The organism is Nocardia sp. NPDC055029 (assembly GCF_053608525.1).
In genome coordinates, this window is the sequence record NZ_JBSGVQ010000010.1 from 115,343 (window position 1) to 170,796 (window position 55,454).

The following is a 55,454-nucleotide window of genomic DNA, read 5'->3' on the forward strand; positions in this document are numbered from 1 at the left end:
CCCCGCCGCCATCCCCGACGCGGTGTGGGTGCACGCCGACGCCTGCGAGCTGTCGCTGCTCGAGAACGCACAGCTCGAGACCTATGAGGTGGTGATCGCGGCCACCGGCGACGACAAGACGAACCTGGTGCACAGCCTGCTCGCCAAGACCGAGTTCGGGGTGCGCCGGGTGGTCGCGCGGGTCAACGATCCGCGCAACGAATGGCTCTTCGACGAGTCGTGGGGTGTCGACGTGGCGGTATCGACGCCGCGGCTGCTCGCCTCGCTCGTCGAGGAAGCGGTGTCGGTGGGCGATCTGGTCCGGCTGATGACGTTGCGGCAGGGGCAGGCCAACCTGGTCGAGATCACCCTGCCCGCCGACACCCAGCTGGCGGGCAAGCCGGTCCGGACCCTGGTCATGCCACGTGACACCGCCCTGGTGACGATCCTGCGCGGCGGCCGGGTGATCGTGCCGCAGGCCGACGACCCGTTCGAAGGCGAGGACGAACTGCTGTTCGTCACCTCGGTGGAAGCCGAGGAAGACCTGCGCCTGACGCTGGCCACCCACGGCATCAAACCGTAACCGCGCTCAGGCGACCTGCAGCTCCGCGCGCAGCTTGTTCAGCGCGCGGTGCTGCATCACCCGCACCACACCCGGACTCGTGCCGATGGCCTCGGCGGTCTGCGCCGCGCTCCAGCCGAGCACGATCCGCATGACCAGCACCTCGCGGTGGTTCGGCGCCAGCACCTGCATCAGTTCGCGGGTGGCCGCGCCGCGTTCGTGGGCCAGCGCCCACTCCTCCGGGCCCGCCGCGATACTGGCGGCGTCGGGCAGCTCGGCCATCGGGTAGGCGGTGTGCTTGGCGCGGCGGAACGCGTCCGACACCTTGTTGGCGGCGATGCCGTAGACGAACGCCAGAAACGATTTGCCCTGGTCACGGTAGCGCGGGATGGCGGTGACGGTCGCCATCAGCACTTCCTGGGTGACATCGTCGCTGGTGACGGTGAGATGACCGGTGGCACCCATCCTGGCCGAGCAGTAGCGCCGGACCAGCGGATGCACCAGGCGCACGATCTCGGCGACGGCGTCGCGGTCACCGGCCGCTGCGGGTGCGATCAGTGCGTCCAGCTCGGCTCCGATGCGCTTGCTCTCCGACAGCACGGAGGCGGAGTTCTTCGATGCGCCGGAGAGACGGTGCTCGGGAGCCATCATGGTCGCCGGTCCTTTCACGATCACTGCGTTTTCAGTTACGCATTGATCGTGCGACGAACTCGACGGCCGGACCAGGCACCCCAGGGTGGGTAGATCCCCACCTCCCGCGGCGCTTCGGCCACGGCTCAGGCGGGCGCGGAATCCGTTCCGGCGCGGGCGGAATCGGATTTCCCGACCGGCAGATGACCCGCGCGGCGCACCGCCCACACGGTGACCACCAGGGCCACCGCCGTCAGCGGCCAGCCCATGCCGATTCTGGCCACCGCCAGCCAGGTGGTGTGGTCGGTGTCGTAGAGCTGCGACTGGACCAGGTAGCGGGCGCCGAACACGACCACCCACACGACCGTGGCGAGGTCGTAGAGCCTGCGGATGCGGCGATCGCCGCGCCAGTCGGTGCCGTGCCCGTTGAGGGCGCCCCAGATGACGCCGACCAGCGGCCACCGGAACAGGATCGACACCGCGAACACGCCCGCGTACACCAGGCTGGTATAGATCCCGAACAGGAAGTAGCCCTTGGCTTCCCCCGTCCGGGACGCGATGAACGCGCACACGCCGACACCGAGGAAACCGGAGATCGCCGGCTGCACCGGGCTGCGGCGGAACAACCGCCACCCGAGCACGCCCGCGGCCACACCGAGGGCGGCCCAGATGGCCGCGGTGAGGCCGGCGACGGTGTTCACCGGGACGAACACGAGCACGGGCAGGGTGGAGTAGATCAGGCCGCTGATCCCGCCCAGCTGCTCGAGCAGGGTCTGCTTCTGCTCGAGCTCGGCGTCGATCTCGGGGTCGACCGGGTTATCGGTCGCCACCGGCAGCGCCACGGTGGGTTCGGGGTCCGCGGCAATGCGGTACTCGTCGCTGGAGGGCATACGTCAGCTGTTCCCGCGCAATTCGTAGTAGGGGTTGAAGATCACCTTGCGGCCGTCGCGGTCGCCAACGCGACCACGGACCAGGATGCGCCTGCCCGGTTCGATACCGGGAATGCGCCTGCGGCCGATCCAGACGAGGGTGATCGCATCGGTGCCGTCGAAGAACTCGGCCTGCACGGTCGCGCCCGCGGCCTTGGGACACGCCTCGACACTGCGCAGCCTGCCCAGAATCGTGGCTTCCTCACCGCGACAACAGTCCGCCGCGCGCCGGGCACCGGAGGCGTCGGCCGTCTCCGCCAGCTCCTCGGCGTCGAGCTGATCGATATCGGCGGTCAAGCGGCGCCCGAGTCGACGAAAATATCCCGAGTCCGGACCCGATCCCGACTTGTGTCCGCCCGTGGATGACGACATGGCACGCTTCTCCCGCTAGTTGGCCGTACACCGCCACTGTAGATGGGCAAACGGGCGGCCGCTACGCTCGGTCCGTGTTGCGCACCCCACCCCAGGTCACCGTGGTCGCCCTGCCCGGAACCGGTTCCGACGCCGATTTCGCCGCCCGTGCGTTCGGACCGGCCGCAGCCGCGCACGGACTGGCGTTCCAGGCCGTCGAACCGGACCCGAAGGCCGTGATCGCGAGCTGTACCGCGGCTTTGGACGCCGCCGCAGCGCGCGGCCCCGTCCTGGCCGCAGGCATATCCCTCGGCGCCGCGATCGCGCTCGACTGGGCAGCCGGGCACCGCACCGCGGTGGTCGGTGTCATCACAGCATTACCCGCCTGGACGGGCGCCGAAACCGCCTCCTGCCCCGCCGCCTTGAGCGCCTCGGTTACCGCCGGGCAACTGCGCGCCGACGGACTGGATGCGGTGATCGAGCGGATGCGGGCGTCGAGTCCCACCTGGCTGGCCGACGCGCTCACCCAGTCCTGGCGCGGACAGTGGCCGCACCTGCCGCAGGCGCTCGACGAGGCCGCCGCCTACGCCTGGCCGACGGTCGAGCAGCTGGCCGACAGCGCGGTACCGGTGGCCGTGGTCGGCGCGAGCGACGACCCGGTGCACCCGATCGCCGTCGCCGAACAGTGGGCCGCGACGCTGCCACAGGCGCGACTGCATCGGGTGACCCTGGCCGAGCTGGGTGCCGATCCAGCGGTACTCGGGCATGCCGGGTTCGCCGAATTGGACGCACTGCTCCCCCGCCTCTCCGCGACTTTCGCCGGTCGCGACTAGGCGGCCCGCCGACCGACTGGGCGGACGATCTGGGATAGGTGGCGCGCTGGGCGTGCCCGGCGAGTTACCCACGTGCTCGCGAAATCAGTTGTCCCGCAGGATTGCCCGCTGCTTGTCTCACAGCGGGCACCCGCCTAGTTCAAGCCGAGCTGCTGCATCGCCGACCCATCCGCACCACGACGCGGCTCGTCGGGCAGCTTCGGGGGCAGCGCCGAGGTCGGCGGGGCCTGCGCGGCGGCGGCCTGCGCGGCCAGTGCCTGCTGCTGGGCCAGCACCTGCTGCTGGTGGGCGGCGGCCAGCTGTTCGGCCAGTTCCTGCGGCAGTACCACCGGCAGCGGATCACGCACGGGCAGCGGCTCGTCACCGCGACGCACCACAGCATCGGCCAGAACCGCGCGCGCGGCCGTGATCAGCGGGCTGCGCTCGTCCACCGCGCCCGACGGGCCTGCGGCGACCAGGCGGATCATCCAGCGCGGTCCGTCGACACCGATGAAGCGCAGGTCGGCGCCCTCGGTGATCGCCTTGACCTCGCGACCCCACGGGCCCTTCTCCACGGCCACGCTCGCGCCGTCACCACGCAGCGATTCGGCCAGATCCGCGGCGACCGTGCGCCACTGGCCTGCCGACTTCGGCGCGGCGTAGGCGGCGACGGTGAGTCTGCCGTGCTCGGTGGCCAGATGCACCGCCTGCGGGGTGCCGTCCGGGCTCATCTCCACCTGCAGCTGCCCGCCGGCGGGCACGGGGATGACCACCGACCCCAGATCGAGGCGGCGCTCGATCATCTCGTCGGAGACCTCGCTGATGTCGTACGGGCCGGCGGCGGCGTCCGGCTCGTGGTCGAAATTGCCGTAGATGCGCTCGTCGGTCGGCGCGTCGTCGAAGTCCAGGTGCGCGAAGTCGGGACGCTGGAACTCGTCGGTGTCGTACTCGTCGGAATCGGCGTACTCACCGGATTCGTCGTAGTCGATCTCGTCGTCGTAGGCCGCGTACTCGTCCTCGCGTGGTGCGCGCTTCTTCTTGCCGAACAGCCCCATTACGCCTCCTCGCCGGCCAGGCTGGCATGCCCGCCGCTCGACCCGTATCCGCCGGTGCCACGGGCGGTGTCGTCGAGATCGTCGACCTCGGCGAAATCGACCAGCTCGACCCGCTGCACCAGCAATTGCGCGATGCGGTCACCACGGCGCAGCTCGATCGCCGTGCGCGGGTCGTGGTTGATCAGGCACACCTTGATCTCGCCGCGATAGCCCGCGTCGACCGTGCCGGGGGTGTTGACCACCGACAGGCCCGCCTTCGCGGCCAAGCCGGACCGGGGATGGATCAACCCGACCGTGCCGAGGGGCAGCGCGATCGCGATCCCGGTCCCGACCAGCACCCGCTCGCCCGGTTCGATGATCACGTCCTCGGTGGTACAGAGGTCGACGCCCGCATCACCCGGATGGGCACGCGTCGGCACAGGGATGCCGGGATCGAGCCGCCGCAGCGGAATCGGTGCAAGTGCGTTCACATCGGTCGAGCCTACGCGGTCGGCGCCGGACCTTCTCGTCGCCGCCCCAGCGTGGTGACCTAGTGTTGAGGGGTGCCCGACCAGCCCCATTCGCCGACCGCCGACACCGCGGACACCGACCGCCCCGCGCCCTCGGCGCACGGTGCCTCGCCCTACCGGGAACGCCTGTGGGTGCCGCTGTGGTGGTGGCCGATCGGCTTCGCCATCGCGGGGCTGCTGGCCGCCGAGATCCACATGGGAGCGCCCGGCCCGCGCGCGTGGCTGCCCTACGTGCTCCTCGCGCCGGTGCCGGTCTGGATTCTGTTGTGGATGAGCAGGCATCGCCTGGAAGTGACCGTCGCGCCCGACGGCGCCGCGGAACTGCGCGTCGACCGCGCCCACCTGCCGGTGAGTTTCGTCGCGCGCGCCGCGGCCGTCGCGCCGACGGCCAAGAGTGCGGCGCTGGGCCGACAGCTCGACCCCGCCGCGTATGTGCAGCACCGGGCCTGGATCGGCCCCATGGCGCTGCTGGTTCTCGACGACCCGGACGACCCGACGCCATACTGGTTGATCAGTACGCGCAGGCCGGACCGGGTCTTGGCCGCGCTCGGACTCCCGAGCGCGGGCTGACCCGTCGCGTCGCCTTTAGGCGGCGCAGTCCATGCAGATCAGCTGGCCGCCCTTCTCGCTGGCCAGTCGGCTGCGGTGGTGCACGAGGAAGCAGCTCGAACAGGTGAACTCGTCGGCCTGCTTCGGGACCACCCGAACGCTGAGTACTTCGTCGGACAGGTCCGCGCCGGGAAGCTCGAACGATTCCGCTGTATCGGATTCGTCGATGTCCACGACGGCGGACTGCGCCTCGTTGCGGCGGGCCTTCAGCTCCTCGAGCGAATCCTCCGACACTTCGTCGGATTCGGTGCGCCGCGGTGCGTCATAGTCGGTTGCCATGTCGTCTTCCCCTCAGTCCTTACTCCGTATATCCCGGATCGGTTCGATTGCCGTACCCCGCAGGGGTCCGGCGTTCGTACCGCCCCGCCGGTGGTGCACCTCACACGTACACCGGTCGCCTATCAGGGTCGATCGGCGATCGATCACTCCGACAGCGTTCGGTTAACGCAGGACATGCCCTTGTTGTTCCCGCGACCGACCACCGTTTCACCGGTGATTATTCGATCTGGGCGGGCAGACAATAGCGGACCTACGGACAAATGTCGCAATCAAAACCCGGCCGAGTCGAAACCGACGACGAATCTTCACCTGGCGGGAAACTCGCCGAGACATCCCGCACTCACACCCGGCCGCCGGACTCGTAGAGTGAGCGCGTGGTTTCACTGATCACCGAAGGCAGCGCGACCGATCGCGACGGCACACCCTTCCCGCGACGGCGGCCCGAGCTCTGGCTCGCGCTGGTCCTCGTGCTGGCTCTGGTGAGCCTGCTCGTCTGGATCACGGCGTTTCGCACCCATGACGACAGCAACGAGCCGATGGCCTGCAACGCACCGAGCACGCCGACGGCCACCAACGCACCCCAGCCCGCGCCGCTCGGCACGCGGGTCGGCCCTTCCCGCCTCGACGAGGTCGATCCCGCCGCGCTGGCGGAGTCGAAGGTCAGGGTCTTCAACGCCAACGGCAAGAGCGGTCAGGCGGGCAACATCGCCTCCGCGCTGGGCGACCTCGGATTCGCCGGCGCGCCGGGGACACAGGTCGGTAACGATCCGGTCTATGTCGGCGGCGACCTCAACTGCACCGGGCAGATCCGCTTCGGCGTCAACGGCAGACCCGCGGCCGCGTCGGTCCAGCTGGTCGCGCCGTGCGCCGAACTGATCGAGGACCCGCGCACCGACGACTCGGTCGACCTGGTCCTCGGCCTGGCCTTCGGCGAATCGCTGCGGCCCGGCGCCGACGCCGAGGCTGTCCTGCGGGCACTGAAGAACCTGGCGCCCGGCGCCAGCTCGTCGTCGATCGATCCCGCGCTGATCGAGGCCGCCCGCGACGTCAAGTGCTGAGCCTGCGGTCCCGGCCCTGACGCCGGGACCGCCCTCGCGGTTCAGTCCGGCAGCGACTCGGTGGCGCCGACGCGCTCGAGCAACGCGGTCAGCTCCCCGGCCACTCCGGGAGCGGCCACGATCGTGATCTCCCCCGCGGCGCCGCCGACGGTGACCTCGGGGACACGCACGACGGCCCCGGCCTCGGCGGCGATCAGCGCGCCCGCCGCCCAGTCCCACGCGTTGAGGCCGTGCTCGTAGTAGGCGTCGAGTTCGCCCGCCGCGACATGGCACAGGTCCATGGCGGCGGCGCCGAGCCTGCGGATGTCGCGGATCTCCGGGAGGATCTCGGTCAGCAGTCGCGCCTGCCGTGCCCGGCGCTGCCTCCCGTAGGCGAAGCCGGTGGCCACCAGGGCCACCGCCAGCGAGTCCTCGCGGGCACAGGTCAGGATCGTCGTCGTGCCGTCGGCGCGCACCGCCGTGGCGCCACCGCCACGCGCGGCGCTGTAGGTGGTCGCTGTCGCCACGTCGACCACCGCGCCCGCGACCGGACTGCCGTCGCGCACCGCGGCCACCGAGACGGCGTAGCCGGGCAGCCCGTACAGAAAGTTCACGGTGCCGTCGATCGGGTCGACGACCCAGGTGACGGTGCCCGGCGCACTCGCCCCGACATCGCCGCCGCCCTCCTCGCCGAGGATCGCGTCGGCGGGCCTGCGCTCGGCGAGCAGCCCGCGGATCAGCTGCTCGGACTCCGTGTCGACGACGGTGACGGGATCGGTGACGTGCCCCTTGGTGGCCACGGCGCCCTCGGCGGGACCGCCGTCGGTGAACACCTCGGGTCTGCGGGCACGCACGTGCGCGGCGGCCGCTTCGGCGAGTTCCACGGCGAGCGAACGCAACTCGTCGTCATCGGCGGCGACAGTGGGGGTGGTGGTCTCGAAGGCTGTGGGTTCGGGCACCACTCCATGGCATCACATGCCGAGTCGACTCGCCCGGGACGTGACTACCGCTACTCTTTGTCAGGCACATCGACCGCACGAGCGAGGGGTTGAACCATGTCTGCTCGAGGGCACGCCTTCGGCATCGATATCGGCGGCAGCGGCGTCAAGGGCGCGGTGGTCGATCTGGCCACCGGCTTGCTGGCCCACGACCGGATCAAGATCGCCACGCCACAGCCGTCCACCCCGGACGCGGTCGCCGGTGCGGTGGCCGAGCTCGTCGCGCAGGCGGAGTGGGACGGACCGGTCGGCCTGACCCTGCCGTGCGTGGTGCTCGACGGGCACGCCAGGACCGCCGCCAATGTCGACCACGGGTGGATCGGCACCGACGCGCGCTCGCTGTTCAGCAAGGCGCTGGGCGGGCGTGAGGTGACAGTCCTCAACGACGCCGACGCCGCGGGCCTGGCCGAGGACAGCTACGGCGCCGCCGGTGCCCTCACCGGGCTGACGCTGCTGCTCACCTTCGGCACCGGCATCGGCTCGGCGCTGATGTACAACGGCACCCTCGTGCCCAACTCCGAACTCGGCCACCTGGTGATCACCGGCGCCGAGGCCGAGCACCTGGCGGCCGCCTCGGTGAAGGACCGCGAGAACCTGACCTACCCGCAGTGGGCCGAGCGGGTCAGCACCGTGCTGCGCCACATCGAGGACCTGTTCTGGCCGAACGTGATCGTGGCAGGCGGCGGCATCAGCCGCGATTACGACCAGTGGATCCCCTTGCTCACCAACCGAACTCCGGTGATTCCGGCCGTTCTGAAGAACACCGCGGGTATCGTCGGCGCCGCCATGGCCATCGAGATGGGCATCGCGCCGTAGTGCGGCGCGCAGGGCGGCGCAACGCCTCGATGGCATCGTGCCATGAGTACCCTGGTTGGATCGTTACAATGGAACACGTCCGGCGGTGAGCCGGTGAAACCTTCCGGCCGCGGCCGGTCGCGAGAAGGCCGGTGAACATACCGGCGTCACCCGACCGACGCACCGCCGGTGCAACCCGACCGACCGCTCCGCCGGAAAACCACTCTGGCGTGACGCCGCACGAGACCGTCACGAAAGGGCGTACGTGGTAGCCACGAATACCCGTCAGACCGCCGACTCGGCCGACGCCGACGCCGACGCCACCACCACGGCCAAGAAGGCTCCGGCCAAGAAGGCCGCTGCCAAGAAGGCTCCGGCGAAGAAGGCCGCTGCCAAGAAGGCTCCGGCGAAGAAGGCTGCCGCCAAGAAGGCACCGGCCAAGAAGACCGCCGCGAAGAAGGCGACCTCGGCCGAGGGTGGCGAGGAACAGCTCGAGGACGAGTCGATCGAACTCGACGATCTCGGTGATCTCGAGGTCTCCGAGGACGAGCTCACCGACGGCGACGCCCTGGTCGAAGAAGTGGCCGAGGACACCACCGAGGAAGCCGAGACCGAGGAGCCCTCCGAGAAGGACAAGGCCTCCGGCGATTTCGTCTGGGACGAGGAGGAGTCCGAGGCGCTGCGCCAGGCACGCAAGGACGCCGAGCTCACCGCCTCCGCCGACTCGGTGCGCGCCTACCTCAAGCAGATCGGCAAGGTCGCGCTGCTCAACGCGGAGGAGGAGGTCGAACTCGCCAAGCGGATCGAGGCCGGCCTGTTCGCCGCGGAGAAGATGCGCGAGTTCGCCGAGGCCGGCGAGAAGCTCTCGGTGACCACCCGCCGCGATTTCAACTGGATCGTGCGCGACGGCAACCGCGCCAAGAACCACCTGCTCGAGGCCAACCTGCGCCTGGTCGTCTCGCTGGCCAAGCGCTACACCGGCCGCGGCATGGCGTTCCTGGATCTGATCCAGGAGGGCAACCTCGGCCTGATCCGCGCGGTCGAGAAATTCGACTACACCAAGGGTTACAAGTTCTCGACCTACGCGACGTGGTGGATCCGTCAGGCCATCACCCGCGCCATGGCCGACCAGGCCCGCACCATCCGTATCCCGGTGCACATGGTGGAGGTCATCAACAAGCTCGGCCGCATCCAGCGCGAGCTGCTCCAGGACCTGGGCCGTGAGCCCACCCCGGAGGAGCTGGCCAAGGAAATGGACATCACGCCGGAGAAGGTCCTCGAGATCCAGCAGTACGCGCGTGAGCCGATCTCGCTGGACCAGACCATCGGCGACGAGGGCGACAGCCAGCTCGGTGACTTCATCGAGGACTCCGAGGCCGTCGTCGCGGTCGACGCGGTGAGCTTCACCCTGCTGCAGGATCAGCTGCAGTCGGTGCTGGAGACGCTGTCCGAGCGCGAGGCGGGCGTGGTCCGGCTGCGCTTCGGCCTGACCGACGGTCAGCCGCGCACCCTCGACGAGATCGGCCAGGTCTACGGCGTGACGCGCGAGCGCATCCGCCAGATCGAGTCGAAGACCATGAGCAAGCTGCGCCACCCGAGCCGGTCGCAGGTGCTGCGCGACTACCTCGACTGACCGAGCTTTACCGCGAGGCCCGTATCCATTCGTCCCGGATGGATACGGGCCTCGTTTCATTTCCGAATAAAAATGCCGATCGGTCCGTATTGCCAATAAACCGGACTCGGTAACCTTTTCGTGATCAAACCCACAGTGCTGGATTGCGCTGTGAACGCCGCGAATTCGCGATCTTCACCGTATTGTCACAGACAGTTTTTCGTTCTACCGCCGCCGCTCTGCGGTACGGCATTGAGGGTTTTTCGCGGCGTGCTCGACATCTATCACTTCAGCTACGGCTGGTTCACCCCCGTTCTCGCCTATTTCATGTCCGTCACCGGCTGTCTGCTCGGCCTGCAGTGCGCGGCCCGCGGCCGCAACGCGGTGGAGGGACGGGTCGGCTGGCTGATCGGCGCGGCGATCGCCATCGGCGGAACCGGCATCTGGGTCATGCATTTCATCGCCATGCTCGGTTTCACCATCCGCGGCGCGGAGATCCGCTACGACATCCCGCTGACACTGTTCAGCGCGATCACCGCGATGGTGGTGGTCGGAATCGGGCTGTTCATGGTCAACAAGCCCCAGCCGACGCTGCGATCGCTGCTGGCGGGCGGCACGATCACCGGCCTCGGCGTCGGCACCATGCACTACACCGGTATGTACGCGATGAGGTCGACGGCGACGGTGACCTACGACCCGAAGATCGTCACGCTGTCGATGGTGATCGCGGTGGTGGCCTCGATCGTGGCGCTCTGGTTCACGTTGCGCGTCAAGGGTTTTCTCGCGACGGTGGGCGCGGCGATCATCATGGGCGTTGCCGTCACCGGGATGCACTACACCGGCATGGCCGCCATGCACGCGCACTCCAACCATCACGCCGCGCCGCCGACGGGTTCGGGCGCGATGGATCTGCTGGCGCCGCTGATAGGGGTGAGCAGCATCGTCACCATGCTGGTGCTGATCAGCGTGAGCCTCACCGAGATCGAGAACGAGGAGGCGCTGCCACGGATGTGGCTGACCTCCCGGCATCAACCGAAATCCCGTCGGCAGCAACCGATTCCGCCCGCTCCCCTGCCCCCGGCCCCCGGCGCGCCGACCCGCGAGCACATCGATTACCGCACCGAGGAACTGGTCTACGACGGCGCGGGCAGCTGGCCGCGCCGGGTCGTCGACTGATCAGCTCGCCGCCACCTCGGTGCGGCGCCGCGTGAATTCGACGACCGGCTCGACGACCCTGGCCGCGATCGGTCCGAGAATCGCCATCAGCAGCACATAGGCCGAGGCGAGGGCGGCCAGCCGCGCGTCGGCCTTGCCGTAGGCGACGGCCAGACCCGCGATGACGATGGAGAACTCGCCGCGCGCCACCAGCGCGGCGCCCGCCCTGGCGCGGCCCATCCGGCGGATCCCCTGCCTGCTCGCCGCCCACCAGCCCACGGCCACCTTGGTGCCGGTGGTGACCACAGCCAGCGCGACCGCCCAGCCGAACACCGGCGGCACCGCGGCCGGGTCGATCGAGAGCCCGAAGGCGACGAAGAAGATCGCGGCGAACAGATCACGCAGGGGCTCCAGCAGTTTCGCCGCCTCGTGCGCGGTGGAACCGGAGATCGCGATGCCGAGCAGGAACGCACCGACCGCGGCCGAGACGTTCAGCGCCGAGGCGGCACCGGCCACCAGCAGCGCGGCGCCGAGCAGCTGTAGCAGGAACACCTCGCGGTCGGCGCTGTCGAGCACCGCAGAGACCAGCCTGCCGAAGCGCAGCGCCACCACCAGCACCACCGAGATGGTGGCCAGCGCGATCGCCAGCGACACCAGCCCGCTGAGCAGGCTCAGCCCGGCCAGCATCATCGTCAGGATCGGCAGGTACACCGCCATCGCCAGGTCCTCCAAGACCAGGATCGACAGCACGACCGGCGTCTCGCGGTTACCGAGGCGGCCCAGGTCGTCGAGCACCTTGGCCACGATCCCCGACGACGAGATGTAGGTGACGCCGCCGAGGACGACGGCGCCGGTCACGCCCCAGCCCAGGATCAGCGCCACCGCGGCGCCGGGTAGCGCGTTGGCCACCAGATCGAGCACGCCTGCCGCCCAGGAGCGCTTCAGGCCCGTCATCAGCTCGGGGGCGGTGTACTCCAACCCGAGCAGCAACAGCAGCAGCACGACGCCGATCTCGCCGGCCAGGTGCCCGAACTCGGTGGCCACCTCCAGCTCGAAGAATCCCCCGCGCCCGAACGCCAGCCCACCCAGCAGGTACAGCGGGATCGGCGACATCCCGAACCGGCCCGCGACTCGCCCGCAGATGCCTAGCGCGAACAAGATCACGCCGAGCTCGAGCAGAGCCAGGGCCTGCGAGGTCACGGCCGTCAGCCGTGCGCGAGGATCTTCGCGGCCGCGTCCAGGCCGTCCGGGGTGCCGACGACGACGAGCAGATCACCCTCGGTGAAGGTGAAATCCGGGCCGGGCGACGGGTGCAGCTGACCGGCGCGCATCACCGCGACGATCGAGGTCTTGGTGCGGGTGCGCATCCCGGTCTCGCCCAACGTGCGACCGGCGTACGGTGATTCGTCGCCGATCGCGAGCTGACGGGTGGTGATCCCGGGTAGGTCGCGATGGTCGTCGTTGAGTTTGGCGACCAGCTGCGGCGCGCCGAGCAGGTTCGCCAGCACCGACGCCTCGTCAGTCGACAGCGGCACCTGGGCCGCGATCGCGTCCGGGTCGTCGGGTTTGGACACGATCAGGTCGATGTCCCCGTCGCGGTGGGCGATCACCCCGACGCGGCGGCCCGACTTGACCTCGAAATCCTTGCGCACTCCGATCCCCGGTAGCGCTGTGACGTCGACGTTCACACCGTCCACAGTAGTCGCGCGGTGACCAAGGATGTGGTCTACGCCACTTCGCCGCGCTGGGGCGTGCCGAACAATCCGTTCGTGCCGGGCAGGTACGGCTCGGCCGCGAGCACCGCGGCCACCGGCAGCGGGGCGTACAGATGCGGGAACAGCATCGAGGCCGGATCGGTCGGCACACCGGGCTCCCATTTCACCTCGCCGGTGAACCGGGCCGGGTCCAGCCACAGCACCATCATGTCGGTGCGCCCGGCGAAGAGCCGGTTGGCGGGCAGGTGGACCTGGGTGGGGGTGGACAGGTGGACGAAGCCGCTCTCGGTCAGCGACGGCGGCCTGCGTTCCCCGGTTCGCTGGGATTGTTCCCATTCTTGGGAAGAACACAGGTGAACAAGCGTGTGGGTGTCGGATGTCACGGGTAATCTCCGGGTAGACAACAGGTTCGGACGGGAAAGACCCTGGCACAGGATCGACGAGGTGGCTCGGTTCGGTGGCGCGGCCCGCGGGTAACGGGCAACACCGCAGCGAGCGACAGATTGATGAGTGACTGGTTCGTGTGGGAGGTGGCAGCGACGGCGCCGTGGGTGATCGGCGGGTGCTCGAGACGGTGACCAGTGGTGTTCGCTTTCAGCGAAACCGCAGGTCGTGTTATCGAAAACACAAAGATTCACTTCCGGGAACAAAGCCTGAACCCCGAACGTCTGACAGAGTAGTCGTACCCCTGCTGGGAAGTAGCGGATGCGAGCCTCGTGGAGTGACCACGGGGCCCACACCTAGGCGAACGGCCACGCAGCGCCGGGAGCCGGGACGGAGGAGTCATGCCAGGAACCCTGACCAGCACCCCACTGACCGCGGTCGATCGTTGCGATCGTTGCGGGGCGGCTGCCCGAGTGCGTGCCGTTCTTCCCGCGGGTGGCGAGTTGCTCTTCTGCCAGCACCACGCGAATGAACACATGGACCGCTTGCGCGAGCTCGAAGCCGTGATCGACACGGAATCCGCTCCCGCTCTCTGACCACTCCTCGCGTCCGAAACAATCACATCTGACAACAGAACATCCCGACAGCGGGCGACCCGGACAGGGCGCCCGCTGTTGTTGTATCCGGGGTCAGTCGCCCGCGTCGGCGAGGATGCCGTCGACCAGCGTCGCGACCCCGTAGGCGAAGGCGCCGTCGGGGTCGGCCGGTGCCTGATAATGCTCGCCGACGGCGGTGCCGACCCGACTCGCGAGGGGGAAGTCGGCGGCGGGCATCACCTCGGCCAGCAGCGGGCCGTGCACCTGCCACCAGTCCGCGTCGCTGAGCTGGGCCGTCGCGCCGGCGGCCGCGACGGCGAGGCGGGCATTGCCGGTGGCGAAGTCGGTGAGCACCGCGATCGCGCGGTCCATGGCGAGGTCGGTCAGGCCGGTGCCGGAGATCGCGCGGAGCTGATTCTCGTAGCGGCGCATCCTGGCCGGGCCGAGCACCTGACGCCACGGGGAGACCTCGAGCAGCCACGGGTGCGCGATCAGCTCGGTCCTGATCCGCGTGGCGATCGCGATCATCCGGTCCCGGATCGGCAGGTCGGCGGGGATCGGCGGGTCGTCGGCGGCGACGGCGTCGACCATGAGCACCAGCAGCGCGTCCTTGCTCGGCACGTAGGTGTAGAGGCTCATCGCGCGCAGGCCGAGTTCGGCGGCCACCGCGCGGATCGTCAGCTTCTCGATGCCCTCGCGATCGGCAAGGGCGATGCCGGCGGCGACCACGGCGTCGACCGTGAGACCGGGTTTGGGTCCGCGCGCTCCCGGCTTGGCGGGCAGGGCGTGCCGCCACAAGAGCTCGAGGATCTGGGTGGCCTGCGCGGTGGCTTTCTCGGCGCCGTCGGTGGGCACGAGCCGTCCTTTCTGGCACTCGGGAACAAACTCAGTACAGTGTACGTTGTTCGGTTGTTCGTGTTGCCCGATCAGAGGAGACCGCTCTGCCCGCCACCCAGGCCACCTATCTCCCCGACCGTCATCTGTTCGCGCTGTGGACCTGGGCCGGTCATGGTGCCGGTGCCGCGCCCGCCGGTATCGGCGACCCCGAAGCGCTGACGCTCGCGCTGCCCGTCGGCGAGCGCGGCGCGATCGAACCGGTCGAGATCCCGGCCGCCGTGGTGACACCCGCCGAGCTGGCCGGTATCACCATCGCAGACCTCGCGCCATCGGCCCTGGCGTGGCGCGAGCTGCTGGCCGCCGCACGACGCACAGCCACGGCGGGCGAGGCCACCGCACCGCCGAGCCGCGACACCGGCGCGATGAAACCACCCGGCGACGGGTCGGCGATCCCCGTGGAGCTACCCGCCGCGGCGCACGCTGTCCCCGATGCGGTCGGCACGTCAATCGTCTCGGCCCAGCGAGCGGTGCGCGTGCTGCGCGAGACCGCGGCGGCCGACGCCGAACTGGCAGCGGTCCTGGATGCCACCTTGCGGCCGTATCAGGTGCGCGGGGTGAGCTGGCTGCGCGAGACTGTCGACGCGTTCGGCGGTGCGGTGCTGGCCGACGAGATGGGACTGGGCAAGACCGTGCAGACCATCGGGTTCCTGCAGGGGCGCGCCGACGGACCGCAACTCGTGGTGTGCCCGACCTCGCTGGTGGGCAACTGGGTGCACGAGATCACCCGGTTCGCGCCGGGGCTGAAGGCGGTGTCCTGGCGTGGCGGCGATGTGCCCGTCGGCGCGGGGACCGTGGTCGTCACCGGATATCCGACCCTTCGGCTGCAGGGGGCGGCACTGACCGGACAGCAGTGGACCACCGTGGTATTCGACGAGGCGCAGGCGCTGAAGAATCCGCGTACGCAGGTATCGAAGGCGGCGCGCGCCCTGCTCGCGGACGCCAAGGTGGCGCTCACCGGCACCCCGGTGGAGAACCATCTCGACGAACTGTTCGCGCTGCTCAATCTCACGGTGCCGCGACTGTTCGCCCATCGCACGCAGTTCCGGCGCCGGTTCGTCCGGCCGATCGAGGAGGGTTCGGCCGCGGCGGCGGCCCGGTTGCGCGCTGCCGTCGAGCCGGTGGTGCTCGGCCGCAAGAAGATTCACGTCGCGGCCTCGCTGCCCGCGAAGATCCACAGCGATCTGCTGTGCGATCTGACCGCCGAGCAGGAACGGGTCTACGACGCGGTCCTGGCCGAGGCGCTCGACGAGGGCTTCGGTTCCGGCCTGCAACGTCAGGGCCGGGTGCTCGCCGCGCTCACCCACCTCAAGCAGGTGTGCAATCACCCCGGGCTGATCTCCGGTGACCTGGGCGAGATCGCCGGTCGCTCCGGCAAGCTCGACCTGTGCACCGACATCGTCGCCACCAATCTCGACACCGGTGACCCGACACTGATCTTCACCCAGTACCGCCAGACCGGCGAGCTGCTGGTGCGCCATCTCGCCGAACAGTTCGGGGTCGACGCGCCGTTCTTCCACGGCGGGCTCGACGCCGACCAGCGCTCAGGGATCGTCACCGCGTTCCAATCACCGGACGGCCCACCGGTGCTGGTGCTGAGCTTGCGCGCCGCGGGCACCGGTCTCACCCTGACCCGCGCCGCCGATGTGATCCATTTCGATCGCTGGTGGAATCCCGCCGTCGAGGCGCAGGCCTCGGACCGGGCGCACCGGATCGGGCAGACCCGCACGGTCACCGTCACCACGCTGACCAGCGCGACCACGGTCGAGGAGCACATCGCGGCGATGCACACCCGCAAGTCGGCGCTCACCGATCTCTCGGACGCGGCGGGCATCGCCGAGCTGGCCCGGCTCGACGACGACGCCCTCGTCGACATCCTGCGACGGAAGCGAGAGAACTGATGGCCGACAACGAATTCGGTTACACGGCGTGGGGCAGGGACTGGGTGCGGCTGGCCGAGCCGCTGCGCCAGACCCGCCCCGAACCGCTGCTGCCCCGCGCCCGCAGCATCGCCCGCAACGACGGGGTGCGGACCGAGATCGAGGGGCGGACGGTGCGCGCGCACCTGCATCGCGGCGGACAGGCTTCGATCGCGCATGTCGAGGTGGCGCCGCTGACCAGGGCGGCGATCACCGCGATCGCGCGAGTGATTCCCGATCCGACCGTGGTCACCGACGAGATGCACCGGGCGCTGCTCGACGCGGGGCACTCCCCGGCGCCGACCCTGGTGAGCACCGATTGTTCCTGCTCGGCCCGGACCGCGCGGTGTCTGCACGTGCTCGCGGTGCTGTACGCGATCGCCCGGCAGGTGGACGAGAATCCGCGGGTGGCGCTGGAACTCCAGGGGTATTTCGACGCCACCGAGGAGGCCGGGGCTCCGGTCCAGGAACCGCGCTGGACCAGCATCAACGCGCTCGACCCGACCCAGTTCTTCGAGCGGATGCACTGAGAGCTTCGCCGGTGGGCCGTGACGTCGCCGCGACCTGCCGAGGCGGGCCGCGGCGACGACGACCGCGGCACGGCCGATGGCACGTTCACCGGCAGTGCCGCACTCAGGCGTTGGTGCCGCCGTCGATCGTGATGATCTCCCCGGTGATCGTCCGGGCCGACGGGCCCGCCAGGAACGCGACCAGATCGGCGACGTCTTCGGCGGCGCCGAACCGGCCGAGCGCGTTGAATTCGCGCTGCGCGGGTGCGTGGTCGCTGCCCGCCGGGTTCATGTCGGTGTCGGTCGGGCCAGGCTGGACCAGGTTGACGGTGATGCCGCGCGGGCCGAGTTCCCTGGCCAGCGCCTTGGTGTAGCCGTTGAGCGCCGACTTGCTCAGGTTGTACAGCGCCAGTCCGCCGAAGAGCGCGCGGTCGGTCAGGTTCGAGCCGATGGAGATGATCCGGCCGCCCTCGCCCAGGTGCGCCAGCGCGGCCTGGCCCGCGACGAACGGCGCGCGGGCGTGGATGTTCAACGCGCGATCGATCTCGTCGATGTTGAACTCCTCGTACGGCTTGGCCGGGAAGATGCCCGCGTTGTTCACCAGGACATCCAGGCCGCCGAGATTCCGCGCGGTCCGGTCGACGGCGGCGACGACCTGGGCGGCGTCGGCGCTGTCGGCCTGGATCGGCAGCGCTCGCCTGCCCAGCGCCTTGATGTCCGCGGCGACCGACTTCGCCGCGATCTCGTCGCGCTGGTAGGTGAACGCCACATCGGTGCCCGCGGCGGCCAGTCTGCGGGCGATCGCGGCGCCGATCCCCCGGCTGCCGCCGGTCACCAGGGCCACGGTGGTGCTGCTCGTCATCTGGCGTGCTCCAATTCTGTAGTAGTCGATACACAAATAGACAAGCGCACGCCTGCGCTGGCGTCAAGAGTTTCTTATCGATCGATACAGAATGATCCGGCTCGCTGTCCGCGCGGTATATTTACCGATCGGCACAGAAAGGTTTGGCATGGCAGAACGCGGCCGCCCGCGCGGCTTCGATCGCGACGTGGCTCTGCGGCGTGCCATGGAGGTGTTCTGGGAACGCGGCTACGACGGCGCCTCCATGGCCGATCTCACGACCGCCATGGGCATCAACTCCCCGAGCCTCTATGCCGCCTTCGGTGACAAGGAAGCCCTGTTCCGCGCCGCGATCGAGCTCTACGGCCGCACCGAAGGGTCGCGCACCGCGCGGGCGTTGCGCGAGGAACCCACCGCCTACGCCGCGATCGAGGCGATGCTGCGCGACAACATCACCACCTACACCGATCCCGGTCTGCCACACGGCTGCATGGTGGTCCTCGCCGGAGCTACCTACACCACCCGGACGGCCTCTGTCCGCGAGTTCCTCGCCGAGGCCCGCCGCCACACCACCGCGGATATCCATGCCCGCCTCGACCGAGGTGTCACCGACGGTGACCTGAAACCCGGCACCGACACGGCAGCGCTGGCCGCGCTCTACAGCACCGTCCTCTACGGGCTATCGATCCAAGCCAGGGACGACGTCGGCCACGCCGAACTCAGTGCCGCGGTGGACAGCGCGCTGCAGGTTCTCTCGGCAGCGACGACCGCCTAGGCACCGAACTCGGCCGCCGCTGCGGTTGAACGCGGCTGCTCGGGTACACCGCGCAGCGGCTGGCCGACGCCGTCGTACGACTCGGCAAAACCGCACCACACACTGGGCGACCTCGACATCGGCGCGACGCCGAGATCGGCGACGCGGCGAGCCGCCCGTGGTCACCGCAGCGCTACACGTCGCGGTCCTGAGTCGGCCCGGTTACCGCTACCGGCGGCGCAGGGCCGCGATGCGTTCCCCTAACTGGTCGACCGACGCCAACGCCGTGGGGGGACCGCCACATTCGCGGCGTAGCTCACCGTGGATCACCCCGTGCGGCTTGCCGGTGCGGTGGTGATGCATGGCGACCAGGCTGTTGAGTTCGCGACGCAGTTCGCCCAGCTTGTCGGAGGTGGCGATCCGTTCGGCGACCGCGGCGGGCGCGGGCGCGGACTCCTGGGCGGCGCTGCGGTCGGCGAGCTGACGGGTCTGCCGGTCGCGCAGCAGCGCCCGCATCTGGTCGGCGTCGAGCAGGCCCGGGATGCCCAGGTAGTCGGCTTCCTCGTCACTGCCCGCGATGGTGGCGGTGCCGAAGGAGGAGCCGTCGTAGATCACCTGGTCGAGTTCGGCGTCGGCGGCCAGCGCGACGAAGGACTTCTCCTCCTCGCCGGGCTCGTCCTTGGTCTTGTTGGCGTCGATCAGCAGTTCGTCGTCGAGGGCGTTCTTCTCGCGGTGCGGCTTGCCGATGACGTGATCGCGCTGCAACTCCAGCTGGGCGGCCAGGTCGAGCAGCACCGGCACCGACGGCAGGAACACACTCGCCGTCTCCCCCGGCCTGCGGGCACGCACGAACCGGCCGATGGCCTGCGCGAAGTACAGCGGGGTCGACGCACTCGTCGCGTACACACCGACGGCCAGCCGCGGCACGTCGACGCCCTCGGACACCATGCGCACCGCCACCATCCACGGCTGCGCGCCCTCGGCGAACTCGCCGATGCGCTGCGAGGACTGCGGGTCGTCGGAGAGCACCACGGTCGGGCGCTCACCCGAGATGTGTTCGAGCAGTTCGGCGTAGTCGCGGGCCCGTTCCTGGTCGGTGGCGATCACCAGGCCACCGGCGTCGGGGATGCCGGAGGCGCGCAGCTGACGCAAGCGGACGTCGGCGGCGCGCAGCACCGCCGAGATCCAGTCACCGGCCGGGTCGAGCGCGGTGCGCCAGGCGCGCGCGGTCTGTTCGGCGCTGAGCGGTTCGCCGAGGCGGGCGGTGTGTTCCTCGCCCGCGCTGTCGCGCCAGTGCGCATCACCGGAGTAGGCCAGGAACACGACAGGGCGCACGACGCCGTCGGCGAGCGCGTCGGCGTAGCCGTAGGAGTGGTCGGCGCGCGAGCGGGGGAAACCGGCTTCGTCGGGCTCGTAGGTGACGAACGGGATCTTGGAATCGTCGCTGCGGAACGGGGTTCCGGTCAGCGCGAGGCGCCGGGTCGCGTCGCCGAAGGCCTCCTCGGTGGCCTCACCCCAGGTCTTGGCGTCGCCCGCGTGGTGGATCTCGTCGAGGATCACCAGCGTGCGGCGGTTCTCGGTGCGCACCCGATGCCGGGTGGGATGGGCCGCGACCTGCGCATAGGTCACCACGACGCCGTGATAGTCACCCGAGGTGCCGCCGGTGGAGTTGGAAAACCGGGAGTCGAGCTGGATGCCCGAGCGGGCGGCCGAGGCCGCCCACTGGTGTTTGAGGTGCTCGGTGGGCGCGACGACGGTGATCTGATCCACCGTACGGTCGGCCAGCAACTCCGCGGCAACCCGCAGCGCGAAGGTGGTCTTACCCGCGCCCGGCGTGGCGACCGCGAGGAAATCGCGCGGCTTGGTGGCCAGGTACTTCGTCAGGGCGCGCCGCTGCCACGCGCGTAGGGAACCCCCCGACGCACCCCCGGCAGCCGAATCGCCCGGTGTACCCGCATCCCTCGCCGCAGCGGCGTCACCCGACCCAGTCACGCAGATGACCCTAGCCGCCCGGTGCGGCGTGTCGCCAAACCGACGCGGGGTGCGCGACAGGCATCACAACACCGTCCGAGGTCACCGGCCATTTACCTGTTACCCGCCGACACGATGCCCGGCCCGTACCCCACGGGCCCTGTTCGTGCGGGATGCTTGACCGGAGATGAACAACGACCAGGTCCGGGCAGCCGACGCGGCGCACCCACCGCGGGCGCACCAGCCGAGCGGTTCCTCTGCGCTGCCCGCGACCGCGGGCAAGCCCGTCCCGCAACGTCCCCGCGAACACGCGTGGTGGGTGCGGTGGCCCGCCACGGCATGGCGGTTGATCGTCCGGGTGGCGATCAAGAGCTGGAACAACTCGATCTTCGCCAAGTCCGCCGCTGCCGCGTTCTGGCAGACGCTCTCACTCGCGCCGCTGCTGCTCGGGCTGCTCGGCAGCCTCGGCTATGTGGGCGGGCTGTTCGGGCCGGACACGGTGCAGATCGTGGAAGCCAAGATCATCGCGTTCAGCCGGGAGTTCTTCAGCCCCTCGGTCGTCGCCGACCTGATCGAGCCGACCGTCGACGACGTGCTCGGCCGCGGTCGCGGCGCGGTGGTGTCGGTGGGTTTCGTGCTGTCGCTGTGGGCGGGTTCCTCGGCGATGGCGACCTTCGTCGACGCGATCGTGGAAGCCCATGATCAGCAGGATGCCCGCCATCCCGTCTGGCAGCGGATCTTCGCGCTGCTGCTGTATGTGCAGTTCCTGGTGGCGGCGGTGCTGATCCTGCCGGTGATCGCGCTGGGACCCACCCGGATCGGCCGCGTCCTGCCCGACACCTGGCGTGAACCCGGACTGCGGCTGATCGACACGTTCTACTACCCGATCGTCGGCCTGCTGCTGATCGTCGGGCTCACCACGCTCTACAAGCTGGCCCTGCACAAATCGCTGCCGTGGCATCGGCTGTTCGGCGGCGCGCTGGTGGCCGGGGTGTTCTTCATGGGGGCCAGCGATCTGCTGCGGCGATATCTGTCCTGGATCACCGCGACCGGCGTGAGCTACGGCGCGCTGGCCACCCCGATCGCGTTCCTGCTGTTCACCTATTTTCTCGGCTTCGCGGTGATTCTGGGCGCGGAGTTCAACGCCGCGGTGCAGGAGTTCTGGCCCGCGCGGGCGACCAGGATGGAGCAGGTCAAGGAGTGGCTGACCAACCAGGTGCGCGGCGACGACGAACCGGCCGACGCCTCACCGGAGGCGCCGGCCTTACCGGCCGCGGAACCCGCTCAGTCGCCGCCCTTGCGCAAACCGTCGTAGACCTTCTTGCAGTCCGGGCACACGGGCGATCCGGGCTTGGGCGAGCGCGTCACCGGGAAGACCTCACCGCACAGCGCCACGACCATCGTGCCCATCACGGCACTCTCGGCGATCCGGTCCTTCTTCACGTAGTGGAAGAACTTGGGGACGTCGTCGCCGGTCGTCTCGTCTGTCGTGGTTTCCGGGCGTACCAGAGTGTCTGTACTCACGCCTTCCATGATGCCGCATCCCGGCCGTGTACCGCTGACCAGCCGCGTGTGCGTTCGCACGAGCCGAGTGGGAGACTCGGGGTATGCAGTCCTACGGCGAGCCCTCCGGCGCCGACGAGCCGACCCCGGACCCGGAGGTGACCAGGCCCGCCGCGCCCAGCTCGCGCGGCTATTTCCCCGGCGCCGATGCCAAGCACCCCGTGCTCATCACCGAGGCCGCGCCTTCGCTCGACGATCAGCATCGCGCCAGGGTGCGCCGCTACACGATCATCATGGCCTTCCGCATCCCCTGCCTGATCCTGGCCGCGATCGCCTACAGCGCGTTCGAGAACCCGCTGCTGTCGATCCTGATCATCGTCGCCTCGGTGCCGCTGCCGTGGATCGCCGTGCTGATCGCCAACGACCGGCCGCCGCGCACCAAGAACGAACCGAGCCGCTGGGACGGCCGCAACAACCAGATCGCCCTGGAATCCCGATCACACAAGGCGATCGAATAGCGGTCTACGCGGTTGTCGCCGGTCGGCGCACCAGCATCGACATCAGCGCCGCTAGCCCGCACAGGGCGCCCGCGAGATACCAGGCCAGATCGTAGGAACCCTGCAGGTCGCGGATGAGCCCAGCGCCGGTGGCCGCGACGGCGGCGCCCACCTGGTGGGCGGCGAATACCCAGCCGAACGCGATCGGGCCGTCGGCGCCGAACAGTTCCCGGCACAGCAGCACCGTCGGCGGAACGGTCGCGATCCAGTCCAGACCGTAGAAGACGATGAACACCCACATGCTCGGCTGGGTGTGCGGGCCGAGCAGCGAGGGCAGAATCAGCAGCGACAACCCACGCAGCGAGTAGTAGCCGAGCAGCAGATAGCGCGGATCGACCCGATCCGAGAGCCAGCCCGAGGCGATCGTCCCCGCCACGTCGAAGATCCCGACCAGCGCCAGCAGTCCGGCCGCGGTGGTCGGCGGCATCCCGTGATCGTGGGCCGCGGTGACGAAATGCGTACCGACCAAACCGTTCGTCGACGCACCGCACACCGCGAAACCGCCTGCCAGCAGCCAGAATCCGGGCCTGCGCGCGGCCGCGGCCAAGACCTGTAGGGCCCGGCCCGCACCCCCGGTACCCGGGACCCGCGCACCGGCGTCCGAGCCGGGCGGCGCGCCGTAGGCCCGCACCCCGGCGTCGCTGGGGTAGTCGCGCACGAACAACCACACCAGGGGCACCACGGCCAGCGCGACCGCGGCCACGATCACCGACGGCAACCGCCAGCCGTGCTCGTGCGCCAGCATCGACACCAGCGGCAGGAACACCAGCTGCCCGGTCGCGCCCGCCGCGGTGAGCACGCCGGTGACCAGCCCGCGGCTGCGCACGAACCAGCGCCCGGTGATGGTGGCGACGAACGGCATCGACATCGACCCGACGCCGATCCCGACCAGCAGTCCCCACGTCGCCACCAGCTGCCAGGCCTGGGTCATGAACACCGTCAGCCCGCTGCCCGCCGCGATCAGCACCAGCGCCGAGCACACCACCCGGCGGATGCCGAAGCGATCCATCAGCGCGGCAGCGAACGGCGAGATCAGGCCGTAGAGCAGCATATTCAGCGAGACGGCGGTGGAGATCGTGGCGTGCGACCAGCCGAACTCGGTGTGCAGCGGGTCGATCAGGACGCTGGGCACCGAGCGGAACGCCGCGGCGCCCAGCAGGGCGACGAAGCCGACGCCTGCCACGATCCACGCGGGATGGAGAGTTCTTCGACCGGGTGGGGCCGCATCGATCTCACCGTCGACGGCGTCCGTGGGCCGATCAGGACGCGGGGTCTTGGTGTCGGTGGCGGAGCGTGGCGCGGGGATTGCCCGTTCGGCCGAGTCGTCGTCGCCGGTGGGCGACAGGGGCGCGCGGAGATCGGTCACCCGAAACAGGGTGCCGGATCGTCGCGACACGAACGAGTGGCCGGTATGCCATCTTTCATCGATATCCTGCCAATGGATATCCGGGCCCATCGAGTTCGCTCGTTTCTCGGGGAGCTCGCGGGGAACCCAGTCGACAGCGCGTGGCAGGACGCCTACCGTTCGTATCGGGCGGACTGTGGTTCTCTCGACTTCGACTCGCAGACGAGCGATCGTGCTGGGGCCTTACAGGATTCGGCCATCGACGACCGCGTCGCTGCGGACCGCAGTCACGACGGAGCGTCGTCGCACCCGGCCCAGGGCGCAGGCGCCGATTCCCGTTCCGGCTGTCTTCGCCGACGAGCCGTACACACCTGGCTTCATCGGTGACGATGTGGCGGACTGGCAGGGAGACAACATGATTCGCTGGATGTGGGCGTTCCTGGATCGGCCTGCCGACGGATTCGACGACTGTGTCCGCTTCTGGGCGACCGTCACCGGCTCGACGGTGTCGGCGCCACGCGGCGCGCACGACGAGTTCGTGACGCTGCTGCCTGCCACCGGACCGGCCTGGGTCAAGATGCAGGCGGTCGGTGACGGCGGGGGCATCCACCTTGACCTCGATGTCGACGACATCCCCGCCGCGGTGGCGACCGCGACCGGGCTCGGCGCGCACATCGTCCTGGTCGCGCCCGACTACACCGTGCTCGAATCCCCTGCCGGACAGACGTTCTGCTTCACCCCGGTCAAGAACGACGCGCCGCCTCCGGTCACCGTGTCGACCGCACCGGACGGTACCGTGACCCGCCTCGACCAGATCTGCCTCGACCTGGCCCCCGCCGACATCGCGACCGATACCGCGTTCTGGCGATCGCTGACCGGCTGGACCCACCAGCCGTCACGCAGCCCCGAATTCTCCCGGCTACGCGGCGACGACGAGCCACTGCAGCTGTTGCTCCAGCGCCTCGACGACCCCCGCCCGGCCGCCGCCCACGTGGACCTGGCCTCCACCGACATCGCCGCCACCGCCACCTGGCACGAATCCCTCGGTGCGGACCGCGTCGCCGACGGCGAGCGCTGGATCGTCATGCGCGATCCCGGCGGCGCGCTCTACTGCGTCACCGGCCGCGACCCGTACACCGGCTTCCCCCGCTGACGCGCCAGCATCCCTCCCGGCACGCACATCACCCCGCGACACGCGGTCCGAGCGGGTCGTTCGCGCGCTGAGCGACCCTGGCAAAGTAGTCGGGTGCCTACGAACCCCGCCGCCACCTCCGGTTCCCTGCTCACCGCGTTGTGCCCCGCCCTGCGCACGGCGCTGATCCGGGTCGGCTACGACGCCGACACGCTGGTCGAGGCGCTCGGCCCCGATGTGCATGCGGCACTGGGCCGGTCGGAGCCGGTGCCGGTGCGCCGGGCGGCGCGGGCAGCCGGTGAGCTGGGCACGCTGATCCGGCTGCTGCTGCTCGGCGACGCGCTGCCGGAGAGCGAGGTGGCGGCGCTGGCACCGGTGCGGATCGACGACGCCGTCGCGGCGGGTCTGCTGGCCCGCGACGGCGACGAGCTCAGGGCAGCACTGGATCTGCGGCCGCTCGACACCGGTTCGGGCACCCGCTGGATCCTGTCCGACCTCGACGATTCGATGCGCAGGCGCACCCTGACCGAGGACCACGTGCTCGGCGTCGGGCACGCGTCGCTGTCGCTGCTGCGCGCGACGCCGACCGTCCCGGTGGGCACGGTGCTGGATCTGGGGACCGGCTGCGGTGTGCAGGCCGTGCACGCAGCGGGGTACGCGGGCCGGGTCACCGCCACCGATGTCAACGCGCGGGCGCTGTGGCTGGCGCAGGCCACGGCCGCGCTGAACGAACTCGACATCGAACTGCTCGAAGGGTCCTGGTTCGAGCCGGTGGCAGGGCGCCGTTTCGATCAGATCGTGGCCAATCCCCCGTTCGTCGTCGGCCCGGCGCGCATCGAGCACACCTATCGCGATTCCGGGCTCGCGCTCGACGGCGCCAGCGAGCTGGTCATCGGGCAGGCGCCCGAGCTGCTCGCACCCGGCGGCCTCGCGGCCATGCTGGCCGCCTGGGTGCATGTCGAGGGCCAGGACTGGCGGCAGCGGGTGTCGTCGTGGCTGCCCGCGCACGGCATCGACGCCTGGGTCGTGCAGCGCGATGTCGCCGACCCGGCGCTCTACGTCGGCACCTGGCTGCGCGACGCGGGTCTGGACCCCCGCGACCCGGCCGCGCAGGCGCGCGCCGAGCAGTGGCTGGCGGCGTTCGACGCCGCCGAGGTGGAAGGTATCGGCTTCGGGTTCGTCTACCTGCACGCCATCGACGGCCCGACCGAACTGATGGCCGAGGACCTCGTGCACGGTTTCGATGATCCGCTCGGCAACGAGGCGGCGGCCTATTTCGCCCGGTCGGCGTGGCTGCGCGCCGTCGCCGCCGACGAAAATCTCGCGTGGACATCCCGTTTCGCGCCGAGCCCGGCGACCGCGCTGGAACGGGTGTATCTGCCCGGTGAACACGGCTGGACCGAGGAGGTGGCCCGGCTGCATCGCGGCGACGGCCCCCGCTGGCAGCACGAGGTCGACGAGTCGACGGTCGCTCTGGTCGCGGGAATGCGACCCGACGGTCTGCCGTTGTACGAACTGCTCGAACTGCTCGCTCTGGCCGACGGCGCCGAACAGGTGACCCCTGAATTCGCCGCCCAGGCGCTCGGCGTCGTGGCCGGATTGGTACGTCATGGACTGGTGCGGCCCATCTGAGCCGTACGGCGGTGGGGGCCGAGTTCCGCACCCGGAGCTCTTCTCAGGAACTTCTCAGCCGTAAGGGTAGGAACCCGCAGCTCAGAGCGGTTTATCACCGACAGGATCGGGAACTTTCTCTAAGTCGGGTCCGTTGATCGGAGTGAGACACCACCGACAGGAGGCAAGTCATGACAAGCCCCGCCACTACTCGTGTGCGCCCCAGCGAGTCCGATATCGACGCCCAGAGCCCCGCAGCCGACCTGGTACGCGTGTACCTGAACGGAATCGGCCGCACGGCACTGCTCACGGCGGCCGACGAGGTCGAACTGGCCAAGCGTATCGAGGCGGGCCTGTATGCCCAGCACCTGCTCGAGACCGGTAAGCGGTTATCGGCGACCCGCAAGCGTGATCTGGCGATTCTGGTCCGTGAGGGGCAGTCCGCCCGCTCGCATCTGCTCGAGGCCAACCTGCGCCTTGTCGTTTCGCTGGCCAAGCGCTACACCGGCCGCGGCATGCCGTTGCTCGACCTGATCCAGGAAGGCAACCTCGGACTCATCCGCGCGATGGAGAAGTTCGATTACGCCAAGGGCTTCAAGTTCTCCACCTACGCCACCTGGTGGATCCGCCAGGCCATCACCCGCGGTATGGCCGATCAGAGCCGCACCATCCGCCTGCCTGTGCACCTGGTCGAACAGGTCAACAAGCTCGCCAGGATCAAGCGTGAACTGCATCAGCAGCTCGGTCGCGAGGCCACCGACGCCGAACTCGCCAACGAGTCGGGCATCCCGGTGGAGAAGATCGCCGACCTGCTCGACCACAGCCGCGACCCGGTAAGCCTGGACATGCCTGTCGGCAACGACGAGGAGGCCCCGCTCGGCGACTTCATCGAGGACTCCGAGGCCACCTCCGCCGAGAGCGCGGTCATCGCGGGCCTGCTGCACCACGACGTGCGCAGCGTCCTGGCCACCCTCGACGAGCGCGAACAGCAGGTCATCCGCCTGCGCTTCGGCCTCGACGACGGCCAGCCGCGCACCCTCGATCAGATCGGCAAGCTGTTCGGCCTGTCCCGCGAGCGGGTCCGCCAGATCGAACGTGAGGTCATGTCCAAGCTGCGCAAGGGTGAGCGCGCCGACCGTCTGCGCGCCTACGCCAGCTGATCCCCTGCTCGGCGGCCCCCTAGGGGTCGTCTGCCGAAACGCCGACCGGTGTCCGCGACCACTCCCCTCCGTGGCCGCGAGCCGGTCGGCGTTGTTCGTTCAGGCCAAACGCCGCGGACCGGTGTCGAAGCGGCTCGGTTCCGGGCCGATCCTGGCGCGGGCGTAGATGATCTCCGCCGACGCCGGCGCGGCGAGGACCGGGTCACACGACAGCTCACGCATCTGCGGGATGTCGTCGAACAGGGCCGAGATGCGTTGCGCCAGTTCGGCCAGTGCCGCCTTGTCGACCGCGGGCCCCGCCGGACCACCGGACAGCAGCGGCGCGGCGCGCGGCGCGTCGATCAGCGCGGCGGATTCCTCGGCGGTCAGTGGGAGTGCCCGGTAGGCGCGGTCGCCGAGCAGGTCGATGATCATGCCCGAGAGGCCGAACTGGATCACCGACCCGAACGAGGGGTCGTCGGTGACCCGCAGGACACAGCCGACGCCCTTGGTCGCCATCTTCTGCACATGCAGCAGCGGATCGCCGCAGATCGCCACCAGGTCGGTATAGGCCTGGCGGACAGCATCGGGCCCCCACAGGTCAAGGCGCACCCCGAGCAGATCGGGCCTGCGCCGCCACAGCTCGCCCGTCGCCTTCGCCGCGACCGGGTACCCGAGTTCCTCGGCCGCCGCGACGGCCTGCTCGGCGTCACGCACGGCCCGGAACTCGACCACGTCGATGCCGTAGCACTCGAGCAGCCGCGCCGCTTCCTCGTCGGTGAGCCAGCGCCCGCCCGATTCGGCCAGCCAGCCCGCCACCAGCGCCGCCGCGGCCGCGGTGTCGATACCGGGTGGCCGGACCACCGGTGAGACGGGCCGGTCGCGCCAGCGCGCGTACCGCTCGACCCTGGCCAGCGCCCTGGCGGCACGTTCCGGATCGGGGTAGGACGGGATCGAGCCGCGCGCGGGCGCGCCGCCGGTGGTGCGGACCGCGAGGAGCTGCGGAATGCCCGACTCGGCGACGAAGGTCGTCAGCACCGGCTTGGCTCTGTCCGGTGCGGCCGCCGCTGCCGCGCGCAGCGCGTCGGCGAAGCCGCCCATAGACGTCGGCACCGGCGGGACGACGACGACGATCACGGCGTCGACCTGGTCGCTGCGCAGCGCGGCCAGTACCGCCTCCCGGTAGTCGGCCGGAGTCGCCTCCGGCCCCAGATCCACCGGCCCGTCGACCGGCGCGTTGCCGAGGCTGCGCTCGGTCGGCCGCGCGCCCGGACCACGGTCGACGGCGGTCACCGGCCGATGCACACCGAGGCCCTCGCTGTTGGCGGCATCGATGGCCAGCCAGTTCAGCGCGGCGCTGTTGCCGACCACAGCCACCCGAGGGCCCCGTGGCAGTGGCTGACAGGCCAGCAGCGCGGCGCAGTCGAACAGTTCGGAGATGGAGTCCACCTGGATGATCCCGGCCTGGGTGAACAGGTCACGCACCACCGTGCGGTCCATGTCGGCGCCGGCGGCGAGCCTGCCGCTGCTCACCGCGACGATCGGCTTGGCCCGCGCCACCCGCCGGGCCAGCCGGGAGAACTTGCGCGGGTTACCGAAGCTCTCCAGGTACAGCAGGATCACCTCGGTGTCGGCGGCGGTGTCCCAGAACTGCAGCAGATCGTTGCCGGAGACATCGGCGCGGTTGCCCGCCGAGACGAAGGTCGACAGGCCGAGATTGCGGGCCGCGGCCTCGCCGAGAATCGCCGCGCCGAGCGGCCCGGACTGGCAGAAGAAGCCGATCCGCCCTCGCTCGGGCAGCACCGGCGCGAGGGTGGCGTTGAGGCCGACCGCGGGGTCGGTGTTGGCGATGCCGAGGGCGCTGGGGCCGACGACCCGCATCCCGTGGCCGCGGGCCGCGGCGACCAGGTCGTCTTCGGCGGCCAGACCGGCCGCACCGGTCTCACCGAAGCCCGCGGTCAGTACCACCAGGCCCTTCACACCCTTGGCCATGCAGTCGTCGAGGACCGACCCGATCGCGGCGGGCGGCACCGCCACCACCGCCAGATCGACCTCGTCGGGAATCTCGCGCACGGTGGCGTAGGCGCGCACGCCCCGCACCGACCGCCGGTTCGGGTTCACCGGGAAGATCGGCCCGCTGAAACCGCCGGCGAGCAGGTTCGCCAGCACCGCGCCGCCGACCCTGCTCCGCTCCGGCGACGCGCCGATCACCGCCACCGAACCGGGCGCGAGCAGATTGCCGACACTGCGCGCCTCCGAGGCGGCCTCGCGCGCGTCCCGGACCGTGCGCAGCGCTTCGGTCGGGTCGATGGCGAATTCCAGGTGCACCTCGGCGCCGTCGCGACTGCGCTGCAACTGGTAGCCGGCATCACGGAACACCGTGATCATCGCCTCGTTCTCGGCGAGCACCTCCGCGACGAACGCGACCACCTCGTTCTCGGCCGCCGCGCCGGCGAGGTGTTCGAGCAGCACCGATCCCAGGCCGCGGCCCTGGTGCTCGTCGGCGACGACGAAGGCCACCTCGGCCGCGCGCGGGCCGGGCCGGTCGAGCAGCTCGTAGCGGGCGACGCCGATGATCGCGTCGCCGAGCAGCGCGACCAGTCCCACGCGGTCGTGATAGTCCACGTGGGTGGTGCGGTACATGTCCTTCGGCGAGATCTGCGGGTAAGGACCGAAATAGCGCAGATAGCGCGTGCGATCCGACAGCCCGGTGTGGAACGCGGCCAGCGACCCGGCGTCGGCGGGCACGATCGGGCGCACCCGGACCACACCGCCGTCGGCCGCGAGCACATCGCCGTACCACTGTTGTGGTGGCGCAGGCGGATTCGCCGGCGTATCGGGGGTGTCGGGTAGCAAGGGTTCAGTCACGGGGATCCTCCGGGTCGAGGCCGAGCAGGCCGAAACTCGCCCGCCGGGTGGCTGTGATGGCGGTGTCGACCGCCCGCTGGGCACGGATCTGCCCGGCGTCGCCGATCTCGGGGGTGCCGCCGGGACCGTCCCACGGCCGGTAGGCGGTATCGCCACCGTCGCCCATGCTCGTCGGCGGCTGCACGCGCGGGGACGCGGCGCGCACCTGGTCGATCCAGTCGTCCGGGATCGGTGTCTCCGGTGGCAGCGGCCGGTCCAGGGCCGCGGCCAGCAGATGGGTCCAGGCGCGTGGCACCACCCGGACCACGCCGTAGCCGCCGCCGCCGATGGCCAGCCACCGCCCTTCGGCATGGCGGTCGGCCAGATCGCGCATGGCCAGGAAGGCCGCGCGCTGGCCGTCCACGGTGAGTTCGAGATCGGCCAGCGGGTCTTCCCGATGGGTGTCCACCCCGCATTGGCTGACGATGATCTGCGGCCGGAACGCCGCGACCGCGCCGGGCACCACCGCGTGGAACCCGCGCAGCCACTGGGCATCCCGGGTGCCGGGCAGGAGCGGCAGGTTGATCGAGGTGCCCTCGGCCGCGCCGAGTCCGGTCTCCGTCGGCCAGCCGGTATTGGGCCACAGCGTCGCCGGGTGCTGGTGCAGCGAGATCGTGAGTACCCGTGGATCGGCGTAGAAGGCGCGTTGCACGCCGTCGCCGTGGTGGACGTCGACATCGAGGTAGGCGATGCGGTCGTACCCGTGATCGAGCAGCCACGAGATCGCGATCGCGGCATCGTTGTAGATGCAGAAGCCTGACGCCGAATCCGGCATGGCGTGGTGCATTCCACCGGCGATGCTCACCGCCCGCCGGGTCCGTCCCGCCGCGATCTCCCTGGCCGCGGCGAGAGTGCCGCCCACGATGACCGAGGCCGCCTCGTGCATGTGCGGGAAGAGCGGATTGTCGGCGGTTCCCAGGCCGTAGACGGTGTCCTCGGGCGTCGGCGGCCCGTCGCCGGCCAGGCGTACCACGTCGATATAGGAGCTGCTGTGCACCCGCAGGAGGTCGGCCTGGGTCGCCGCGTCGGGTGCCAGCGGCTCGACACCGTCGAGGACGCCCAGACTTTCGGCCAGCGACATGGTGAACTGCAATCGCGCCGGTTTCATCGGATGCTCGGGACTCCAGGTATAGCCGAGGAATCGCTCGGTCCACACGACGGTCCCGGACTCTGCGCTGTGCGACGGCGTGACCATGCTCGCCACGCTAGCCGGAAGCAGCGGGCCCCGTGTGGCGTTGCAATGCAGTAGAAATAGGGCCGCCGGTCCGGCGGGCGGACGGGCGTTCGCGCGTGGGTAGAATTCGTGCCGACGAAGGGGTAACAGGTGAAGGATCTGGTCGACACCACGGAGATGTATCTCCGTACCATCTACGACCTCGAGGAAGAGGGCGTGGTGCCGCTGCGGGCGCGCATCGCCGAGCGGCTCGAGCAGAGTGGTCCGACGGTCAGCCAGACGGTCGCGCGGATGGAACGCGACGGGCTGCTGCTCGTCGCGGGCGACCGCCATCTCGAGCTGACCGACAAGGGCCGCGCCATGGCGGTCGCGGTGATGCGCAAGCACCGGCTCGCCGAGCGGTTGCTGGTCGACATCATCGGCCTCGACTGGGAGAACGTGCACGCCGAGGCGTGCCGCTGGGAGCACGTGATGAGCGAGGAGGTGGAGCGGCGCCTGATCGAGGTGCTCAACCACCCGACCACCTCGCCCTACGGCAATCCCATCCCCGGCCTGGACGAGCTCGGCCTCGGCGATTCCCCCGCCGCCGAGGAGACGCTCGTTCGCCTGTCCGATCTGCCCCACGGCACGCTGCACGCCGTGGTGGTGCGCAGGCTGGCCGAGCACATCCAGACCGACCCGGAGGTCATCGGCAGGCTGCGCGAGGCGGGTGTGGTGCCCGACGCGCGTGTCACCGTGGAGACCAAGCCGGGTGCGGTGCTGATCACGGTGCCGGGTCACACCGGTTTCGAACTGTCCGAAGAGATGGCGCACGCCGTCCAGGTGAGGCTGGTCTGATTCGTGAAACTTCTGGTCACCGGCGGCGCCGGCTATGTGGGTGGCGTGTGCGCCGCCGTCCTGCTCGAGCAAGGCCACGAGGTGGTCGTCGTCGACGACCTCTCGACCGGTAACGCCGACGGTGTGCCCGCGGGCGCCCGGTTCGTCGACGGTGACATCGCGGTCGCGGCGCCGGAGCTGCTGCGTGCCGAATCCTTCGACGGTGTCCTGCATTTCGCGGCGCAGTCGCTGGTCGGCGAGTCGGTGGAGCGGCCGGAGAAGTACTGGCACGGCAATGTGGTGAAGACCCTCACGCTGCTCGAGGCGATCCGCGAGACCGCGACGCCGCGACTGGTGTTCTCCTCCACCGCCGCGGTGTACGGCGAGCCCGAGCAGGTGCCGATCACCGAGGATTCGCCCACTCGCCCCACCAATCCCTACGGCGCGAGCAAGCTGGCCATCGATCACGCCATCACCTCCTACGCGGTGGCGCACGGCCTGGCCGCGACGAGCCTGCGCTACTTCAACGTGGCCGGCGCCTACGGCGGTCTCGGCGAGAACCGGGTCGTGGAAACACATCTGATCCCCCTCGTGTTGCAGGTGGCGCTGGGCCACCGCAAGGCCATCTCCGTGTACGGCACCGACTGGCCGACGCCGGACGGTACGTGTGTGCGTGACTACATCCACATCCGTGATCTGGCGCAGGCGCATCTGCTCGCGCTGTCCTCGGCGCAGCCGGGCAGCCACCGGATCCTCAATCTCGGTTCGGGAACGGGTTTCTCGGTGCGCGAGGTGATCTCGGCGTGCGAGCGGGTGACCGGCCTGCCGATCGAGGCGATCGACGCGCCGCGCCGGGCAGGCGATCCGGCGGTGCTCATCGCCTCGAGCGACCGCGCGATCGCCGAGCTGGGCTGGCAGCCCGAGCACAACGATCTCGACGAGATCGTCACCGACGCCTGGGATTTCCTGCGTTCGCTCGGCGACAAGGCACACAGCGCCCGCTGATCCGGCGGCGAAATCGACGGCGTCACAGGTCGACCGGGCCGATGTCGACCCCGAGGTCCGCGGCGATCTGCCGACCGCAGTGGGCGAGTTTGCGCAGCCGTTCCGGGCGCAGTCCGCTCTGCAGCGAGGTCTCCAGCAGCACCGCCATCGGATGGCCGGCATCGGCTTCCACCGCGGCGGTGAGGGCGACGCCGGCGAACGGCCCGTCGCCGCGCACGTAGGCGCTGAATCCCAGCAGCGCCGCGGCTTCGGCGCGGTCGGTGCCGGGTGTCGCCCTGGCGAGCTGGGCCCACAGCTGCTCGGCCGCCTCCGCGTGATCGCCCAGCGCCAGGCCGTACATCGCGTCGCGGATCGGCCGGTCGCGCAGCGTGGCGGCAAGTCGCGCGAGTTCGCGGTCGGCCCGCGGCGCACCGGAGGCGGTGTCGGCGATCTGCCACAGCACCCATTCCAGGCGGCGGCGCTGGAACGCCACGCCGTTCCCGGCGCGCATCGCGGCCGACAACTCGCCGCGATATCGCGCCACCTCGGGGCCGAGCCGGGTCGAAACCTGCGCGCACAGCTGCCGGTCCGGCACGACCAGAGCCGTCAGTTCACTGCGTGAGCGGCGAATCTGCCTGCCGTCGAGCACGTGCGACAGCGCGACCAGCGAGGCCGCCGGGTCACCGACGACACCTCCGGCGGCCCGGTCGAACAGGCTGCGAAACCGCGCGCCCGCCACGATCGACGGCACCGACCACGCCCCGCGTACGGCGATTCCCGCCGCGCCGAGCGCATCGAGCAGTGCCACATCGCGCAGCGTTCCTGGCACGCCGGATTCCGTACGGTCGTCGACGAAGATCGCCAGCACCCCGGTCGCCTGTTCGCGCACACAGATCGACCCCACGCACGCGGTGAACTGGTCGATGCGCCGCGGATCGCAGACCCCGTCCAGATCGAACCGCACGACCGCTTCGATCGCGGCGGTGCCGCCACGTCCCGGCCCGTGCAGGACGGCGACGACGAGCGAGCGTTCGGGAACGAAGCCGAGCATCGCGGGCAGCGCGGCGATCAGCTCGCCGGGGTCGTGCACCCGCAGCGGCGGCTGTGGCAGGTCGGCGGGGTAGGCGGGGGTCGATTCGGCGCAGGTGAGCGCTCGGGGGAAGGGCCCGGTGCGCTTGGCGCGGCGGGTGGAGTTCGTCGACGGTGTCATGGCTCCACCGTGCCCGCCGCCTACTCCGGCGCCCGACCCGCGACCTGGGCTTTCTCCTGCCCTGTTGGCAATGCCGCGGCTGTGGAACGATCCCGGTCCGAGCGCTGCCGCCGAACCGAATCTGTCACCGCCGCGTGGTAGAAGCCCTCAGCTGCCGCGCACGCCGCGGACGGCGGTCGCGAACATCTCCTCGACGGCCGCGCCGTCGGGGCGGCCGGTGCCGAAGACCATCGACGTCACCGTGATCCGCACGTCGCCGATCTGCCCGATCGAGGTCTGCATCGTCTGTGTCAGGCCGGTCCCGCCGACATCGGGAATCACGGTGCGCCGCAACGACACCGCGTCGTCGGCGCCGCCCCGGACGGTCTCGTCGAGCACGGTCGTGACGGTCGACTCCGCACCGGCCCTGCCGACGCGGATCTGCTCGCACCCACCGAGCCGGTCCCGAAGCCGCGCGAGCTGTTCGGCGGTCCTGGACAGCTCGACGGTCAGCGTCGCGCGGCTCGCGTCGTCGGAACCGACCATGACGGCTGCCGGTTCGGCGCCCGCCTCGGGCTCCGGCGGAGTGCAGGTGACCGGGCTGACGGTGGCGCCCGCCCCGACCCCGTCGAGATCACCGGCGGCAGCGGCCGCCGCCTGCGGTGGCAGCACCACCGCGGGATACCGGGCCGGGAACTGCTGCGGCGCGGGCAGCAGTTCGGGCAGCGATCCGTCGACGTGCCGCACCGCCGACGCGCTCTCGGCGACCGGCGTCCCGCTGACGCTCTGCCCGCACCCGGCCAGCGCCACGACCGAGACCGCCGCCGCGCAGGCGAGCACCCGACACCGCGTCCGGGAGCGCGGGCCCGTACCGGTCGGTGTCGTTTCCGCCACGTTCACCCCACCCACTGTGCCCCACCGGGCCGATCCAGGGGCCGCCGCCACGCCGCCCGGGAATGCCGAGGCGCCGGCGGCTGTTGTGCAGCAGGACGAGCCGTCCTCCGGCCGTGTGCGATGCGTCTGCTCGCATGGGGGACAATGGAGAACGCCTCCCCCGCCGCGAGCGTTGGTGGACCGCGCAGGAAGGAGTACGCGATGGATGATCAGTCGCACATGTACGAGCTGGAGTTCCCGGCACCGCAGCTGTCGTCGGACGACGGTGCGGGCCCCGTGCTGGTGCACGGCCTCGAGGGTTTCACCGACGCCGGTCATGCCGTGCGCCTGGCGACCACCCATCTGCGCGAGAGTCTCGAATCCGAGCTCGTCGCCTCCTTCGACGTGGACGAGCTGCTCGACTACCGCTCGCGCCGTCCGCTGATGACGTTCAAGACCGATCATTTCTCCGACTACGCCGAGCCCGAGCTGAACCTGTGGGCCCTGCGCGACACCGCGGGTACCCCGTTCCTGCTGCTGGCCGGCCTGGAACCGGACCTGCGCTGGGAGAAGTTCACCACCGCGGTGCGGCTGCTGGCCGAACAGCTCGGGGTGCGGCGCACGATCGGCCTGTCCGCGATCCCGATGGCGATCCCGCACACCCGTCCGCTGGGCGTGACCGCGCACTCCTCGGATCGCTCGCTGATCGGCGAGCACCAGCGCTGGCCCGGAGAGCTGCAGGTGCCGGGCAGCGCGTCCTCGCTGCTCGAGTTCCGGATGGCCCAGCACGGGCACGAGTCGCTCGGTTTCTCCGTGCACGTGCCGCACTATCTGGCCCAGACCGACTACCCCGAGGCCGCGCAGACCCTGCTGGAGAACGTCGCCGACAACGCGGGCCTGGAACTGCCGCTGGCGGCGCTGGGCGAGGCCGCGGCGCGCGTGCGCGAGCAGGTCGCCGAGCACATCGCGGGCAACGAGGAGGTCGAGACGGTCGTCACGGCGCTGGAACGCCAGTACGACAGCTTCGTCACCGCCCAGGAACGCCAGTCCAGCCTGCTGGCAGGCGACGGCGAACTGCCCAGCGGTGAGGAGCTCGGCGCGGAGTTCGAGCGCTTCCTGGCCGAACAGGGCGGTTACGACGACACCTCCGGCGACGACAAGGCCTGAACCGCACAGGTCTGACGAGGGCGACGCCCGCTGCGCCCACTAGGGTGGTCGGAGTGGATCTGACCGACCTGCTCGAAATTCCCGGGACCGACGCCGACGCGCTCTACGAGTCGTTCGCGGCGTGGGCCGCCGAGCAGGGCACCCCCCTGTATCCGGCGCAGGACGAGGCGCTGATGGAGCTGGCCTCGGGGTCCAATGTCATCCTGGCCACCCCGACCGGCTCCGGGAAGTCCCTCGTCGCGGTCGGCGCGCACCTGTTCGCGATGGCCAACGGGCAGCGCAGCTACTACACCGCGCCGATCAAGGCGCTGGTGAGCGAGAAGTTCTTCGCGCTGTGCGAGGTGTTCGGCGCCGAGAACGTCGGCATGGTCACCGGCGACGCCGCGGTCAACGCCGACGCCCCGATCATCTGCGCGACCGCGGAGATCCTGGCGAATCTGGCGCTGCGCGAGGGCGCGGCCGCCGAGGTCGGCCAGGTCGTGATGGACGAGTTCCACTTCTACGCCGACCCCGATCGCGGCTGGGCCTGGCAGGTGCCGATCATCGAGCTGCCGCGCGCGCAGTTCCTGCTGATGTCGGCGACGCTGGGCGAGGTCGACTTCTTCGCGACCGATCTCGAGCGCCGCACCGGCCGCTCGACCGCGGTGGTCGCGGGCACCGAACGCCCTGTCCCGCTGATGTTCTCGTACGTGCGCACCCCCATCACCGAGACCATCGAAGAGCTGGTGACCACCAACCAGGCGCCGGTCTACGTCGTGCACTTCACCCAGGCCGCCGCGCTGGAGCGCGCGCAGGCACTGACCAGCGTGAATTTCGCCACCCGCGCCGAGAAGGACGCGATCGCCGCCGCCCTCGGCGAGTTCCGCTTCGCGGCAGGCTTCGGCAAGACCCTCTCGCGACTGATCCGGCACGGCATCGGCGTGCACCACGCGGGCATGCTGCCCAAATACCGCAGGCTCGTGGAGAAGCTCGCCCAGGACGGGCTGCTCAAGGTGGTGTGCGGCACAGACACCCTCGGCGTCGGCATCAACGTGCCGATCCGCACGGTGCTGCTGACCGGGCTCACCAAGTTCGACGGCGTGCGCACCCGCAGGCTCAAGGCGCGTGAGTTCCACCAGATCGCCGGACGCGCAGGCCGCGCCGGCTTCGACACCATGGGCACCGTGGTCGTGCAGGCCCCCGAGCACGAGGTGGAGAACGCGCGCCTGATCGCCAAGGCGGGCGACGACCCGAAGAAGCAGCGCAAGGTGCAGCGCCGCAAACCACCCGAGGGTTTCGTGTCCTGGAGCGAGGAGACCTTCGACCGTCTGGTCTCCGCCCAGCCCGAGCCGATGGTGTCGCGCTTCACGGTGACCAACGCCATGCTGCTCAACGTGATCGCCCGCCCCGGAAATGTCTTCGCCGCGATGCGGCACCTGCTCGAGGACAACCACGAGCCGCGCGCCGCCCAGCGCAAGCACATCCTGCGCGCGATCCGGCTCTACCGCGCCCTGCGCGATGCCGGTGTGGTGCAACAGCTCTCCGAACCCGACGCCAAGGGCCGGATGGCCCGGCTCACCGTCGACCTGCAACGTGATTTCGCCCTCGACCAGCCGCTGTCGCCGTTCGCGCTGGCCGCCTTCGAGCTGCTCGATCGCGAGACCCCCACCTACACACTGGACGTCGTCTCCCTGATCGAGGCGACCCTGGAGGACCCGCGCCAGCTGCTGATGGCTCAGCAGCACAAGGCCCGTGGCGCCGCGGTGGCCGAGATGAAGGCCGACGGCATCGAATACGAGGAGCGGATGGAGCTCCTGGAAGAGGTCACCTGGCCCAAGCCGCTGGCCGAGCTGATCGACCCCGCGTTCGAGACCTACCGGGCCGGGCATCCGTGGGTCTCGGAATTCGCGCCGTCACCGAAATCGGTGGTGCGCGACATGATCGAGCGCGCGATGACCTTCGCCGAACTGATCTCGTTCTACGAACTGGCCCGCTCGGAGGGTGTGGTGCTGCGCTACCTCGCCGACGCCTACCGGGCGCTGCGCCGCACGGTGCCCGACGCCGCGCGCACCGAGGAACTCGACGACCTCACCGAATGGCTCGGCGAACTGATCCGCCAGGTGGATTCGAGCCTGCTCGACGAATGGGAGCAGCTCACCAACCCCGGCGCGGAGAACGACGCCGAGCAGATCGCGTTCGGCGCGGAGTCGGTGCGCCCGATCTCGGCCAACGAACGCGCCTTCCGGGTGATGGTGCGCAACGCCATGTTCCGCCGGGTCGAGCTGGCCGCCCGGCAACGCTGGTACGACCTGGAGGAGCTCAGCCCCGGCCCCGACTGGGCGCAGGACTTCACGCCCTACTTCGAGGAGTACGCCTCGATCGGCACCGGCCCCGACGCACGCGGCCCGCAGCTGTTCCAGGTAGAGCAGCGACCCGGCTTCTGGCATGTGCGCCAGGTGCTCGACGACCCCGCGGGCGACCACGGCTGGGCGCTGGCGGCCATCGTCGATCTGGAGGAGTCCGACGCCGCGGGTGAAGTGGTGTTCGACGAGGTCACGGTAGCGGCGGGCTGAGCCATACCCGTTCGCTATCACGGAAAATGACGAATGTTTGACGGATTCGTTGTTGGGTAGGCGCCGCTGATAGTCTCTCCCGGCCGCCGACCGAAAGTTCAACTATGCCCGAATCCCCGTACCTTGTCATCTACCCCGAACGGGTACGTGCCAATTACCGAGCTCTCGCAGCCGCCGTGTCGGCGCGGCGCACCCAGGGCACCCGGATCAGGTACGCGGTGAAGGCGGCACCGGTCGACGAGTTGCTGACGCTGCTCGACGCCGAGGGCGCGGAGTTCGACGTCGCCAGCATCGGCGAGATCGACCAGGCCATCCGGCTGGGCATCGACCCGGGCACGCTCTGCTACGGCAACCCCATCAAGAAGAGCGCCCACATCGCGCGCGCCTTCGCCCTCGGTGTGCGCCGCTACGCCTTCGACACCGAAGACGACCTGCTGCGCATCGCCGAGCACGCCCCCGGTTCCGAGGTCGAGTGCCGGTTCCTGTCCTCGGCGCCGGAGTCGCGCACCCCCTTCGGCACCAAGTTCGGCTGCGCGCCTGCCGAGGCGCTGCGACTGCTGGTGCGCGCCCGCGATCTGGGCCTGGTGGTGGGCGGCCCGTACTTCCACGTCGGCTCCCAGCAGCTGGACCCCGCCGCCTGGCGGATCGGTATCCGGCAAGCCGGTGAGATCGTCACGGCGTTGGCGGACAAGGACATTCACGTCACCGCGGTCAACGTGGGCGGCGGTCTGCCGATCTCCTACGCCGACGCGGCTCCCGAACTCGACGCGATCGCCGCCGCCATGACCGGCGCGGCCGCGGAGTTCCTGCCCGAATCCACCGGCCTGGTCGTCGAACCCGGCCGCGCGCTGGTGGGTAACGCGGGCACCATTCACGCCGAGGTCGTCGGCGTGCGTTTCGCGCCGGATGGCCGGCGCTGGGTGTATCTCGACATCGGCCGATACAACGGTATGGCCGAGACGGAGAACGAGTACATCGCCTACCGTTTCGTCACCGATCGCGACGGCGATCCGCTCGGCGAGGCGGTGGTCGCGGGTCCGACCTGCGACGGCGACGATGTACTGTATCAACGCACGAAGGTCCTTCTGCCGACCACGTTGCGAGCCGGTGATCAGATCCAGATCCTCGACACCGGCGCCTATACCGCGAGTTATTCGTCGGTGTCCTTCAATGGTTTTCCGCCCTTGACCGTTCATGTCTCGGGCGCTGAGCGAGAGTGAGTTTGCCCATGACGGCGGAATTCACCGGCTGGCACGTGCTGGCCGAGTTCGGTGGTGTCGACACAGACCTGTGTGACGATCTCGAACGACTCGAATCGGCGTTGCGTGAGTCTCTGATCGCGGCGGGCGTCACCATCTGCGATGTCGTTCACAAAAAGTTCGATCCGCAGGGGGTGACCGTCCTCGCCCTGTTGTCGGAGTCCCACGCCTCGATTCACACTTATCCGGAGTCCGGCGACATCTTCGTCGACGTCTTCACCTGCGGCAGCATCGGTGCGGGCGCGACGAAGGCTGTGGAACTTCTGCGAGACAAGTTGTCTCCCGGGAGCGTTCGGATGCAGGTCGTCCAGCGCGGCCACGGTGCCGAGAAGATCTACGAACCGGTGGGCGACGGCCTGACCCGGATCTGGGATCTGCACGAGGTGATCGTGGACACGAACACCCCGTTCCAGCACATGGTGATCGCGCGCACCGATCAGGGCATCTCCCTGTTCTCCGACGACGATCGTCAGTCCACCGAGTTCTCCCAGGTCACCTACCACGAGGCCATGATGGTCCCGGCGTTCGTGCTCGCGGAGAAGCTCGATCGGGTGCTGATCATCGGTTCCGGCGAGGGTGTCGCCTCGCAGATGTCGGTGGCGGCCGGGGCGACCCATGTCGACCACGTCGACATCGACCAGCTCGAGGTGGAGCTGTGCGCACAGCACCTGCCCTACGGCTACACCACCGACGAGCTGACCGCCGCGGTGCGGGGCGATGGCCCGGTGCACGTGCACTACGCCGACGGCTGGGACTTCCTGGCCAAGGCGCAGGAGGCGGGCACCCGCTACGACGTGATCGTCATCGACCTGCCGGACGAGCGCGTCGAGGACGCCCAGCACAACCGCCTCTACGAGTCGGAGTTCCTGTCCCGATGTAAGGCACTGCTGGCGCCCGGCGGCGTGCTGTCGGCCCAGGCCGGGTGCGCGACCATGTGGCGCAACGAAACCCTCAAGCGTTCGTGGGGCCGGTTCCACGAGCAGTTCGCCACCGTGGTCCCCTACGGCAGCGACGAGCACGAGTGGACCTTCCTGTTCGGCCTGAACGAGAAGATCGAGGATCCGGTGCGCGGCATGGCCGATCGCCTGGCCCTGCTCCCCTACCGCGCCGAGACCATCGACGCCCGCGCCCTCGAGCGCGGCGCGATCGAGCCGTACGCCCTGCGCGGCTGAGCTCGAGCGACAGACACCGAAGGCGGTGATCCGGATTCTCCGGGTCACCGCCTTCGTCGTCGCGGCGGCCGATGTTCACCGGGCTCTCGATTCCGGTGCCGCAGAGCGCCGAATGTTGGCACTATGCGAGGTGCGCCGCTTCGAGGAGAATCGAGTCCGCTCATGACACCGACACCGTTGTCCGCCGACGGTTTGATGCCGGTCCGCACGCCGTCCTGGCAGCGACCCCGCCTCGACGCGCTGTCCGAGGCGGGCCTGACCGCGTTCGGTCGGCTGTTCGCCGCCGCTCCCGACGTGACGGTGGCCGACTTCGCGCGGTTGGACGGCGACGTGACGATGCGATCGTTCCCCGGGTCCGGCGAGCGGGTGCTCGCTCCGGTGATGGCACGGCCGTCGTACTTCTGGGTGGCGAAGTCGTTTCGTCACGTGGACGGCGGTGTGGCGGTCGGCCACAATGTCTTTCGGCTGCTCGGCGGAATGCGGGCGCTGAATTTCGTGGCGACGGTGGGTGATTCCGTGATCGACGGGCGGCCTGCCGTGCTGTTCGACTACGACGATCCGCGGGTGGGATCGCGGCGCCCGGCCCGGCGGATCTACGACGAGCTGCGCGAGATCGAGCCGGATCTGTGGCTTGGCCCGAGCTACTTCCGCACCGGGGGCAAGCGAATCCCGATGGGCTGGTTCGCACTCGATGCCTCGGTGCCGTTCGACGGACCCGCCTGAACAGCGCCGAGCCGGGCGCGGAAGGACCGCACCCGGCTCGACGAACAAGTGTCAGCCGCGCGCCGCGCGTTGCGCGCGATACTCGGCCACATCGACCCCGCCGACACCCCAGTTTGTCAGCGGCACTTCGTCGATCACGACATAGGTGCTGTCGGGCGCCTTGCCGAGCACGTCGAACAACAGATCGGTGACGCCCTTGATCAGCTGCCCCTTCTGCTCCGGGGTGACCCCTTCATCGGTGACCTTGATATTCACATACGGCATGGTTGGTTTCCTTTCTACGCCGCTCTACCTGCAATGAACCCGCCGTCGACGGGGAGGATGTGGCCGGTGACGAACTCGGCGTCGGTCAGGTACAGCACGGCCGCGGTGGTGTCGGCGACCTCGCCGATCCGGCCGAGCAGGGCCGCGCCCGCGGCGGCGCGCTCGTCGCCGTCTCCGAACAGGGGTGTGCGGATGATGCCGGGGGCGACCGCGTTCACCCGGATCCGCGCCGGCGCCAGTTCGGCGGCCAGGCTGGTGGTCAGCGCGTGCACACCACCCTTGCTGATCAGCGCGGCCGAGGCGGGCAGCCCGGTCATCGCGTGATCGATGAGCACGGTGCCGATGTTGACGACGCTGCCGCCCTCGCCCTGCGCGAGCAGCTGCCGGACCACGGCCTGGGTGGTGAAGTAGGTGCCCTTGAGGTTGCCGCCGAGATAGCGGTCGAGCTCGGCCTCGGTGACGTCGACGAACGGGGTCGCGCCGAACACGCCCGCGCTGTTGACCAGCGCGTCGACGCGGCCGAACCGGTCCAGCGCCGCCCGCACGTACGCCGATCCCGTTGCGGGCGCACCGATATCGCCGGCCACCGTGGCCACCCGGTCCGGAGCGGCCAGTTCGGCGGCGACGGCGGCGAGCTTGTCCGCGTCGCGTCCGCCGAGGACGACCGCGTCACCGCGGGCGACGAAGGCGCGGGCGACGTCGCGTCCGATTCCGCTGGATGCGCCGGTCACGATGACCGTCTTGGGTGTCGACATGGACTGGTCCTTTCGGGTTGATATACGACCGGTCGTCTCTGAATGGGCGACCGAAGAGATTCGGGCCGACCAGGTCGGCGGTCAGGTCAGGATGGCGGCGCGATCACGGCCGGAAGTAGTCGTCGAGGAAGCGGCGCAGGCACTTCTCGAGCGGCTCGACGGTGCGGTCGATCTTCATCCGGATCACCGCACCTTCCCAGGATTCGAGCAGGATATCGGCGAGCTCGACGGCATCGATGTCGGTGCGCACCGTGCCCTCGGCCTGCGCGGTGCGCAGCGCACCGGCCACGCCGTCCCGCCAGTACGCCCACGCGGCCGACAGCGCCGTCCGCAGCAGCTCACTGCCCTCCAGCTCGCCGCCGAGATTGGCGATCAGGCAGCCACCGGTGTAGTCGGCGGCCACGAAATCGTCGATCAGCGCGCCGAAGAACCGGCGCAGACCGGTGAGTGCGTCGGGGGCGCCGTCGAACGCCGCGGCCAGGTTGCGCTGCACGCACAACGAGTGATGCTCGATCACCGCGTGCGCGAAGCTCTCCTTGCTGTCGAAGTAGTTGTAGAACGACCCTTTCGGCACACCGACCTTGTCGAGCACCTGCTTGATACCGGTGCCGTGGTAGCCGTTGGACAGCAGGCCTGCCGCGCCCTCCTCGATGAGGAGGGCGCGCGTGTCGTCGCTGCGCCGTGGTCGTGCCATGCCCGAAACTATACGACCGGTCGTCTACTAATGGCAAGCGCGGTGGTCAGTCGTCGTCCACACCGCGGGCGGCCAGTGCCTCGCCCATCGCGTCGGCCGTGCGCAGCGCCCGCACCAGCACGGGCGTGACCAGGGCGGTCGCCGACCAGGAGACGCCGCGCGCCCGCCGCGCCTCGGCGACGTCGTGCACGATCTGCGCCAGCAGCGGCACGCACCGGATGGCCAGCGCCAGCAGCAGACTCACCCGTTCGGGATTCACCCCGACGCGGCGCAGCGGTCCGAGCGCACTGGTCAGCGCGTCGAGCATGTCGGTGACCCGGGTCGTCACCGTCACCAGCGCCGCCAGCGCTACCGAGACGAGCAGTACGCCGCAGACGACGATCGCCCGCGCGGGCGAGGTGGTGAGCAGCTGGAACACCCCGATGATCAGCGTCATCCACAGCACCGGCCGCACCTGGGCCAGCGCCACTCGCCAGGAGATCCGCGCGAGCGCGAACAGGCAGGTCACGGCGACCACGGCGCAGGCGACGCCGAGCGGGCCGCGCACGAACACCGTCATCGCGACGATCGCGAGCACCAGCAGTGCCAGCTTCACGCCCGCGGGCAGCCGATGCAGCAGCGAGTCGCCGGGGCTGTAGAGACCGATCATTCGACGAGTCGCCGATAGGCGCCGACCGCGTCGGCCGGTGTGCCGTCGAAGGCAACGGACCCGTTGTCCAGCACCACGACTCGATCGAACCCGTCCAGCAGCGCGAGCTGGTGGGTCACCACGATCACCTGCTGGTCGAGGGAGTTCAGCGCCTCCGACACCCGGCGGGCATTGCGCAGGTCCAGCAGCGTGGTCGGCTCGTCGGCGACGATCACCTCGGGCTCGCGGATCAGCGCGGAGCCGATCGCGAGGAGTTGTTTCTGCCCGCCCGAGAGCAGGTGCGCCGGATGGTCGGCGTGCGCGCCGAGCCCGAAGCGGTCGAGCATCCGTGCCACCCTGGCCGCGATCTCGGCCCGGCCAAGGCCGCTGCGCCGCAGCGAGAACGCCAGATCCTCGGCGACGGTCGGCATCACGATCTGGGTGTCGGGATCGGTGAACACGAAGCCGACCTTGCGCCGGACCTGCGCGCCCTTGCGGGCGGCGTCGAGCCCGTCGACGGTGACGGTGCCCGACGCCGGTTTCAGCAGCCCGTTGAGCATCCGCGCCAGCGTCGACTTCCCGGATCCGTTGGCGCCGATGAGGCCGACCCGCCGTTCGGTGATCCGAAGATCGATGTCGCGCAGCACGGTCCGATCACCGAAACGGTGGCCGACCGAGTCGAGGACGATCTCGCTCACGACAGCCGCCGCGTGCGCTCAGCCACGGATCAGCCCGGGGTACGCGCGGTGCACACCCTTGGCCACGACCGTGGCGACGACAACCTTGGCCAGGTCGCCCGGCACGAACGCGAAGTTGGCCGACACGGCGGCCCACAGCCCGAGATCGGTGCGGATCAGCAGCCCGGCGGTCCCGAACAGGTAGATGACAACGAGCCCGCCGAACGCGTTGATCAGCAGGCCGAGCACGATCGGATACTTCGGCAGGATCGCGGCGGTCAGCGCGCCGATCACCAGCGTCGCGGGGATCCAGCCGATCAGATAGCCCGCGGTCGGCGAGGCAAGGGCCGTCAGGCCCGTGCGGCCACCGGAGAGCAGCGGCAGGCCGATCAGGGTCAGCGCGATGAAGACCGCGACCGCGGCCGTGCCCTTGCGCGCGCCGAGGATCGCGCCGGTGAGGATTACCCCGAGCGTTTGCAGCGTGATCGGCACGCCGCTGAACCCGACGGTGATCGCGCCCGGCAGGCCAAGGGCGGCGATCAGCGCCGCGAACACCGCGATCTGCGCCATGTCCCTGGCGGCGAAACCGAGCGCCGGCTTCGGGGACTTCTCGACATCGGGCACGGCAAACATCCTTCACAACGGAATTGAACGACGTTCAAGGTAGCAGGTGGAGCACGATCGTCTCGCCACGCCCGAAGATCGACTAAGATCCCGAGGTTGGGAGCTTCTCGGACGACGTTCGCCGCACAACGGCATCGCGCCGACCCACTGTGGCCGAGGAAGGGCCATCATGTCGATTGCGCTACAACGTTTTTCGAACTTGATCGCCGCGATCTACAGCGCAGGCAACGACCCTGACCGATGGGACGGAGTGGTCCGAGAGATCACCGACACCTTCGGGGCGGCACACGGCTTTTTGGTCATCGCCGAACCGGCAGGCGCACGGTTCGCGATCAAGACCTCGGGCAACGGCAGCTCGCCGGACCTGTCCTCCTCGCTCGACCGGGTCGCCGAACACATGCGGCGCCTCCCCGCGGGATCGGCCACCACCAGCGACGAGCTGTTCGACCACACGAGCGCGAACGGCCTGGCCAACAGTTTCCTCGCCCGGCTCAGCGACGATCTACCGCCCTCGTGGATCTGCCTGACCATGCCCGACCACGGCGCGATCAACGGCCACTCGGCCGGACTGGCCCTGCTGCGTGCGCTCGTGCCGCATCTGCGCGGGGCGCTGCGCACCCAGTCCAGGCTGGTCGAGTTGTCCCGGGAGCGGGCCTTGGCGCTCGCGACACTGGAGCAGGCGCACTACGGCATCATGATCGTCACCGCCGACGCGGCACTGGTGTTCGCCAACTCCATGGCCGGGCGCATCATCCGGCAGACCGACGGGCTGAGTGTGGATGCCTTCGGCCGGCTGCGAGCCAGGTCGCCGGGCACCCAGGCGCGACTGCGCGAGCTGATCGAACAGGCCGCGGAGTCGGCGAACGGTGGCGGGAATGTCGCGGTCGCGCGCCCCTCCGGCAATCGGCCGCTGATCGTGCGGATCTCGCCGCTGGACGGGGTTTCCGGAAACGGGGACGGTCCCTGGCATCGGGCCGTGTTGCTGCTGATCGCCGATCCGGACCGCGACCCCGAACCGGAACCGGAAGCGCTGCACGACCTCTACGGCTTGACCGAGGCGGAAACGCTGGTCGCCATGGCGGTTCTGCGTGGCGACGGGTTGCAAGCCGTCGCCGATCAGCTCTCGGTCTCGGTATTCACCGCGCGCACGCATCTGCAGCATATTTTCGCCAAGACGAAAACACACCGGCAGGCCGAATTGGTCCGGTTGTTGTTGACCACCGCGATGTCGGCTCAATAATTTCGGCGGCTCGAATCGGAGGGAATTCCACGCCGATCCCGCCGCGCGCATTCACATCTCTAGCAGAGTGCCACGGGGACACTCCCGCACTGTCGTGCGGGAGTGGCTCGAATGTTCCTCGTCGGTACCGGCATCAGCGTGTCAGACCACGCACACCGGGTAGAGGAACGGAACCGTCACCAGCACCGGAAGACACCCGAGGAAGGCGAGGGGGATCGTGATGAACGGCGAGAGCACTACGGGCTCTACCTGAACGGGCACCGGTGCGACGGGGACGGGGGCAGGATCCGCCGCGGGTGCTGCGCCGGCTACGCCGGTGCCGAGTGCGATCAGCGGCGCGCACGCGAGCACCGCGATGGTTGAACGAACTTTGTACATGACCATTCCTTCGACTGCTGCACACTTGTCGTGCCGACCCCGTGGCGGGACCGTCACCGTAATCAAGAACAGCACTCGCGGACGGGAATTGCGTCGTTCGAACAGATGAAATAGTTAGTGCATATAAAATCAGAAGGGTCGCTTCGATCGAATCACTGCGGCAAGGTATTCGTAATCCTCGGCCCGCGCCGAGGATCCGCGGTAGGCCAGACCGATGGTGCGCCCCGGCGCCGGATCGGCGAAGCGGGCGGTATCGAGAGTGCCGCGCGCGGTTTCGGTGGCCACGGCCATCTCCGGAATGAGGGTGACGCCGAGACCGCCTGCCACGCACTGCACCACCGTCGTCAGCGAGGCGGCGCGGGTGTCGCCGACCGCACCGGGATGCACCTCGGCGCTGCGGCACAACTCCAGGGTCTGATCGCGCAGGCAGTGCCCCTCGTCCAGCAGGAGCAGCGGCATGCCGGCGAGCACCGGCGCGGCCAGGTCGGTGCGCCCGGCCAACTCGTGCCCGCGCGGGGTGACGAGCACGAATTCCTCCGAGTACAGCGGGATCTCGACGAGCCCCGGCGCTCCGGTGGGCAGGGCGAGCAGCGCGACGTCGAGAACACCCGTGCGCAGGCCCTCGAGCAGCCGGGAGGTCTGGTCCTCCACCACGTGCGGAACCAGGCCGGGCAGTTTGCGGCGCAGTTCGGGCAGCAGCTCCGGCAGCACGTACGGCGCGACGGTCGGGATGATGCCGAGACGCAGCACGCCGCCGAGGCCGTCACCGGTCGCCGAGGCCACGAACCGGTCGGCGGCTTCCAGCGTCGCCATCGCCTGGGGCAGCAGTCGCATCCCGGCCGCGGTCACGAGCACCCGCCGGGTGCTGCGCTCGATCAACTGGAGCCCCAGTCCGTTTTCCAGTGATGCCAGTGCCTGCGATAACGTGGGTTGGCTCACAGTCAAACGCGCTGCGGCGGTGCCGAAATGCCGGTATTCGGCGATGGCGACGAACGCACGCAGCTGCGACAGGGTTGGCTGATAAGTCTGATCAGTCACGCCTATCAGTGTAGGGCAAGCAATCGGCTTTACCTTTCAGTACGCTTTCGGCAAGATCACCGACGAGCTCACACGATGAGCAACCACACCACGAATGAGGAGACGCGCATGGCTCTGCTGACCATCGGCGACCAGTTCCCGGCATACAACCTCAAGGCCGTCATCGGAGGTGACCTGTCGAAGGTCGACGCGCAGCAGCCCGACGACTACTTCACCCAGATCACCAGCGACGACTACGCGGGTAAGTGGCGCGTGGTGTTCTTCTGGCCCAAGGACTTCACCTTCGTGTGCCCCACCGAGATCGCGGCGTTCGGCAAGCTGAACGACGAGTTCGCCGACCGCGACACCCAGGTGCTCGGCGCCTCGGTCGACAACGAGTTCGTGCACTTCCAGTGGCGCGCCCAGCACGAGGACCTCAAGACCCTCCCCTTCCCGATGCTGTCGGACCTCAAGCGTGAACTGGCCACCGCCACCGGCGTTCTCAACGCCGACGGGGTCGCCGATCGCGCCACCTTCATCGTCGACCCGAACAACGAGGTGCAGTTCGTCTCGGTGACCGCCGGTTCGGTCGGCCGCAATGTCGACGAGGTGCTGCGCGTGCTCGACGCCCTGCAGTCCGACGAGCTGTGCGCCTGCAACTGGAAGAAGGGCGACCCGACGATCAACGCCGGCGAACTGCTCTCGGCCAGCGTCTGATCCACCCTTTCCACCGATTCACCCCAGAGGAGCCCCACTGTCATGAGCATCGAGAACCTGAAGAACTCCCTTCCCGAGTACGCCAAGGACCTCAAGCTCAACCTGTCCTCGCTGGCCCGCACCACGGTGCTCAACGAGCAGCAGCTGTGGGGCACCCTGCTGGCCTCGGCCGCCGCGACCCGCTCGGCGACCACCCTGCGCGAGATCGCCGAGGAAGCCGCCGATGTGCTCTCCGCCGAGGCCTACGAGGCCGCGCTGGGCGCCGCGTCGATCATGGGCATGAACAACGTGTTCTACCGCGGTAAGGCGTTCCTGGACGGTCGCTACGACGACCTGCGCGCGGGCCTGCGGATGAACATCATCGGCAACCCGGGCGTCGACAAGGCCGATTTCGAGCTGTGGTCGTTCGCGGTGTCCTCGATCAACGGCTGTGCCCACTGCCTGGAGGCACACGAGAAGACGCTGCGCGAGGCCGGTGTGTCGCGCGAGGTGATCTTCGAGTCGCTGCGCGCGGCGGCCATCGTCGCCGGTGTCGGCCAGGCGGTGCAGTCGACCGAGGCGCTGGCGGCAGCTGCCGTCTGATTCACCGTGTCGCCGCGGCCCCCGATCGGACTTCTCCGATCGGGGGCCGCGGTCGTTTCCCAAGGACACGACCGGGCTCGCGCGGTCCGTCGGCCCCGCGCGGCGGCCGGTAGGCTCGCGATCATGAACGCACACGAGGTGCCCGAAGCCCCGGATATCCAGGTCGAGGTCGTCAGAGTGTTCACCGACCCCGCCGGACAGCTCGGCAACGCGCTCGGTATCGCCCGCGCGAGTGATGTCGTCGCGCTCGACAAGCAGGAGCTGGCCGCGCGCCTCGGCTTCAGTGAGACCACCGTCGTCGAGGATCCCGTCGACGGCGTTGCCAGGGTCCGCATCTACACACCGCTCGTGGAGTTGCCGTTCGCGGGCCACCCGAGCGTTGGCACCGCGTGGTGGCTGGCGGCGCGGCGCACGCCGGTGCACACCTTGCAGGAGACTGCGGGTCCGGTCACCGTCGACCAGACCGACGGCATCACCTGGATCACCGCCCGTGCCGAGTGGGCGCCGGACTTCACCTTTCACCAACTGGATTCGGTCGAGGAACTGGCGCTGCTGCAGCCCGGCGACGTCACCGAGGGCCAGCACTATTTCTGGGTGTGGACCGACGAGCCGCGCGGGGCGCTGCGGTCACGGATGTTCGCGCCGGCGATGGGCGTCGCCGAGGACGAGGCGACCGGGGCGGCGGCGGTCGCGCTCACCGGGCGGCTGCGGCGCGGGCTGGTGGTGACCCAGGGCCAGGGCTCGCAGCTCTACACCGAATGGGATTCCGACGGCTGGGTGCGGCTGGGCGGCCGGGTCGCCGAGGACCACGTGGTCGTGCTCTGACCTCACTGTCCGAGCTGGCCGCCGAAGCGGCGCAACCACGGTGGCCGGGTGGTCCAGTGTCCGCGCCGTGGCGCCTCGGCAGTACTCAGGTCGGCGAGGATGCGGGCCTCCAGATGCCGTGGCGGGGTGCGCCGGTCGTCGACGGCCAGGCGGGCGAGCATGGCGTGCACGCCGCGGACCCGGGCGGCGAACTGGGCGAGCCGGTGCGGGGCGATCGCGGCGAGCTTGTTCTCGATGTGGTGATACTCGAGTTCGGCGACCGCGTCCAGCGCGTAGGCGTCGGCGAGGGCCAGGATCGAGCCCGGCGGGCACCAGGTCCGGGCGCTGCCGACGCGGACGATCCGCTGCTCGGCGAGCCGTTCGACACCTTCGGCGAGCAGCCGGGTGACGACCGGCACGCGCAGGCCCAGTTCCCGGCTGATCGCCCGGTAGGTGCGCCCGCCGTAGTAGGCGAGCACGAACACTTCGCAGTGGCTGTCGAGCGGATCGGCGAAGCCGAGGCGAGCCGAGGCCGCGAGCCAGGGCACCTCGTCGCCGTCGTGGCGGTCCAGCCGTAGCCGCTGCACCGCGAGCCGATGGATCTGGGCGAGCAGCCACGTCTGGTCGGCGCTGAACACCGCATCGTCACGGCCCGCACACGCGGACGCCGGCAGGGGTTCGCCGGGGTGCTCGGCGCCCGGTCCGGTCCCGTCACCGTCGTAGACGGCGCCGCGGCCGGATGTGGTGTCGGTCTCGGTCCCCAGCCGGGCAGCGAAGGCCGAACGGCCCCACGGTGTCCCGAGGTCGGGGACGGGCGGCAAATCGACGACCGGCGCGTTGGCGGCGAGGGTGGTGGCGCCGGTGTCGGCCGTCCACGGCGCGACACGCAGGCGCCGATACCCCTCGCGGACAACGTCTTCGGCCGAGCCACGGCGATGCAGGACGCGCAGCGCGAGCCCGAAGGCGGCGGCGCCGGTGGCGCGGTACAGCTCACGCAGCGTGTCGCGATCGTCGCCGCCGGAAGGGAACTCGGGATCGGGCAGCGCGACGCCACCCGGCGCCGGATCGGGACCGCGCTGCCGATTCATCGTCGAATTCCTGTCCACACAAGGGCAATTCGCAGCACGAGCGGTTGTGGATCGGTATTCACCGGCCGATCGCGGCGATCAGCATGAACGCGGTACCGATATCCATCACCACGTGGGGCACCAGCGCCGAGGTCAGCGGGTGGGCGCCTGCGGGGTGAACGAACCGGTGCCAGCGGGGGCCATGACCGACGGTGCCGACCGCGAGCAGGGCATCCACCGCGAACAGGGCGGCCAGTGCGAACGCGGGCCAGGGCGCCGGACCGGTCGCGTGCTCGCCGCCGTGACCGGCCATCGCGTACAGCATGGCTGCCGCGGCCACGGTGTGGTACCCGATCGCCATGACCCCGGCGGAGGCCGCCGTCGCGCCGGTGCGCCACCGCACGACGCGCTCGGCCAGCAGGATCGCGAAGGCCACGGTGAGCGCGGTGAGCACCCCACGCACGGCGTGCGGGTCGGTCGCGGCGGGAAACACCAGCATGGCCAGCATCACCAGGCACATCAGCAGGTGCGCGCTGTCGGCCGCGGCGTCGACGCGGTGGGTGGGTGGTGGCCGCCGGGTCAATCGGGCCGAGACGATCAGGATCGCGAGGACGAACGCGGCGACCACCGGCCAGCGTACGAGTGCATTGTCCTGAACGAATTCGGCCACACCCCACCACCTTCGAGTCGCCACCCGAGCCTCACCATGCTCGCATCGACACGACGCCCGCGGGCGCGTTTTCACCCGGGCAACGTCGTCGTCATAGCGATGACGGATCATGGACCGATGTCCGATGCACAGTCCGTCACCTCGATGCAGGCGGTGCGCGTCACGGTCGACGACCTCACCGGCGCCCCGATCCGCGACCTGCTGACCGGCCACCACACCGAGATGGCCGCCAACTCCCCCGCCTGCAGCATGCACGCTCTCGACCTGACCGCCCTGCGCGATCCGGCGGTCACGGTGTGGAGCGCCTGGGCCGATGACGAGCTGGCAGGCTGCGGGGCATTGAAGGAACTCGATCGACGCCACGGCGAGATCAAGTCCATGCGCACCGCCGACGGATTCACCGGACGCGGGGTCGCCGCGAGAGTGCTGGCCCACATCGTCGACGAGGCACGACGACGCGGATACACCCGTCTGAGCCTGGAGACCGGGTCACAGGAGTACTTCGCGCCTGCTCGCCGCCTCTACCTGCGCCACGGTTTCACCGAGTGCGAGCCTTTCGCCGACTACGTCCTCGACCCGTACAGCCAGTTCTTCACGCGCGCACTCGCGGCAGAGGTCAGCCCAGCGCGCGGGTGAAGCCCTCGACCAGGTCGGCGACCTGGGCATCGGTCATCACGAACGACGGTGAGATCTGCATCGCGCCCTGTCCGGCGGCGCGGCCCGAGATGCCGTGTTCGCGCAGGGTTTTCACCAGTGCAGGCCCCTCGGACGGGTCGGCCAGCTGGACCGCGGCCACGGCGCCGATTCCGCTGCGGACCTCGGCGACGCGCGGATGGTCGGCCAGCGGAGCGAGCAGGATGTGCAGCGTGCTCTCCAGCCGGGCCGCTTCCGCGAGCAGTCCCTCGCGTTCGATGATGGCGAGGTTGGCCAGGGCCGCGGCGGCCGCGCCGGCGTGCCCGCCGTAGGTGTAGCCGTGGCGCCACCACGCGCCACCGGCGAAGAACGGTTCGGCCAGGTGCGGGGCGATGAACACCGCGCCCATCGGCAGGTAGCCCGAGGTCAGGCCCTTGGCGGTGGTGACGAGGTCGGGTTCGAGGTCGAACCGGGTCGAGGCGAACCAGGTGCCGCCGATCCGGCCGAAGCCGGTCACCACCTCGTCCGCGACGAACAGGATGTCGTGATCGCGGCAGATCTGGCGCACCTCGGCCAGGTAGCCCTGCGGCGGCAGATACACCCCGCCCGCACCGATGATCGGCTCGCAGAAGAACGCCGCGATCTGTTCGGCGCCGATCTCCTCGATCAGGGCGAGCAGCGATTTCGCGTCGTTCCATTCGACCGTGCGGGTGTCGGCGACGAGCTCGCCGTAGCCCTCGGTGTTGCCTGCGAGCCCACCGATCGAGGTGCCCGCGTAGTGCATGCCGTGGTAGGCCAGGCGACGGCCGACCAGGATCTTCTTGTCGGTGCGGCCCAGTTCGTGCCAGTACCGGCGCGCCAGTTTGGCCGCGGTCTCCACCGAGTCCGAGCCGCCGGACGTGAAGAAGATCTTGCTGCCGGGAACCGGCGCGATGGCCGACAGCTTCTCGGCGAGTTCCTGCGTCGGCGGTTCGGTGAGGTCACCGAAGTTCGAGTAGTGGGCGATGGTGCGCAACTGCTCGGCGACGGCGTCGGCAATCTCCGCGCGACCGTGCCCGACGTTGGCGAACCAGAGCCCGGCCGTGGCGTCGAGATACCGGGTGCCCGCGGTGTCGTAGACGTAGGCACCGTCGCCGCGGGCGACGACGAACGCACCGTCACGAGTGACGGCGCCCATATCCGCGAATCCATGCCAGAGCGCATTCATGGCTCCACACATACCCCAACCGGCCGGGTCGCGCTCGCCGGACTCGCGGATGTCTCAGTCCTCGGACTTGCGTTCCCGCCACCAGGCCGGCAGGTCGCCCAGCGACGCCATGGCAACCGCCAGCACCGCGAACACCAGGGTCAGCACGACCAATCCGAGAGCCATCGACACGTAGCCCTGCTGGCGCGGATCGATGAACGGGTACGGGTACCAGTCGACGATCGGACCGCGGATCAGGCTGTAGATGCCGTAGATCAGCGGGAAGATCAGCCACTGCCCGATCAGCTGCGGGCTCGGGCGCAACCGCTGCGGCATCGCGACCAGCATCCAGTCCAGCACCAGGATCAGCGGCAGATACCGATGCATGATGTCGTTGATCCACTTGTCGTTGAGCATGACGTCGATCCGCGACAGCAGGACCGCGTAGACGACCATCGTGATGAGCATGTACAGCGTCGCCGCACCGCGGAACAGCTGCCAGCCGCGGCCTTGCGGTGCG

General features: G+C 69.8%; 59 protein-coding genes (2 of these 59 running past the window's edge). 28 read left to right on the plus strand and 31 right to left on the minus strand.

Features of this window, described 5'->3' with window-relative positions:
• A protein-coding gene (locus ACWF9G_RS12250) for a potassium channel family protein (RefSeq protein WP_189023973.1) crosses the window boundary here: on the plus strand, positions 1-562 show its 3' portion. The gene continues 110 nt to the left of window position 1, outside the view; the window shows 562 of its 672 coding nt (coding positions 111-672); its start codon lies beyond the left edge, outside the window; the stop codon is at positions 560-562.
• A 6-nt stretch (positions 563-568) separates the two neighbouring features.
• Here the strand turns inward: ACWF9G_RS12250 and ACWF9G_RS12255 are convergent, their stop codons facing one another.
• From ACWF9G_RS12255 to ACWF9G_RS12265, 3 genes are all read right to left on the minus strand, one after another.
• Positions 569-1,189 carry a sigma-70 family RNA polymerase sigma factor gene (locus ACWF9G_RS12255; protein ID WP_379306281.1) on the minus strand — a complete coding sequence of 207 codons (621 nt, stop codon included), beginning with the start codon at positions 1,187-1,189 and terminating at the stop codon, positions 569-571.
• A 128-nt stretch (positions 1,190-1,317) separates the two neighbouring features.
• Positions 1,318-2,061 carry a DUF3159 domain-containing protein gene (locus ACWF9G_RS12260; RefSeq protein WP_379306169.1) on the minus strand — a complete coding sequence of 248 codons (744 nt, stop codon included), beginning with the start codon at positions 2,059-2,061 and terminating at the stop codon, positions 1,318-1,320.
• A gap of 3 nt (positions 2,062-2,064) precedes the next feature.
• Positions 2,065-2,472, minus strand: coding sequence for an OB-fold nucleic acid binding domain-containing protein (locus ACWF9G_RS12265; RefSeq protein WP_189023975.1), 408 nt, complete (start codon positions 2,470-2,472; stop codon positions 2,065-2,067).
• A 74-nt stretch (positions 2,473-2,546) separates the two neighbouring features.
• Here ACWF9G_RS12265 and ACWF9G_RS12270 point away from each other — a divergent pair, with 74 nt between their 5' ends.
• Positions 2,547-3,284, plus strand: coding sequence for an alpha/beta fold hydrolase (locus ACWF9G_RS12270; protein WP_452515180.1), 738 nt, complete (start codon positions 2,547-2,549; stop codon positions 3,282-3,284).
• A 134-nt stretch (positions 3,285-3,418) separates the two neighbouring features.
• On the opposite strand, the gene ACWF9G_RS12275 is transcribed toward ACWF9G_RS12270, so the two are convergent.
• Both ACWF9G_RS12275 and dut read right to left on the minus strand, forming a co-directional pair.
• Complete coding sequence (locus tag ACWF9G_RS12275; protein WP_452515260.1) at positions 3,419-4,312, minus strand: DUF3710 domain-containing protein; 894 nt, start codon at positions 4,310-4,312, stop codon at positions 3,419-3,421.
• A 5-nt stretch (positions 4,313-4,317) separates the two neighbouring features.
• Positions 4,318-4,788, minus strand: coding sequence for a dUTP diphosphatase (gene dut / locus ACWF9G_RS12280; protein ID WP_379306175.1), 471 nt, complete (start codon positions 4,786-4,788; stop codon positions 4,318-4,320).
• A 72-nt stretch (positions 4,789-4,860) separates the two neighbouring features.
• Here dut and ACWF9G_RS12285 point away from each other — a divergent pair, with 72 nt between their 5' ends.
• On the plus strand, positions 4,861-5,397 hold the full coding sequence (locus ACWF9G_RS12285; RefSeq protein ID WP_452515182.1) for a DUF3093 domain-containing protein: 537 nt from the start codon (positions 4,861-4,863) through the stop codon (positions 5,395-5,397).
• 15 nt (positions 5,398-5,412) lie between these two features.
• Here ACWF9G_RS12285 and ACWF9G_RS12290 read toward each other — a convergent pair whose 3' ends face one another.
• Positions 5,413-5,715 carry a DUF4193 domain-containing protein gene (locus tag ACWF9G_RS12290; protein ID WP_218716942.1) on the minus strand — a complete coding sequence of 101 codons (303 nt, stop codon included), beginning with the start codon at positions 5,713-5,715 and terminating at the stop codon, positions 5,413-5,415.
• Positions 5,716-6,089: 374 nt separating this feature from the next.
• Here ACWF9G_RS12290 and cei point away from each other — a divergent pair, with 374 nt between their 5' ends.
• Positions 6,090-6,773 carry an envelope integrity protein Cei gene (gene cei / locus ACWF9G_RS12295; protein ID WP_379306177.1) on the plus strand — a complete coding sequence of 228 codons (684 nt, stop codon included), beginning with the start codon at positions 6,090-6,092 and terminating at the stop codon, positions 6,771-6,773.
• Positions 6,774-6,814: 41 nt separating this feature from the next.
• Here cei and ACWF9G_RS12300 read toward each other — a convergent pair whose 3' ends face one another.
• Positions 6,815-7,711: an inositol monophosphatase family protein gene (locus ACWF9G_RS12300; RefSeq protein WP_452515184.1), complete on the minus strand. Its 897-nt coding sequence runs from the start codon at positions 7,709-7,711 to the stop codon at positions 6,815-6,817.
• 96 nt (positions 7,712-7,807) lie between these two features.
• Between ACWF9G_RS12300 and ppgK the strand changes: the two genes are divergently transcribed.
• The 3 genes from ppgK to ACWF9G_RS12315 all read left to right on the plus strand — a co-directional run bounded on the left by ppgK (position 7,808) and on the right by ACWF9G_RS12315 (position 11,333).
• A complete protein-coding gene (ppgK, locus tag ACWF9G_RS12305; protein ID WP_379306181.1) occupies positions 7,808-8,566 on the plus strand; it encodes a polyphosphate--glucose phosphotransferase in 759 nt (252 codons plus the stop codon).
• Between the two features lie 244 nt (positions 8,567-8,810).
• Positions 8,811-10,178, plus strand: a complete 1,368-nt coding sequence (locus tag ACWF9G_RS12310; RefSeq protein ID WP_452515187.1) for an RNA polymerase sigma factor — start codon at positions 8,811-8,813, stop codon at positions 10,176-10,178.
• Positions 10,179-10,409: 231 nt separating this feature from the next.
• A complete protein-coding gene (locus ACWF9G_RS12315) occupies positions 10,410-11,333 on the plus strand; it encodes an MHYT domain-containing protein (protein WP_452515188.1) in 924 nt (307 codons plus the stop codon).
• Here the strand turns inward: ACWF9G_RS12315 and ACWF9G_RS12320 are convergent, their stop codons facing one another.
• From ACWF9G_RS12320 to ACWF9G_RS12330, 3 genes are read right to left on the minus strand one after another with little or no spacing between them, the layout of a single operon-like run.
• Positions 11,334-12,512 (minus strand): cation:proton antiporter, encoded by a 1,179-nt coding sequence (locus ACWF9G_RS12320; protein ID WP_379306186.1) that lies wholly within the window; start codon positions 12,510-12,512, stop codon positions 11,334-11,336. It abuts the gene before it with no gap.
• Positions 12,513-12,517: 5 nt separating this feature from the next.
• Positions 12,518-13,000 carry a cation:proton antiporter regulatory subunit gene (locus ACWF9G_RS12325; protein ID WP_189023997.1) on the minus strand — a complete coding sequence of 161 codons (483 nt, stop codon included), beginning with the start codon at positions 12,998-13,000 and terminating at the stop codon, positions 12,518-12,520.
• A gap of 38 nt (positions 13,001-13,038) precedes the next feature.
• Positions 13,039-13,410, minus strand: a complete 372-nt coding sequence (locus ACWF9G_RS12330; RefSeq protein WP_452515191.1) for a DUF952 domain-containing protein — start codon at positions 13,408-13,410, stop codon at positions 13,039-13,041.
• Positions 13,411-13,812: 402 nt separating this feature from the next.
• Here ACWF9G_RS12330 and ACWF9G_RS12335 point away from each other — a divergent pair, with 402 nt between their 5' ends.
• On the plus strand, positions 13,813-14,007 hold the full coding sequence (locus tag ACWF9G_RS12335) for a DUF7455 domain-containing protein (RefSeq protein WP_029903635.1): 195 nt from the start codon (positions 13,813-13,815) through the stop codon (positions 14,005-14,007).
• A 93-nt stretch (positions 14,008-14,100) separates the two neighbouring features.
• Here the strand turns inward: ACWF9G_RS12335 and ACWF9G_RS12340 are convergent, their stop codons facing one another.
• Positions 14,101-14,862 (minus strand): TetR/AcrR family transcriptional regulator, encoded by a 762-nt coding sequence (locus tag ACWF9G_RS12340; protein ID WP_452515192.1) that lies wholly within the window; start codon positions 14,860-14,862, stop codon positions 14,101-14,103.
• Between the two features lie 125 nt (positions 14,863-14,987).
• Between ACWF9G_RS12340 and ACWF9G_RS12345 the strand changes: the two genes are divergently transcribed.
• A complete protein-coding gene (locus ACWF9G_RS12345) occupies positions 14,988-16,802 on the plus strand; it encodes a DEAD/DEAH box helicase (RefSeq protein ID WP_452515262.1) in 1,815 nt (604 codons plus the stop codon).
• Complete coding sequence (locus ACWF9G_RS12350) at positions 16,802-17,350, plus strand: hypothetical protein (RefSeq protein ID WP_452515194.1); 549 nt, start codon at positions 16,802-16,804, stop codon at positions 17,348-17,350. The genes ACWF9G_RS12345 and ACWF9G_RS12350 overlap by 1 nt, the downstream gene beginning before the upstream one ends.
• Before the next feature lie 103 nt (positions 17,351-17,453).
• Here the strand turns inward: ACWF9G_RS12350 and ACWF9G_RS12355 are convergent, their stop codons facing one another.
• On the minus strand, positions 17,454-18,191 hold the full coding sequence (locus ACWF9G_RS12355; protein WP_452515196.1) for an SDR family NAD(P)-dependent oxidoreductase: 738 nt from the start codon (positions 18,189-18,191) through the stop codon (positions 17,454-17,456).
• Between the two features lie 148 nt (positions 18,192-18,339).
• On the opposite strand from ACWF9G_RS12355, the gene ACWF9G_RS12360 reads away from it, so the two are divergent.
• On the plus strand, positions 18,340-18,945 hold the full coding sequence (locus ACWF9G_RS12360) for a TetR/AcrR family transcriptional regulator (RefSeq protein ID WP_452515198.1): 606 nt from the start codon (positions 18,340-18,342) through the stop codon (positions 18,943-18,945).
• A 207-nt stretch (positions 18,946-19,152) separates the two neighbouring features.
• Here ACWF9G_RS12360 and ACWF9G_RS12365 read toward each other — a convergent pair whose 3' ends face one another.
• Complete coding sequence (locus ACWF9G_RS12365) at positions 19,153-20,916, minus strand: DEAD/DEAH box helicase (protein WP_452515200.1); 1,764 nt, start codon at positions 20,914-20,916, stop codon at positions 19,153-19,155.
• 166 nt (positions 20,917-21,082) lie between these two features.
• Between ACWF9G_RS12365 and ACWF9G_RS12370 the strand changes: the two genes are divergently transcribed.
• A complete protein-coding gene (locus ACWF9G_RS12370; protein ID WP_452515202.1) occupies positions 21,083-22,210 on the plus strand; it encodes a YihY/virulence factor BrkB family protein in 1,128 nt (375 codons plus the stop codon).
• On the opposite strand, the gene ACWF9G_RS12375 is transcribed toward ACWF9G_RS12370, so the two are convergent.
• A complete protein-coding gene (locus ACWF9G_RS12375) occupies positions 22,180-22,419 on the minus strand; it encodes a DUF3039 domain-containing protein (RefSeq protein WP_189024012.1) in 240 nt (79 codons plus the stop codon). The genes ACWF9G_RS12370 and ACWF9G_RS12375 overlap by 31 nt on opposite strands.
• Before the next feature lie 83 nt (positions 22,420-22,502).
• Here ACWF9G_RS12375 and ACWF9G_RS12380 point away from each other — a divergent pair, with 83 nt between their 5' ends.
• On the plus strand, positions 22,503-22,916 hold the full coding sequence (locus ACWF9G_RS12380; RefSeq protein ID WP_379306200.1) for a DUF3099 domain-containing protein: 414 nt from the start codon (positions 22,503-22,505) through the stop codon (positions 22,914-22,916).
• Positions 22,917-22,920: 4 nt separating this feature from the next.
• On the opposite strand, the gene ACWF9G_RS12385 is transcribed toward ACWF9G_RS12380, so the two are convergent.
• A complete protein-coding gene (locus tag ACWF9G_RS12385; RefSeq protein ID WP_379306287.1) occupies positions 22,921-24,186 on the minus strand; it encodes an MFS transporter in 1,266 nt (421 codons plus the stop codon).
• A 529-nt stretch (positions 24,187-24,715) separates the two neighbouring features.
• Here ACWF9G_RS12385 and ACWF9G_RS12390 point away from each other — a divergent pair.
• The 3 genes from ACWF9G_RS12390 to ACWF9G_RS12400 all read left to right on the plus strand — a co-directional run bounded on the left by ACWF9G_RS12390 (position 24,716) and on the right by ACWF9G_RS12400 (position 28,203).
• Complete coding sequence (locus ACWF9G_RS12390; RefSeq protein ID WP_452515204.1) at positions 24,716-25,453, plus strand: VOC family protein; 738 nt, start codon at positions 24,716-24,718, stop codon at positions 25,451-25,453.
• 93 nt (positions 25,454-25,546) lie between these two features.
• Entirely contained in the window at positions 25,547-27,064 is a 1,518-nt protein-coding gene (locus ACWF9G_RS12395; RefSeq protein ID WP_452515206.1) for a DUF7782 domain-containing protein, read from the plus strand.
• A gap of 170 nt (positions 27,065-27,234) precedes the next feature.
• On the plus strand, positions 27,235-28,203 hold the full coding sequence (locus ACWF9G_RS12400; protein ID WP_189024020.1) for a sigma-70 family RNA polymerase sigma factor: 969 nt from the start codon (positions 27,235-27,237) through the stop codon (positions 28,201-28,203).
• A 99-nt stretch (positions 28,204-28,302) separates the two neighbouring features.
• Here ACWF9G_RS12400 and ACWF9G_RS12405 read toward each other — a convergent pair whose 3' ends face one another.
• Positions 28,303-31,050: a bifunctional acetate--CoA ligase family protein/GNAT family N-acetyltransferase gene (locus ACWF9G_RS12405; protein WP_452515208.1), complete on the minus strand. Its 2,748-nt coding sequence runs from the start codon at positions 31,048-31,050 to the stop codon at positions 28,303-28,305.
• A complete protein-coding gene (locus ACWF9G_RS12410) occupies positions 31,043-32,284 on the minus strand; it encodes an acetoin utilization protein AcuC (protein ID WP_452515210.1) in 1,242 nt (413 codons plus the stop codon). Before ACWF9G_RS12410 ends, ACWF9G_RS12405 begins: the two co-directional genes overlap by 8 nt.
• 129 nt (positions 32,285-32,413) lie before the next feature.
• On the opposite strand from ACWF9G_RS12410, the gene ACWF9G_RS12415 reads away from it, so the two are divergent.
• Both ACWF9G_RS12415 and galE read left to right on the plus strand, forming a co-directional pair.
• On the plus strand, positions 32,414-33,100 hold the full coding sequence (locus ACWF9G_RS12415) for a metal-dependent transcriptional regulator (protein ID WP_379086096.1): 687 nt from the start codon (positions 32,414-32,416) through the stop codon (positions 33,098-33,100).
• Between the two features lie 3 nt (positions 33,101-33,103).
• Positions 33,104-34,084, plus strand: a complete 981-nt coding sequence (gene galE, locus ACWF9G_RS12420; protein ID WP_379306210.1) for a UDP-glucose 4-epimerase GalE — start codon at positions 33,104-33,106, stop codon at positions 34,082-34,084.
• Positions 34,085-34,106: 22 nt separating this feature from the next.
• Here galE and ACWF9G_RS12425 read toward each other — a convergent pair whose 3' ends face one another.
• Positions 34,107-35,273 (minus strand): DUF4192 domain-containing protein, encoded by a 1,167-nt coding sequence (locus ACWF9G_RS12425; protein ID WP_452515212.1) that lies wholly within the window; start codon positions 35,271-35,273, stop codon positions 34,107-34,109.
• 147 nt (positions 35,274-35,420) lie between these two features.
• Positions 35,421-36,152: a sensor domain-containing protein gene (locus ACWF9G_RS12430; protein WP_452515214.1), complete on the minus strand. Its 732-nt coding sequence runs from the start codon at positions 36,150-36,152 to the stop codon at positions 35,421-35,423.
• A 195-nt stretch (positions 36,153-36,347) separates the two neighbouring features.
• On the opposite strand from ACWF9G_RS12430, the gene ACWF9G_RS12435 reads away from it, so the two are divergent.
• The 5 genes from ACWF9G_RS12435 to ACWF9G_RS12455 all read left to right on the plus strand — a co-directional run bounded on the left by ACWF9G_RS12435 (position 36,348) and on the right by ACWF9G_RS12455 (position 42,998).
• On the plus strand, positions 36,348-37,292 hold the full coding sequence (locus tag ACWF9G_RS12435) for a proteasome assembly chaperone family protein (RefSeq protein ID WP_189024034.1): 945 nt from the start codon (positions 36,348-36,350) through the stop codon (positions 37,290-37,292).
• Positions 37,293-37,345: 53 nt separating this feature from the next.
• Positions 37,346-39,844: a DEAD/DEAH box helicase gene (locus ACWF9G_RS12440; protein WP_452515215.1), complete on the plus strand. Its 2,499-nt coding sequence runs from the start codon at positions 37,346-37,348 to the stop codon at positions 39,842-39,844.
• A gap of 104 nt (positions 39,845-39,948) precedes the next feature.
• On the plus strand, positions 39,949-41,064 hold the full coding sequence (locus tag ACWF9G_RS12445; RefSeq protein ID WP_452515217.1) for a type III PLP-dependent enzyme: 1,116 nt from the start codon (positions 39,949-39,951) through the stop codon (positions 41,062-41,064).
• A gap of 8 nt (positions 41,065-41,072) precedes the next feature.
• On the plus strand, positions 41,073-42,275 hold the full coding sequence (gene speD / locus ACWF9G_RS12450; protein ID WP_452515219.1) for an adenosylmethionine decarboxylase: 1,203 nt from the start codon (positions 41,073-41,075) through the stop codon (positions 42,273-42,275).
• 162 nt (positions 42,276-42,437) lie between these two features.
• The gene (locus tag ACWF9G_RS12455) at positions 42,438-42,998 is read left to right on the plus strand and encodes a hypothetical protein (RefSeq protein WP_452515220.1); all 561 of its coding nucleotides are present in this window, start codon (positions 42,438-42,440) and stop codon (positions 42,996-42,998) included.
• A gap of 51 nt (positions 42,999-43,049) precedes the next feature.
• Here the strand turns inward: ACWF9G_RS12455 and ACWF9G_RS12460 are convergent, their stop codons facing one another.
• The 6 genes from ACWF9G_RS12460 to ACWF9G_RS12485 form a co-directional block, all read right to left on the minus strand.
• The gene (locus tag ACWF9G_RS12460; RefSeq protein ID WP_379306223.1) at positions 43,050-43,262 is read right to left on the minus strand and encodes a tautomerase family protein; all 213 of its coding nucleotides are present in this window, start codon (positions 43,260-43,262) and stop codon (positions 43,050-43,052) included.
• Positions 43,263-43,276: 14 nt separating this feature from the next.
• The gene (locus ACWF9G_RS12465; protein WP_452515222.1) at positions 43,277-44,017 is read right to left on the minus strand and encodes an SDR family NAD(P)-dependent oxidoreductase; all 741 of its coding nucleotides are present in this window, start codon (positions 44,015-44,017) and stop codon (positions 43,277-43,279) included.
• 103 nt (positions 44,018-44,120) lie between these two features.
• Positions 44,121-44,711 (minus strand): TetR family transcriptional regulator C-terminal domain-containing protein, encoded by a 591-nt coding sequence (locus ACWF9G_RS12470; RefSeq protein WP_452515224.1) that lies wholly within the window; start codon positions 44,709-44,711, stop codon positions 44,121-44,123.
• A gap of 46 nt (positions 44,712-44,757) precedes the next feature.
• A complete protein-coding gene (locus tag ACWF9G_RS12475; RefSeq protein ID WP_452515226.1) occupies positions 44,758-45,360 on the minus strand; it encodes an energy-coupling factor transporter transmembrane component T family protein in 603 nt (200 codons plus the stop codon).
• The gene (locus ACWF9G_RS12480; protein ID WP_379306231.1) at positions 45,357-46,037 is read right to left on the minus strand and encodes an energy-coupling factor ABC transporter ATP-binding protein; all 681 of its coding nucleotides are present in this window, start codon (positions 46,035-46,037) and stop codon (positions 45,357-45,359) included. The genes ACWF9G_RS12475 and ACWF9G_RS12480 overlap by 4 nt, the downstream gene beginning before the upstream one ends.
• 18 nt (positions 46,038-46,055) lie before the next feature.
• Positions 46,056-46,649: a biotin transporter BioY gene (locus ACWF9G_RS12485; RefSeq protein ID WP_452515228.1), complete on the minus strand. Its 594-nt coding sequence runs from the start codon at positions 46,647-46,649 to the stop codon at positions 46,056-46,058.
• 37 nt (positions 46,650-46,686) lie between these two features.
• Here ACWF9G_RS12485 and ACWF9G_RS12490 point away from each other — a divergent pair, with 37 nt between their 5' ends.
• Positions 46,687-47,880, plus strand: coding sequence for a helix-turn-helix transcriptional regulator (locus tag ACWF9G_RS12490; RefSeq protein ID WP_452515230.1), 1,194 nt, complete (start codon positions 46,687-46,689; stop codon positions 47,878-47,880).
• 141 nt (positions 47,881-48,021) lie between these two features.
• Here ACWF9G_RS12490 and ACWF9G_RS12495 read toward each other — a convergent pair whose 3' ends face one another.
• The gene (locus ACWF9G_RS12495) at positions 48,022-48,258 is read right to left on the minus strand and encodes a hypothetical protein (protein WP_379306237.1); all 237 of its coding nucleotides are present in this window, start codon (positions 48,256-48,258) and stop codon (positions 48,022-48,024) included.
• Positions 48,259-48,387: 129 nt separating this feature from the next.
• Positions 48,388-49,296, minus strand: coding sequence for a hydrogen peroxide-inducible genes activator (locus tag ACWF9G_RS12500; RefSeq protein WP_379306239.1), 909 nt, complete (start codon positions 49,294-49,296; stop codon positions 48,388-48,390).
• Positions 49,297-49,404: 108 nt separating this feature from the next.
• Between ACWF9G_RS12500 and ACWF9G_RS12505 the strand changes: the two genes are divergently transcribed.
• The 3 genes from ACWF9G_RS12505 to ACWF9G_RS12515 all read left to right on the plus strand — a co-directional run bounded on the left by ACWF9G_RS12505 (position 49,405) and on the right by ACWF9G_RS12515 (position 51,399).
• Positions 49,405-49,992, plus strand: a complete 588-nt coding sequence (locus ACWF9G_RS12505) for a peroxiredoxin (RefSeq protein WP_189024058.1) — start codon at positions 49,405-49,407, stop codon at positions 49,990-49,992.
• A gap of 42 nt (positions 49,993-50,034) precedes the next feature.
• Positions 50,035-50,574, plus strand: coding sequence for a carboxymuconolactone decarboxylase family protein (locus ACWF9G_RS12510; protein ID WP_379306241.1), 540 nt, complete (start codon positions 50,035-50,037; stop codon positions 50,572-50,574).
• A 123-nt stretch (positions 50,575-50,697) separates the two neighbouring features.
• Entirely contained in the window at positions 50,698-51,399 is a 702-nt protein-coding gene (locus ACWF9G_RS12515; protein ID WP_379306243.1) for a PhzF family phenazine biosynthesis protein, read from the plus strand.
• 2 nt (positions 51,400-51,401) lie between these two features.
• Here ACWF9G_RS12515 and ACWF9G_RS12520 read toward each other — a convergent pair whose 3' ends face one another.
• Both ACWF9G_RS12520 and ACWF9G_RS12525 read right to left on the minus strand, forming a co-directional pair.
• A complete protein-coding gene (locus ACWF9G_RS12520) occupies positions 51,402-52,466 on the minus strand; it encodes an RskA family anti-sigma factor (RefSeq protein WP_452515233.1) in 1,065 nt (354 codons plus the stop codon).
• A gap of 58 nt (positions 52,467-52,524) precedes the next feature.
• Positions 52,525-53,115, minus strand: coding sequence for a DUF5134 domain-containing protein (locus tag ACWF9G_RS12525; RefSeq protein WP_452515235.1), 591 nt, complete (start codon positions 53,113-53,115; stop codon positions 52,525-52,527).
• 117 nt (positions 53,116-53,232) lie between these two features.
• Between ACWF9G_RS12525 and ACWF9G_RS12530 the strand changes: the two genes are divergently transcribed.
• Positions 53,233-53,751 (plus strand): GNAT family N-acetyltransferase, encoded by a 519-nt coding sequence (locus ACWF9G_RS12530; protein ID WP_452515237.1) that lies wholly within the window; start codon positions 53,233-53,235, stop codon positions 53,749-53,751.
• On the opposite strand, the gene ACWF9G_RS12535 is transcribed toward ACWF9G_RS12530, so the two are convergent.
• The gene (locus tag ACWF9G_RS12535; protein WP_452515239.1) at positions 53,732-54,955 is read right to left on the minus strand and encodes an aminotransferase family protein; all 1,224 of its coding nucleotides are present in this window, start codon (positions 54,953-54,955) and stop codon (positions 53,732-53,734) included. The genes ACWF9G_RS12530 and ACWF9G_RS12535 overlap by 20 nt on opposite strands.
• A 54-nt stretch (positions 54,956-55,009) precedes the next feature.
• A protein-coding gene (locus ACWF9G_RS12540) for a Pr6Pr family membrane protein (protein ID WP_452515241.1) crosses the window boundary here: on the minus strand, positions 55,010-55,454 show its 3' portion. It continues 197 nt past the right edge of the window; only the last 445 of its 642 coding nucleotides appear in the window; the start codon falls outside the window, past its right edge; it ends in the stop codon at positions 55,010-55,012.

Excerpts from the sequence above, each read along its gene's own strand:
- ACWF9G_RS12445 (WP_452515217.1), top strand. The coding sequence starts at position 39,949 with ATGCCCGAATCCCCGTACCTTGTCATCTACCCCGAACGGGTACGTGCC.
- ACWF9G_RS12495 (WP_379306237.1), bottom strand. The coding sequence starts at position 48,258 with ATGTACAAAGTTCGTTCAACCATCGCGGTGCTCGCGTGCGCGCCGCTG.
- ACWF9G_RS12510 (WP_379306241.1), top strand. The coding sequence starts at position 50,035 with ATGAGCATCGAGAACCTGAAGAACTCCCTTCCCGAGTACGCCAAGGAC.
- ACWF9G_RS12475 (WP_452515226.1), bottom strand. The coding sequence starts at position 45,360 with ATGATCGGTCTCTACAGCCCCGGCGACTCGCTGCTGCATCGGCTGCCC.
- ACWF9G_RS12425 (WP_452515212.1), bottom strand. The coding sequence starts at position 35,273 with ATGACACCGTCGACGAACTCCACCCGCCGCGCCAAGCGCACCGGGCCC.
- ACWF9G_RS12360 (WP_452515198.1), top strand. The coding sequence starts at position 18,340 with ATGGCAGAACGCGGCCGCCCGCGCGGCTTCGATCGCGACGTGGCTCTG.
- ACWF9G_RS12470 (WP_452515224.1), bottom strand. The coding sequence starts at position 44,711 with ATGGCACGACCACGGCGCAGCGACGACACGCGCGCCCTCCTCATCGAG.
- ACWF9G_RS12505 (WP_189024058.1), top strand. The coding sequence starts at position 49,405 with ATGGCTCTGCTGACCATCGGCGACCAGTTCCCGGCATACAACCTCAAG.
- ACWF9G_RS12260 (WP_379306169.1), bottom strand. The coding sequence starts at position 2,061 with ATGCCCTCCAGCGACGAGTACCGCATTGCCGCGGACCCCGAACCCACC.
- ACWF9G_RS12530 (WP_452515237.1), top strand. The coding sequence starts at position 53,233 with ATGTCCGATGCACAGTCCGTCACCTCGATGCAGGCGGTGCGCGTCACG.
- ACWF9G_RS12455 (WP_452515220.1), top strand. The coding sequence starts at position 42,438 with ATGACACCGACACCGTTGTCCGCCGACGGTTTGATGCCGGTCCGCACG.
- ACWF9G_RS12265 (WP_189023975.1), bottom strand. The coding sequence starts at position 2,472 with ATGTCGTCATCCACGGGCGGACACAAGTCGGGATCGGGTCCGGACTCG.
- ACWF9G_RS12535 (WP_452515239.1), bottom strand. The coding sequence starts at position 54,955 with ATGAATGCGCTCTGGCATGGATTCGCGGATATGGGCGCCGTCACTCGT.
- ACWF9G_RS12380 (WP_379306200.1), top strand. The coding sequence starts at position 22,503 with ATGCAGTCCTACGGCGAGCCCTCCGGCGCCGACGAGCCGACCCCGGAC.
- ACWF9G_RS12460 (WP_379306223.1), bottom strand. The coding sequence starts at position 43,262 with ATGCCGTATGTGAATATCAAGGTCACCGATGAAGGGGTCACCCCGGAG.
- ACWF9G_RS12335 (WP_029903635.1), top strand. The coding sequence starts at position 13,813 with ATGCCAGGAACCCTGACCAGCACCCCACTGACCGCGGTCGATCGTTGC.
- speD (WP_452515219.1), top strand. The coding sequence starts at position 41,073 with ATGACGGCGGAATTCACCGGCTGGCACGTGCTGGCCGAGTTCGGTGGT.
- ACWF9G_RS12390 (WP_452515204.1), top strand. The coding sequence starts at position 24,716 with ATGATTCGCTGGATGTGGGCGTTCCTGGATCGGCCTGCCGACGGATTC.
- ACWF9G_RS12465 (WP_452515222.1), bottom strand. The coding sequence starts at position 44,017 with ATGTCGACACCCAAGACGGTCATCGTGACCGGCGCATCCAGCGGAATC.
- ACWF9G_RS12355 (WP_452515196.1), bottom strand. The coding sequence starts at position 18,191 with ATGACGAGCAGCACCACCGTGGCCCTGGTGACCGGCGGCAGCCGGGGG.
- ACWF9G_RS12520 (WP_452515233.1), bottom strand. The coding sequence starts at position 52,466 with ATGAATCGGCAGCGCGGTCCCGATCCGGCGCCGGGTGGCGTCGCGCTG.
- ACWF9G_RS12515 (WP_379306243.1), top strand. The coding sequence starts at position 50,698 with ATGAACGCACACGAGGTGCCCGAAGCCCCGGATATCCAGGTCGAGGTC.
- ACWF9G_RS12255 (WP_379306281.1), bottom strand. The coding sequence starts at position 1,189 with ATGGCTCCCGAGCACCGTCTCTCCGGCGCATCGAAGAACTCCGCCTCC.
- ACWF9G_RS12290 (WP_218716942.1), bottom strand. The coding sequence starts at position 5,715 with ATGGCAACCGACTATGACGCACCGCGGCGCACCGAATCCGACGAAGTG.
- ACWF9G_RS12370 (WP_452515202.1), top strand. The coding sequence starts at position 21,083 with ATGAACAACGACCAGGTCCGGGCAGCCGACGCGGCGCACCCACCGCGG.
- ppgK (WP_379306181.1), top strand. The coding sequence starts at position 7,808 with ATGTCTGCTCGAGGGCACGCCTTCGGCATCGATATCGGCGGCAGCGGC.
- ACWF9G_RS12435 (WP_189024034.1), top strand. The coding sequence starts at position 36,348 with ATGGATGATCAGTCGCACATGTACGAGCTGGAGTTCCCGGCACCGCAG.
- ACWF9G_RS12410 (WP_452515210.1), bottom strand. The coding sequence starts at position 32,284 with ATGGTCACGCCGTCGCACAGCGCAGAGTCCGGGACCGTCGTGTGGACC.
- ACWF9G_RS12400 (WP_189024020.1), top strand. The coding sequence starts at position 27,235 with ATGACAAGCCCCGCCACTACTCGTGTGCGCCCCAGCGAGTCCGATATC.
- ACWF9G_RS12485 (WP_452515228.1), bottom strand. The coding sequence starts at position 46,649 with ATGTTTGCCGTGCCCGATGTCGAGAAGTCCCCGAAGCCGGCGCTCGGT.
- ACWF9G_RS12350 (WP_452515194.1), top strand. The coding sequence starts at position 16,802 with ATGGCCGACAACGAATTCGGTTACACGGCGTGGGGCAGGGACTGGGTG.